At 65.0% G+C, this 45069-nt stretch carries 43 protein-coding genes (1 of these 43 running past the window's edge); 16 read left to right on the top strand and 27 right to left on the bottom strand.

The window, feature by feature from the left end:
- Positions 1–558, top strand: the end of a protein-coding gene (locus C9I57_RS24250; protein ID WP_181321937.1) for an EAL domain-containing protein. It extends 1332 nt beyond the left edge of the window; the window shows 558 of its 1890 coding nt (coding positions 1333–1890); the start codon falls outside the window, past its left edge; it ends in the stop codon at positions 556–558.
- Positions 559–607: 49 nt separating this feature from the next.
- On the opposite strand, the gene C9I57_RS24255 is transcribed toward C9I57_RS24250, so the two are convergent.
- Entirely contained in the window at positions 608–1081 is a 474-nt protein-coding gene (locus tag C9I57_RS24255; protein ID WP_146166257.1) for a DUF1566 domain-containing protein, read from the bottom strand.
- Between the two features lie 250 nt (positions 1082–1331).
- On the opposite strand from C9I57_RS24255, the gene C9I57_RS24260 reads away from it, so the two are divergent.
- Entirely contained in the window at positions 1332–2471 is a 1140-nt protein-coding gene (locus C9I57_RS24260; protein ID WP_107153185.1) for a methyltransferase, read from the top strand.
- A 46-nt stretch (positions 2472–2517) separates the two neighbouring features.
- Here the strand turns inward: C9I57_RS24260 and C9I57_RS24265 are convergent, their stop codons facing one another.
- Entirely contained in the window at positions 2518–2844 is a 327-nt protein-coding gene (locus tag C9I57_RS24265) for a hypothetical protein (protein ID WP_018440357.1), read from the bottom strand.
- Positions 2845–3274: 430 nt separating this feature from the next.
- Between C9I57_RS24265 and C9I57_RS24275 the strand changes: the two genes are divergently transcribed.
- Positions 3275–4168 (top strand): class I SAM-dependent methyltransferase, encoded by an 894-nt coding sequence (locus tag C9I57_RS24275; RefSeq protein ID WP_107153134.1) that lies wholly within the window; start codon positions 3275–3277, stop codon positions 4166–4168.
- A 9-nt stretch (positions 4169–4177) separates the two neighbouring features.
- On the opposite strand, the gene C9I57_RS24280 is transcribed toward C9I57_RS24275, so the two are convergent.
- Together C9I57_RS24280 and C9I57_RS24285 are read right to left on the bottom strand one after the other, a co-directional pair.
- Positions 4178–4780, bottom strand: a complete 603-nt coding sequence (locus tag C9I57_RS24280) for a DUF1415 domain-containing protein (RefSeq protein ID WP_107153135.1) — start codon at positions 4778–4780, stop codon at positions 4178–4180.
- 10 nt (positions 4781–4790) lie between these two features.
- The gene (locus tag C9I57_RS24285; protein WP_107153136.1) at positions 4791–5438 is read right to left on the bottom strand and encodes a TetR/AcrR family transcriptional regulator; all 648 of its coding nucleotides are present in this window, start codon (positions 5436–5438) and stop codon (positions 4791–4793) included.
- 166 nt (positions 5439–5604) lie between these two features.
- On the opposite strand from C9I57_RS24285, the gene C9I57_RS24290 reads away from it, so the two are divergent.
- Positions 5605–6900, top strand: a complete 1296-nt coding sequence (locus C9I57_RS24290) for an MFS transporter (RefSeq protein WP_107153137.1) — start codon at positions 5605–5607, stop codon at positions 6898–6900.
- A 53-nt stretch (positions 6901–6953) separates the two neighbouring features.
- On the opposite strand, the gene C9I57_RS24295 is transcribed toward C9I57_RS24290, so the two are convergent.
- On the bottom strand, positions 6954–8423 hold the full coding sequence (locus C9I57_RS24295) for an MFS transporter (RefSeq protein ID WP_107153138.1): 1470 nt from the start codon (positions 8421–8423) through the stop codon (positions 6954–6956).
- Between the two features lie 210 nt (positions 8424–8633).
- Between C9I57_RS24295 and C9I57_RS24300 the strand changes: the two genes are divergently transcribed.
- Positions 8634–9899, top strand: coding sequence for an Hsp70 family protein (locus C9I57_RS24300; RefSeq protein ID WP_107153186.1), 1266 nt, complete (start codon positions 8634–8636; stop codon positions 9897–9899).
- 54 nt (positions 9900–9953) lie between these two features.
- Here the strand turns inward: C9I57_RS24300 and C9I57_RS24305 are convergent, their stop codons facing one another.
- Complete coding sequence (locus C9I57_RS24305; RefSeq protein ID WP_018440349.1) at positions 9954–10157, bottom strand: cold-shock protein; 204 nt, start codon at positions 10155–10157, stop codon at positions 9954–9956.
- Positions 10158–10600: 443 nt separating this feature from the next.
- On the opposite strand from C9I57_RS24305, the gene C9I57_RS24310 reads away from it, so the two are divergent.
- Positions 10601–12193: an APC family permease gene (locus tag C9I57_RS24310; protein ID WP_107153139.1), complete on the top strand. Its 1593-nt coding sequence runs from the start codon at positions 10601–10603 to the stop codon at positions 12191–12193.
- A gap of 122 nt (positions 12194–12315) precedes the next feature.
- Here C9I57_RS24310 and C9I57_RS24315 read toward each other — a convergent pair whose 3' ends face one another.
- The 6 genes from C9I57_RS24315 to hemA all read right to left on the bottom strand — a co-directional run bounded on the left by C9I57_RS24315 (position 12316) and on the right by hemA (position 17765).
- A complete protein-coding gene (locus tag C9I57_RS24315) occupies positions 12316–13107 on the bottom strand; it encodes a DODA-type extradiol aromatic ring-opening family dioxygenase (protein WP_107153140.1) in 792 nt (263 codons plus the stop codon).
- Between the two features lie 126 nt (positions 13108–13233).
- Positions 13234–13845, bottom strand: a complete 612-nt coding sequence (locus C9I57_RS24320; RefSeq protein ID WP_107153141.1) for a UbiX family flavin prenyltransferase — start codon at positions 13843–13845, stop codon at positions 13234–13236.
- A gap of 46 nt (positions 13846–13891) precedes the next feature.
- The gene (grxD, locus tag C9I57_RS24325) at positions 13892–14203 is read right to left on the bottom strand and encodes a Grx4 family monothiol glutaredoxin (protein ID WP_107153142.1); all 312 of its coding nucleotides are present in this window, start codon (positions 14201–14203) and stop codon (positions 13892–13894) included.
- 161 nt (positions 14204–14364) lie between these two features.
- Positions 14365–15249, bottom strand: coding sequence for a peptide chain release factor N(5)-glutamine methyltransferase (gene prmC / locus C9I57_RS24330; protein ID WP_107153143.1), 885 nt, complete (start codon positions 15247–15249; stop codon positions 14365–14367).
- A 50-nt stretch (positions 15250–15299) separates the two neighbouring features.
- Complete coding sequence (gene prfA / locus C9I57_RS24335) at positions 15300–16382, bottom strand: peptide chain release factor 1 (protein WP_107153144.1); 1083 nt, start codon at positions 16380–16382, stop codon at positions 15300–15302.
- Positions 16383–16475: 93 nt separating this feature from the next.
- On the bottom strand, positions 16476–17765 hold the full coding sequence (hemA, locus tag C9I57_RS24340; protein WP_107153145.1) for a glutamyl-tRNA reductase: 1290 nt from the start codon (positions 17763–17765) through the stop codon (positions 16476–16478).
- 302 nt (positions 17766–18067) lie between these two features.
- On the opposite strand from hemA, the gene C9I57_RS24345 reads away from it, so the two are divergent.
- The 3 genes from C9I57_RS24345 to C9I57_RS24355 all read left to right on the top strand — a co-directional run bounded on the left by C9I57_RS24345 (position 18068) and on the right by C9I57_RS24355 (position 20896).
- On the top strand, positions 18068–18322 hold the full coding sequence (locus C9I57_RS24345; RefSeq protein ID WP_107153146.1) for a hypothetical protein: 255 nt from the start codon (positions 18068–18070) through the stop codon (positions 18320–18322).
- A 16-nt stretch (positions 18323–18338) separates the two neighbouring features.
- Positions 18339–20189, top strand: a complete 1851-nt coding sequence (locus C9I57_RS24350) for an aminopeptidase P family protein (RefSeq protein ID WP_107153147.1) — start codon at positions 18339–18341, stop codon at positions 20187–20189.
- A 77-nt stretch (positions 20190–20266) separates the two neighbouring features.
- Entirely contained in the window at positions 20267–20896 is a 630-nt protein-coding gene (locus tag C9I57_RS24355; RefSeq protein ID WP_107153148.1) for an HAD family hydrolase, read from the top strand.
- Here the strand turns inward: C9I57_RS24355 and ettA are convergent.
- Entirely contained in the window at positions 20886–22553 is a 1668-nt protein-coding gene (ettA, locus tag C9I57_RS24360) for an energy-dependent translational throttle protein EttA (RefSeq protein WP_107153149.1), read from the bottom strand. The genes C9I57_RS24355 and ettA overlap by 11 nt on opposite strands.
- A gap of 15 nt (positions 22554–22568) precedes the next feature.
- Positions 22569–23663: a redox-regulated ATPase YchF gene (gene ychF / locus C9I57_RS24365; protein ID WP_107153150.1), complete on the bottom strand. Its 1095-nt coding sequence runs from the start codon at positions 23661–23663 to the stop codon at positions 22569–22571.
- 396 nt (positions 23664–24059) lie between these two features.
- Between ychF and C9I57_RS24370 the strand changes: the two genes are divergently transcribed.
- The 4 genes from C9I57_RS24370 (at position 24060) to C9I57_RS24385 (ending at position 28650) form a co-directional block, all read left to right on the top strand.
- Positions 24060–25232: a UbiH/UbiF family hydroxylase gene (locus C9I57_RS24370; RefSeq protein WP_107153151.1), complete on the top strand. Its 1173-nt coding sequence runs from the start codon at positions 24060–24062 to the stop codon at positions 25230–25232.
- A gap of 97 nt (positions 25233–25329) precedes the next feature.
- Positions 25330–26070 carry a DsbC family protein gene (locus C9I57_RS24375; protein WP_107153187.1) on the top strand — a complete coding sequence of 247 codons (741 nt, stop codon included), beginning with the start codon at positions 25330–25332 and terminating at the stop codon, positions 26068–26070.
- A gap of 44 nt (positions 26071–26114) precedes the next feature.
- The gene (locus tag C9I57_RS24380) at positions 26115–27938 is read left to right on the top strand and encodes a M61 family metallopeptidase (protein WP_107153152.1); all 1824 of its coding nucleotides are present in this window, start codon (positions 26115–26117) and stop codon (positions 27936–27938) included.
- A gap of 112 nt (positions 27939–28050) precedes the next feature.
- Positions 28051–28650 (top strand): FMN-dependent NADH-azoreductase, encoded by a 600-nt coding sequence (locus C9I57_RS24385; protein WP_107153153.1) that lies wholly within the window; start codon positions 28051–28053, stop codon positions 28648–28650.
- Between the two features lie 104 nt (positions 28651–28754).
- Here the strand turns inward: C9I57_RS24385 and C9I57_RS24390 are convergent, their stop codons facing one another.
- The 8 genes from C9I57_RS24390 to rpe all read right to left on the bottom strand — a co-directional run bounded on the left by C9I57_RS24390 (position 28755) and on the right by rpe (position 36153).
- Complete coding sequence (locus C9I57_RS24390) at positions 28755–29657, bottom strand: uracil-DNA glycosylase (RefSeq protein WP_107153154.1); 903 nt, start codon at positions 29655–29657, stop codon at positions 28755–28757.
- A gap of 22 nt (positions 29658–29679) precedes the next feature.
- The gene (locus tag C9I57_RS24395; protein ID WP_107153155.1) at positions 29680–30312 is read right to left on the bottom strand and encodes a CYTH domain-containing protein; all 633 of its coding nucleotides are present in this window, start codon (positions 30310–30312) and stop codon (positions 29680–29682) included.
- Between the two features lie 56 nt (positions 30313–30368).
- Positions 30369–31154 carry an indole-3-glycerol phosphate synthase TrpC gene (gene trpC, locus C9I57_RS24400; protein ID WP_107153156.1) on the bottom strand — a complete coding sequence of 262 codons (786 nt, stop codon included), beginning with the start codon at positions 31152–31154 and terminating at the stop codon, positions 30369–30371.
- Between the two features lie 75 nt (positions 31155–31229).
- The gene (trpD, locus tag C9I57_RS24405; RefSeq protein WP_107153157.1) at positions 31230–32261 is read right to left on the bottom strand and encodes an anthranilate phosphoribosyltransferase; all 1032 of its coding nucleotides are present in this window, start codon (positions 32259–32261) and stop codon (positions 31230–31232) included.
- Positions 32262–32296: 35 nt separating this feature from the next.
- Positions 32297–32887, bottom strand: coding sequence for an aminodeoxychorismate/anthranilate synthase component II (locus tag C9I57_RS24410; RefSeq protein WP_107153158.1), 591 nt, complete (start codon positions 32885–32887; stop codon positions 32297–32299).
- Between the two features lie 15 nt (positions 32888–32902).
- The gene (gene trpE, locus C9I57_RS24415; protein ID WP_107153159.1) at positions 32903–34396 is read right to left on the bottom strand and encodes an anthranilate synthase component I; all 1494 of its coding nucleotides are present in this window, start codon (positions 34394–34396) and stop codon (positions 32903–32905) included.
- Positions 34397–34684: 288 nt separating this feature from the next.
- The gene (locus C9I57_RS24420; RefSeq protein WP_107153188.1) at positions 34685–35452 is read right to left on the bottom strand and encodes a phosphoglycolate phosphatase; all 768 of its coding nucleotides are present in this window, start codon (positions 35450–35452) and stop codon (positions 34685–34687) included.
- 14 nt (positions 35453–35466) lie between these two features.
- Complete coding sequence (gene rpe, locus C9I57_RS24425) at positions 35467–36153, bottom strand: ribulose-phosphate 3-epimerase (RefSeq protein WP_107153189.1); 687 nt, start codon at positions 36151–36153, stop codon at positions 35467–35469.
- A 272-nt stretch (positions 36154–36425) separates the two neighbouring features.
- Between rpe and apaG the strand changes: the two genes are divergently transcribed.
- Complete coding sequence (gene apaG, locus C9I57_RS24430) at positions 36426–36800, top strand: Co2+/Mg2+ efflux protein ApaG (protein WP_107153160.1); 375 nt, start codon at positions 36426–36428, stop codon at positions 36798–36800.
- Positions 36800–37942 (top strand): murein transglycosylase A, encoded by a 1143-nt coding sequence (mltA, locus tag C9I57_RS24435; RefSeq protein ID WP_107153161.1) that lies wholly within the window; start codon positions 36800–36802, stop codon positions 37940–37942. The genes apaG and mltA overlap by 1 nt, the downstream gene beginning before the upstream one ends.
- Before the next feature lie 138 nt (positions 37943–38080).
- On the opposite strand, the gene paaK is transcribed toward mltA, so the two are convergent.
- The 5 genes from paaK to paaN form a co-directional block, all read right to left on the bottom strand.
- Positions 38081–39385, bottom strand: a complete 1305-nt coding sequence (paaK, locus tag C9I57_RS24440) for a phenylacetate--CoA ligase PaaK (protein ID WP_107153162.1) — start codon at positions 39383–39385, stop codon at positions 38081–38083.
- A 79-nt stretch (positions 39386–39464) separates the two neighbouring features.
- Positions 39465–39932, bottom strand: coding sequence for a hydroxyphenylacetyl-CoA thioesterase PaaI (gene paaI, locus C9I57_RS24445; protein WP_107153163.1), 468 nt, complete (start codon positions 39930–39932; stop codon positions 39465–39467).
- Between the two features lies 1 nt (position 39933).
- Positions 39934–40725: a 2-(1,2-epoxy-1,2-dihydrophenyl)acetyl-CoA isomerase PaaG gene (gene paaG, locus C9I57_RS24450; protein WP_107153164.1), complete on the bottom strand. Its 792-nt coding sequence runs from the start codon at positions 40723–40725 to the stop codon at positions 39934–39936.
- A gap of 103 nt (positions 40726–40828) precedes the next feature.
- Positions 40829–42031, bottom strand: coding sequence for a 3-oxoadipyl-CoA thiolase (pcaF, locus tag C9I57_RS24455; protein WP_107153165.1), 1203 nt, complete (start codon positions 42029–42031; stop codon positions 40829–40831).
- Positions 42032–42136: 105 nt separating this feature from the next.
- Positions 42137–43846 carry a phenylacetic acid degradation protein PaaN gene (paaN, locus tag C9I57_RS24460; RefSeq protein ID WP_107153166.1) on the bottom strand — a complete coding sequence of 570 codons (1710 nt, stop codon included), beginning with the start codon at positions 43844–43846 and terminating at the stop codon, positions 42137–42139.
- A 143-nt stretch (positions 43847–43989) separates the two neighbouring features.
- Here paaN and C9I57_RS24465 point away from each other — a divergent pair, with 143 nt between their 5' ends.
- Positions 43990–44766, top strand: a complete 777-nt coding sequence (locus C9I57_RS24465) for an enoyl-CoA hydratase (RefSeq protein WP_107153167.1) — start codon at positions 43990–43992, stop codon at positions 44764–44766.
- Positions 44767–45069 lie beyond the last annotated feature (303 nt).

Genomic DNA, 45069 nt, shown 5'->3' on the forward strand with positions numbered 1-45069 from the left:
CGGCCGAAGCGCCTGTCGATCAATCTCTCGGCGCTGCAGTTGCAGCGCGGGAACATCGTAGAGACGTTCCAAGCGATCGTGCGGGAAACAGGCGTCGACCCCGCCACGATCGAGCTCGAGGTCACCGAGACCGCACTGATGAAGCAGCCCGAATTGGCGGTGCGCCGGCTTTATGACTTTCGCCGCGCCGGCGTCACGGTCGCAATCGACGATTTCGGCATCGGTTACTCGAGCCTGAACCAGTTGCGCACGCTGCCCGTGGATCGCATCAAGATCGACCGGGCCTTCGTGGAGGGCATCGGGCAGGGCAGCCGCGAGACCGGCGCCATTGCGACCGCGATTGTGACGCTCGCGAAGGCGCTGGGCCTGGGCGTGATCGCGGAGGGCGTGGAGACGCCCGCGCAGCAGGATTTCCTGCTGGCGCTCGGGTGCTTCGAAGCGCAGGGCTTTCTCTACAGCAAGGCACTCGATGCCGAGAGCATCACGCGACTCATGCGCGAGGGCGGCCCGCTGCCGAACCCGCCCCTCGCGACGCAAGGCAGCGCCTTGATCGCTTGAGCCCGCGAACGGCGCATCGCGATGCGTCGATCCGTCATCCGTTCACGCATCAGGCCGGGAGCGTTCTAACGGCACGGGCCCTGCCAGGGAAGGTCTTGTGCAGGTATTCAAAATCGAAGCCGTTGAAGTTGTGGCCCCACGCCATGGTGTCCGATCGTTCGGTGCTCGACCAATACCAGGCGTTCGCCGCGAACTGTTCGCGGATCGTGGCAACCGCGACGTCCCATTCCTGCCGGGATGGCAAATGAAAATCCGTCTTCCGGTCCTTTTCATAATGGTCCGCCCATTCGGCGGCCGGATGCGCATACCTCGAGGCGACGAGCGCGCGGGTATTGGCCGCGCCATCGTGATCGCTCGTCGCGCCGCGTTCGGACACGCCGTAGGCGCCCCAGGTCACACCGACAGCCTCATCGATCGAAAAAATCACATGTTGGGGATTGCGTCCGATATAGTCGGGCATGATGCCGGCATAAACGCCGCCCTCTCCAGGCCAGTACTCGCCGATCGCCGGCGGCGCGGCCACGGGAATGCCTTGCACGAATACGCTCATACGTCCTCCTTTGCGGTTTCTCTTGCGAGGTCGCGGGATGCGACAATGCATTGAGCGCTCGAGCCGGAGCGTCGCTGTCCGCGACGCCCCGAAATCGGACGAAGTCACTTCCTTTTTGATATCTCGGAAAACGCCGCGGTAATTGGACGGCAGACCGACCGGAGCTTTTTCATTTCTCGAAAAGCACCGTCGCGAGCGGCGGGCCGACGCACAAATCGTATTCATGCATCCCTCTCAAAACACGATCGGCTGGACGGAAGGCGGCGTTTCGCATAACGCGCTATGGCGTTCGGAAGCCGGTGTACCCGTGCCGAAGCGCGTAGTCGTCGCCGACGACCGCATCACGGCCGACGCCGCCTACGCTCAAGCCTGCGAAGGCGTGGCGCTCCTCTGGCGCGGGGACTTTCAGAACGCGCGCCAATTGCTGCAGGCGATGGCGCGCCGTATCGACCGCAAGCCGCGAAAGACCGCTGAGGCGCCGCTCGATGCCTTCAACCTGCACCGGCAGGCCCAGGCGCAGCGCGCGCGTACGCTCGGCATGCTGTTGATCCCACTCGATGCCGATTACGCGATTCCGTTGCGACGTGCCCCCGACGTACGCGCCGCCTGCCTCGAAGCGTACGGGGAGGCCGACGCGCCTTCGATCGTATCGTTGAGAGAGTTGCAGGGATTGATCGGCGCGCATGAGTGGCGCAAGAAAGGTGTGGCGATTGCGGCGTTAGGCGGGGCGCACGTTTATCCGCACTATGGCGTCTTCTCGCCGGTGCGCGGCGAGTACGTCGAACTCGTCGCGCGTGCGCCGCTGCCGTCGACCGCGCTCGCGTTCGATATCGGCACGGGGACCGGCGTGCTCGCGGCCGTGCTCGCCAAGCGCGGCGTCGCGCGCATCGTCGCAACCGACAACGACGATCGCGCGCTCGACTGCGCACGAGAAAATACCGCGCGGCTCGGCTATGCCGATCGCATCGAGATCGTGAAGACGGACCTCTTTCCGCCGGGTCGCGCTCCGCTCGTTGTCTGCAATCCGCCGTGGCTGCCCGCGCGCCCGAGCTCACCGATCGAGCGCGCTGTCTACGATCCCGGAAGCCAGATGCTGCGCGGGTTTCTCGGCGGACTCGCGGCGCATCTCGAGCCCACCGGCGAGGGGTGGCTGATTCTGTCGGATTTTGCCGAGCACTTGGGTTTGCGCACACGCGATGCGCTGATGGCGATGTTCGGCGAGGCGGGTTTGGAGGTCGTCGGGCGCGACGACATACGGCCCCAGCATCCGAAGGCCTCGGATGCAAGCGATCCGCTCTATCGCGCGAGGGTGGCCGAAGTGACGTCGCTCTGGCGTCTCGCCGTTCGCCGGGCTCCTCGATGAACGCGCGTGGCGAACGCATCGCCACCCGCGCTCGGCAAGGAGACCGTCAGCCCGGATAGGCCTCGTCGACCTTCAGTCCGGCGAGCTTGAAGATGACGCGAAGCGTCTGCGGGCGGATGTCGCGCCGCGATGCGAGCGTCGTGAGAATGAAGTCGATCACTTTCGCGTACTTGAGCAGCGTGAGCAATGTCTCCAGCCCGGCGTCGGTCGTGTCGCGCATCGATTCCGCGAGGCGCAGCATTTCCACCGAAATGTCGCGCGCCATTTCGAGCTCCAACTGCTGTTTTTCCGACCAGCCGGTTGGCGCCGCGAGGAGCGTGGCGAGCATCGCCTGAAACTTTTGCTCAGCGTCTCCGTTAGGTATCGTAGCCATCCCTGTCGTCCTTCCTCAACTTGGGTCCCGCACCAGACGCCGTCGACTGCCCTCGAACCGCATGCACGGACGTTACGTCGGCCGGTTACTCTGTGGTTACGGCTGTCACGTAACACGATGCGCGCATTTCGCGCGCCTCGACCAGACCGTGGTACGGCCTTCGCGGCATGCATGCGGGAAACGCATTGCTCATTTGCGCCTGCCAGCCCGATGCCGCCGGCCGCGCCGGGTGGTCCATCCCGGGCGTGCCGGCGTTGCCGCGTCTTGCCATGACGGCGCAACGCGGGCCGGTGACGCATAATCCGTTCCATCGGTGCGCGTGGGCGGACGGCAACGCCCCGCGCCGTTTTCGGTAAACTGACGCGATCATTCCCGCTGTTCTGTAGGCTGTCGCACGTTTGACGCGACTTGGCCGCAGGTTCTGCCCTCGATGTCCGCAAAAACCTACGAAATCCGTCCAAATCAGTCCGTCGAGCTGCTGAAGGAGCTGCATATCCTCACGCGCGACGGCAAGCTGAACCAGGATAGCCGCCGCAAGCTCAAGCAGGTCTATCACCTTTTCCAGTTCATCGAGCCGCTGCTCGAAGAAGTGCATCGCGAAAAGGGGTGCGTCTCGCTCGTCGACCACGGCGCGGGCAAGTCGTATCTCGGTTTCATTCTTTACGACCTGTTCTTCAAGGCGCTTGCGCCCGGCGACGGCTCACGGATTTACGGCATCGAAACGCGGCCGGAGCTCGTGGACAAATCCACGGCACTGGCGGCGCGGCTCGGATTCGAGCGAATGTCGTTTTTGAACCTGTCGGTGGCCGCATCGATCGAGTCGGACCGGCTGCCGCCTGTCGTCGATATCGTGACGGCGCTCCATGCCTGCGATACCGCCACGGACGACGCCATTCGCTTCGCATTGCAAAAGCACGCGAGCCGCATCGTGGTCGTGCCGTGCTGCCAGGCGGAAGTGGCCGGTGTGCTGCGCCGCAACAAGGGAAAATCGCTCGGCAACGCGCTCACCGAGATCTGGCGCCACCCGCTCCATACGCGTGAGTTCGGCAGCCAGGTGACGAATGTGCTCCGTTGCCTGCAGCTCGAAGCGCACGGGTATCAGGTCAGCGTGACGGAGCTCGTCGGGTGGGAACACTCGATGAAAAACGAGCTCATCATCGCGCAGTATAAGAACCTTCCTCGTCGGCGGGCGGCCGAGCGGCTCGCGCAAGTGCTCGACACGCTCGGCCTCGACGAACTGCGCGAGCGGTTTTTCGCGCCGGCGGTAGACGAGCAATCGCACGCTGGCGGCGCCGTGGAAGCCTCGAGCGAGAGCGCCGGGTAGCACCGGCGTCTAATCGTTGTCTTCGTGCTTGTCGCTGGTTTCGCTCATCAACTTGCGCCAGCCATCGTGGCCCAGGCGGCGCAGCGTTTCCATATTGCGTTCGTAGATCCCGGCGGCGTCGGGGTATGCGTCGACCGCGCGCGTGATGCTCGATTCTCGCAGCAGATGGAGGATCGGGTAGGGCGCCCGGTTCGAGTAGTTCTCGATATCGTCCGTGTCGCTGCCCTCGAATTGGTAGTGCGGATGGAAGCTCGCGACCTGAAGTACGCCTTCCAAACCCATTTGGGCCACGAGCCGTTCCGCGAAGAACAGGCAATCGTTGAATTCGACGAAGTCGGCCAGCGCGTGCGGAAAGATCACGAGCGTCGTATCGATTCGTTGCGGATCCGCCGCCTCGAGCTGTTTGAGTTCGGCTTCGAGATCGGTCAAAACGCCTTCGAGATCGTGCGCGTCGCTGACCGCATAGCGGATCTGATCTTTGACATGGACGGCCTTGGCGAACGGACACAAGTTGAGTCCGATCACGGCGCGCGTCAGCCACTGCTGCGTGGCGGCGATGACGGCGGCGGCAGTGGCGTTTGCGGCATCGGCGGCTACTGGATTGGGCGGCATCGGGGCGCGATTACGTCAGTGAACGGGAGCAGGCTGCGGCGACGAGTTGCGCCGCCACGCGCGGCGCCGCCTTGATCGGGGCGCATCCGGGGCCGTAGGTTTGGCTCGCGGCGTAGACGCCCTCGATCAGCAGCGCGAGCGCGCTTGCCAACGCTTCGGGATCGTCCGCTCCGGCGCTCGCGGCGAGCACCGTCAATCGCTCCATCAGCTCAGTCTTGTTGCGCAGCACGCACTGCCGCGCCGGGTGGCTCGCATCCGGAAACTCGGCGGAGACGTTGACGAACGGGCAGCCGCGGTACCCTTCGACCGAAGCGCGCTCCGCCAGATCCTCGAAATACTGGGCGATCTGCCGGACAGGATCGCCGGGGTGCTTGTCGAGGCTGCGCTGAAAGCGCTGGAAGAAGCGCTCGCTCGATCGCTCGAGGTAGGCGACGACAAGTTCGTCCTTCGACGAAAACTGCCGATAAAGACTCATCTTGTTCACGCCCGCGCGCTCGACGACGGCATCGACGCCGACGGCCCGCACTCCCTCACGGTAAAAGAGCTCCGCCGCGGCATGAAGCAGCAATTGCTGCGCGGCAGGCCCCGCCGTGTGAGGACGCGGTTGCGGGCGGTCGGATGTTGGGCCTCTGGGCTTCTCTAATGCGGTCCGGGTCATGTTCACTCAACTTTCAGTTTCTTCTCACTTGACATGTTACTGACCGGTCACTACGATGGCAACTCTATTTGTGACCGACTTGTCACAACCGGGAACGGACACAAACGACGACGAGCACCAGATGACTTCCGTGCCACTGTGGCGCCGAACGCGATAAGGGATACCAATGAACTGGCTGGCGAAACGAATAAGAACGCGGTTTCACTATGGATGGCTCGTGGCGGCCGTCGTCTTCCTCGTGCTGCTGGCGGCCGCCGGCACGCGGGCAACGCCGAGCGTTCTCATGTTGCCGCTCGAGCACGATCTCGGCTGGAGCCGGGCCACGATCTCGCTCGCGATATCGGTCAACATCGCGCTCTATGGTCTGACGGGGCCGTTTGCGGCGGCGGCCATGCAGCGCTTCGGCGTGCGGCCGACGCTCTACGCGGCGCTCGGCACGATGGCGGCCGGCGTGGCGCTCTCGTCGATGATGACGGCGCCTTGGCAAATGGTCCTCGTTTGGGGAGTGATGGTCGGCAGCGCGACAGGCGTCGCGGCGCTGACGCTCTCGGCAACCGTCGTCAATCGTTGGTTCGTCGAGCGGCGCGGGCTCGTGATGGGCATCCTGACCGCGAGCTCGGCCACGGGGCAGCTCGTCTTTCTGCCGATGCTCGCCACGGTGGCCGAGCATCACGGATGGCGCGCTGTCGTGCTCATCGTTGCCGTTGCCGCCGCTATTGTGCTGCCGCTTGTCGCGCTGTTCTTGCCCGAGCGTCCGGCCGACGTCGCGCTGCGCCCGTACGGCGAAGCGCCCGATGCGCCGCCGGCCGCGGCAGCCACGAAGCAAAACCCGTTGGCGCTCGCTTTCGGCATGCTGTTGTCGGCGAGCAAAAAGCGCGATTTCTGGCTGCTTTTCTTCAGCTTTTTCGTCTGCGGCGCTAGCACCAACGGCTATATCGGCACCCACTTCATCGCGATGTGCGGCGACTATGGGATGACCGAGGTGCAGGGGGCTTCCGTGCTCGCGGCGATGGGCGTTTTCGACCTTTTCGGAACGACGCTTTCCGGTTGGCTCTCGGATCGTTTCAACAGCCGCGTGCTCCTCTTCTGGTACTACGGGCTGCGCGGGCTGTCGCTGATCTATCTGCCCCATGCATTCGGCATCGATTTCTTCGGCCTGCCGCTTTTCGCGATGTTCTACGGGCTCGATTGGATCGCCACAGTGCCGCCGACGGTACGCCTCACCACCGACGTCTTCGGCAAGGAGGCGGCGCCCGTCGTGTTCGGCTGGATCGTCGCCGGCCATCAGCTCGGCGCGGCTTTCGCGGCATTCGGCGCCGGCGTGCTGCGAGCCGATCTCGGCACTTACACCTTGGCGTCGACGATCTCGGGCGGCCTGTGCCTCGTCGCGGCGCTCGTCGTGCTTCGCATTCATCGGCGCGGCGCCGTGCGCAGGGTGGGCGCCTTGGTCGAGCGCGCGTGACGCTCGCGCCGCAACCGCGGAAGGGCCGAGCGCAAGCTCAGCCTGACCGGGCCTCAATCGTCGCGCAGGGCTGAAAGCGGCAAGGCGACGTGCTCGAGCGGCTTGCGTTCGGCATCGACGCCCCATATCGCGGCAATGAGCGCGGCGAGAAGCATGAGGGCCGAGCCGAGGAGATAGCCCTCGAATACGGCGAAGCGTTGGTGCGTGTCGATGAGACTACCGAAGAGTGCCGGCCCGGCGATCCCACCGAGCGCCGTGCCGAACGCATAGAAGACCGCGATGGCGAGGGCGCGGATTTCGAGCGGAAACGATTCGCTCACCGTGAGATAGGCCGAGCTCGCGGCCGCCGACGCAAAGAAAAAGATGATCATCCAGGCGATCGTCTGCTCGACCACCGTCATCCATTGCCGTTCGAAAAGATATCCGCTTGCCGTGAGCAGCACGCCTGAAATCGCGTAGGTGAAGGCGATCATCTTGCGGCGGCCGACGACGTCGAACGCGCGGCCGAGCACGAGCGGTCCCAGGAAATTGCCGAGCGCGAATGGCAACAGATACCACCCCACGTGCGCGCCAGGCACATGATAGAAGTCGGTGAGCACCAGCGCGTAGGTGAAGAAAATGGCGTTGTAGAAGAACGCCTGTGCGGTCATCAGGGAAAGTCCAACGAGCGAGCGCCGTCGGTGCAGGACGAAAAGCGCGGCGAAGACTTCGCGAAGCGGCGTGTGATCGCGTTCGGCGAGCCGCAGGGTGTGGATCTCGCCCCCGAGCGGTGCTCCCGCGTGCCGCTCGAAGCGCGCCTCGATCGCCTCGACGATCTCGCGGGCCGGATGCGGCCGATTGTGCGTCAACAGCCAGCGGGGGCTTTCCGGTATCCACATGCGCATCAGCACGATGACGAGCGCGAGCGTTGCGCCGATGAGAAAACACGCGCGCCAACCGTAGTCGCCGGGTACGAGCGCCGGATCGAGCAGCACGATCGAGCTGCCGGCGCCAAGCGCGGCGCCGACCCAGAACGTGCCATTGATGCCGAGATCGGTCCATCCGCGCACGCGCGCGGGGGTGAACTCCTGAATCGTGGAGTTGATCGCGGCATATTCGCCGCCGATGCCGGCCCCGGTCAAAAAGCGGAACAGTACGAAGCTCGCGAGGTTCCACGAGAGCCCCGTCGCCGCGGTTGCGGCGAGATAGAGCGCAAGCGTGACGAAGAAAAGCTTGCGCCGCCCGAGCCGATCCGTGAGCCAGCCGAAGACGAGCGCGCCGAGCACCGCGCCGGCGATGTAGGCGCTGCTCGCGAAGCCGACGTCCGCGTTCGAGAAGCGAAGCACGGGGCTCGCTTTCAGCGCGCTCGCCACGGCCCCGGCGAGCGTCACCTCGAGCCCGTCGAGGAGCCAGGTCACGCCGAGCGCGACCACGATCAGGGTATGGAAGCGCCCCCAGGGCAAGCGATCGAGCCGCGATGGGAGATCGGTCTCGATCACACCGGGCGGACGAGCGGCAACGGGGGTATCGGTGGGGCGGTTCACGCGGGGGCGGTCTCCTGATGAATGTGCGCGGCGGATCGCGCATGCGCGCGACCAGGCATGGGGCGCCGGGGGGAGCGAGCAACGCTGAGCAAACCACGTTCCCGAGCGATCAAGTTCCGAGGTTCGTCCGCGCGAGTTGCGCGGCCCCGGCCGTTCGTGGTAAAACCGCGCTCCGCGATTGGCCATGGCCCGCGCACCGGAATGCAAGCGATGGAATCCCAAGCGAAGACTTACTGCGCGATCGACTTCGGCACGTCGAACTCGGCGCTCGCGCTGCCCGCCGGCGATGCCGTGCGGCTCGCGCCCGTCGAGGGCGATCATACGACGTTGCCGACGGCCATCTTCTTCAATACGGACGAGGATGCGATCGTGTACGGGCGCGCCGCCATGGCCGCGTACATCGACGGATTCGACGGCCGCCTCATGCGCTCGCTCAAAAGTATCCTCGGTTCCGCGCTGGCCGAGGGCGTCACCGAGCTCGGCGACGGCTCCGCCGTCAAATACACGGATGTCATCTCGACGTTCCTTGCCTATCTGAAGAAGCGGGGAGAAGCGTGCGCGCACGCGCCGATCGAACGGGCCGTGCTCGGCAGGCCCGTGTTTTTCGTCGATGACGATCCGCGCGGCGACCTGCTGGCCGCCCGGCAGCTGGAAGCGGCCGCGCAGGCGGCTGGGTTGCGCGAGATTCACTTCCAGTACGAGCCGATCGCGGCCGCGTTCGACTACGAGTCGCGCCTCGATCGCGAGGCGCTCGTACTCGTGGCCGACATCGGCGGCGGCACATCGGATTTCTCGCTCGTGCGGGTGGGCCCCGAGCGGATGCGCCGCCTCGAGCGCAAAGACGATGTGCTCGCCCATCACGGTGTCCACGTGGCGGGCACCGACTTCGATCGCCGCGTCGAGCTGGCGACGATTCTTCCCGAGCTCGGCTACAAGGCGATCGATCCCGAGGGGCGCGAGGTGCCTAACCGGATCTACTTCGACCTTTCGACCTGGCATCTCATCAATACCGTCTACACCGGCAAGCGTGTCGGCGAGCTGCGCTTGATGCGGCACCTTTACCGCGACTCGCGGCACCATGACCGGCTCATGCGTGTCGTCGAGCAGCGGCTCGGCCACGCGTTGGTCGCGCGCGCCGAGGAGGCGAAAATCGGCGTGGCGGCCGGCGGACAGACGTCGATCGATCTCGACGATGTGGAGACCGACTTGCGGCTGGCTTTCGACGAAGCGCAGCTCGTCGAAGCCGGCGTCGACGAGCTGCATCGCATCGTGGACGCCGCCCGAGAAACGGTGCGGGCGGCCGGTATCGCGCCGCGCGACGTTGGCGCGCTTTACTTCACGGGCGGCTCGACGGGGCTGACATTTTTGACGCGCTCGCTGGCCGAGGCGTTTGCCGCCGCGCAGCCCGTTTTCGGCGACCGGCTCGCCAGTGTTGCGACGGGGCTCGGCATCCACGCCCGTCGAATCTTCCGCTAAAGAACGAAAAAAACCCCGCCTGAGCGGGGTTTTTTGCATCCGGTGGGACGGGGCTTAGACCGGCTTGATGTTCGCGGCCTGCTTGCCCTTCGGGCCCGTCTTCACTTCGAACTGCACCTTTTGGTTTTCTTGCAGCGTCTTGAAACCATCGATGCGGATTTCCGAGAAGTGCGCGAAGAGGTCTTCGCCGCCGCTGTCCGGAGTGATGAAGCCAAAGCCCTTCGCGTCATTGAACCACTTGACGGTACCGGTTTCCATATTACGTATTCCTAAAAGAGACTATAAAAAACTAGGCCGAAGCCCGGGGTGCACGAAAATCAAGGAAGGGTAATGGAACAACCGAAGGTACCTGAGGGGCGAACCACGAAAGACCAATTCACACTCGCCGCTTGAAATCCTGCCCGCTCGTTATACGGCGAAATCGCGCAAAGGTCAACCTGTATCCTCGAATTTGCAGGGACATTCGATGCCTGGGAACACCGTTTGCTACAGAACTCTTTCCCCGCGCCAGTGAATTTTTGGGTGCCGGATCAAAACGCACACTTCTGGGGCGGCGCAACCGGTAAACTACGCGCCACACAGCGCGGTTGCGCCTGGTTGCGGCCTGGTATCGGCCGCGGGGCGGGGCACGAGTTGCAAGCGTCGCCTGACGCACTTGCAAGCGTGCGCTCGCGCGTTCCCCATATCCCCTAGGAGAGGTTGTGAAAAGTTCGATTCAACGGAACATCGGCCCATTCGCGCTGATGCTGACCGGCTTGGGCTCGATCATCGGGTCCGGGTGGCTCTTCGGCGCCTGGAAGGCGGCCAAGATTGCCGGTCCCGCGGCGATCTGCGCCTGGATCATCGGCGCCGTCGTCATTCTCGCGATCGCGCTCACCTATGCCGAGCTCGGCGCCATGTTTCCCGAGTCGGGCGGCATGGTCCGTTACGCGCGTTACTCGCATGGCGCACTCGTCGGATTCATCAGCGCGTGGGCGAACTGGATCGCCATCGTTTCGGTGATTCCGATCGAGGCCGAGGCGTCGATTCAGTACATGAGCACGTGGCCCTACGAATGGGCGCACGCGTTGTTCGTTCACGGAGAGCTGACGACGACGGGGCTCTTGCTGTCGGCGTTGCTCGTCATCGTCTATTTCCTGCTCAACTACTGGGGCGTGAAGGTGTTCGCGCGCGCGAACACGACGATCACCGTCTTCAAGTTCATCATTCCGGGCCTCACGATCCTCGGGTTGCTCGCCTCCGGCTTCCACTCGGACAATCTCCAGGCCGCTGGCGGCTTCGCTCCCTATGGGTGGTCCGCCGTCTTCACCGCCGTCGCGACGAGCGGCATCGTCTTCGCCTTCAACGGCTTCCAGAGCCCGGTGAACCTGGCGGGCGAAGCGCGCAATCCGTCGAAGAGCGTGCCGTTCGCCGTGCTCGGCTCGATTCTGCTCGCGCTCGTCATTTACGTGCTGCTCCAGATCGCCTATATCGGTGCGGTGAATCCGGCCGATGTCGCGAAGGGCTGGAGCCACTTCAACTTCGCTTCGCCGTTCGCCGAACTCGCGCTGGCGCTGAACCTCAACTGGCTCGCGTTTCTGCTTTACGTCGACGCCTTCGTGAGCCCCAGCGGCACGGGCACGACCTACATGGCGACGACGACGCGGATGATCTACGCGATGGAGCGCAACAACACGATGCCGAAGTTCTTCGGCAGCGTGCATCCGCTTTACGGCGTGCCGCGCAACGCGATGTGGTTCAACCTGCTCATCTCGTTCGTCTTCCTTTTCTTCTTCCGCGGGTGGAGCTCGCTCGCCGCCGTGATTTCGGTGGCGACCGTCATTTCGTATCTCACGGGGCCGGTCAGCCTCATGGCACTGCGCCGTTTCGCGACGCATCTCGCGCGGCCGCTGCATTTGCCGCTCATGGGCGTCGTCGCGCCGTTCGCGTTCGTTTGCGCGTCGCTCGTGCTCTATTGGGCGAAGTGGCCGCTCACGGGCGAAATCATCCTCCTCATGATCGTCGCGCTGCCTGTCTATTTCTACTATCAGGGCAAGTCGGGCTGGGGCGGCTGGGGCCGCGATCTCAAGGCCGCGTGGTGGCTCGTCGGCTATCTGCCCGTCATGGCGTTCCTCTCGCTCATCGGCAGCAAGCAGTTCGGCGGTGCCGGGTGGCTGCCATACGGATGGGACATGCTGACGGTGGCCCTCGTCTCGCTCGTCTTCTACCTCTGGGGCGTCCGATCCGGCTATCGCACGCGCTACCTCGACGAGCGCGAACCGGAAGACGACATCCTCGAGGGTGTCGGCGTTTGAGATCGGCGTCCCCAACGAGCTGTTCCGCAAGGGACGCTCTTTGAGCACGTCTGGGGCATCGCGCGAGGACCGTGTCTCGACGGGAGTGCCTGGGGGGCGCGTCCGGCCGGGCTCGGCCGCGCTCAGTTGCCGGCGCTCTGGAACACATAGTTCGTCATCGCAAGCGCGCGCTGATAGGTGCCGAGCGACTGAATCTCCAGTCGATAGTCGTCAGGGGCCGCGCCGAGCGCCGCGAAGACGGGCAGCAGATGCTCGTCGCGCGGATGCATGAGCGCCGCATGCGGCGCGAGGCGGCGGTAGTCGAGCAACGCGTCGACGTCGTGTGAGTCTAGCCGCGCCTCGAACCAGTCAGTGAACTCGGCGACGCGCGGATCGGCATCCTCCGGGCGCGCACCAAAATCGGCGGCGCGCAGGTTATGCGTGATCTGCCCCGAACCCACGATCATCACACCATCGTCGGCGAGCGGCCGCAGCGCGCGGCCGACGCGATAGTGGTGCGCCGGGTCGCGATGCGGCTGAATCGAAAGCTGCGCGACAGGCACGCCCGCATCGGGAAACATCAACAATAGCGGCACCCAGGCGCCGTGATCGAGACCGTGCTCTTCCGTCGTCGCGGCGATGTCGTCCTGAGCCAGCAGCGTAATCGCCTGCCGCGCGAGGTCCGGCGCGCCCGGTGCGGGATAGCGGATCTCGTAGAGCGCGCGCGGAAAGCCGTAGAAATCGTGGATCGTCTCCGGCTTCACCGCCGTGCTTGCAACGGGGGCCGACGTCTCCCAGTGCGCCGATAGCATCAGAATCGCGCGCGGGCGCGGTAGCCCGGCAGCCAGCGTGCCGAAAGCGCCGGAGGGAAGCGACGGATCGATCGGCAGCGTCGGTGCGCCGTGGGATAGAAAAAGCGAAGGTAGGCGAGACATGGCAACAGGCGTCGCGCTGAGGCGAACGAGAAAGTGATCGTATTGAATCGACTATAAGCGCTCACGGCCGCGCCAGAAAGCCGTGATCGTGAAACGCATCGTGTCGCGCGTGTTAAGAATCGCGCTTCACGCGCCCGCGTCGCGCGGGCTGCCCAGGCCGTTCCACGAAGTGGCCAGCGTGGGGCCGAGCGAGAACATGTCCAGCACGCGCGCGATCGTTTCGTCGACCATCTCGTCGATCGAGGCGGGCCGATTGTAGAAAGCGGGAAGCGGCGGAAAGACGATCGCGCCCATCTCGGTCACGGCCGTCATGTTGCGCAGATGCGCGAGGTTGAGCGGCGTTTCGCGCACGAGCAGCACGAGCCGGCGGCGCTCTTTCAGCGTGACGTCCGCGGCGCGCGCGATCAGATTGTCGGAGAGCCCATGCGCGATGCTCGCGAGCGTTTTCATCGAACATGGCGCGACGACCATGCCCGCGCTCGAGAACGACCCCGACGCGATGCTGGCGCCGACGTCACGAACCGAGTGGACGACGTCGGCCAGCGGATGGACGTCGTCTTTCGTCAGCTCGAGCTCGTGCCGGATGTTGAGCCAGCCTGCGCTCGAGATCAGCAGATGCGTCTCGATGCCGCCGAGGCGCTTCAGCGTCTCGAGCAGGCGCACGCCGTAGATGGCGCCCGTGGCGCCCGTGATCGCGACGATAAGCCGGCGCGGCGGCGCGCTCAGCGGTGCTTGCATTGCGTGCGGTGCCGCGGGAAGCGGGCCAGGCTGCCGGGCCGCAGAATCAGGCCGACGCGAACAGCTGCTGCAGCTCGCCGTTCTGATACATCTCCATCATGATGTCGGAGCCGCCGACGAACTCGCCCTTCACATAGAGCTGAGGGATGGTCGGCCAGTTCGAGAACGCTTTGATGCCCTGGCGGATCTCGTCGTCTTCGAGCACGTTGACCGTCTTGAACTCGTTGACGCCGCATGCGTTGAGGATCTGCACGGCGCGCCCCGAGAAGCCGCACATCGGGAACTGGGCGGTACCCTTCATGAACAGGACGACAGCGTTTTCGTCGACGATTTGCTTGATGCGTTGTTGCGTATCCATGACTGACCTTGATTCCGTGAGGGACACGGAGCGTGGTAGATAGACGCAAATGATAGCGGATTTCGTGAGTGCCGGCCGGCCGATGCGGGTAGCCGCGCAGCGTCGGTGGGACCGGAGCGGCGAGCGGGCCGTGCGGTCGGCGTGCGGCCCGGGCCCTAGTCCTAGGCTGTTGCCATCCCACCGTCGACGGCGTTCGGGGCGATGCCGCCGCTGGCCCGCTCGATGCCCGCGAGATCGCCTAGCGAGCGGACGTCGGCGAATCCCTGCGCCGCGATCAGCGCGCGCACTGCCGCCGCTTGATCGTAGCCGTGCTCCAGCCAGAGTTGCCCGCCCGGCGCCACGAAGGCGCGGGCGCCCCCAACGATCGCGCGAATCGCCGAGAGCCCGTCCGCTTCGTCCGTGAGTGCGCCGCGCGGCTCGAAGCGCAGGTCACCGACGCCGAGATGAGGATCGCCCGACGCGATATAAGGCGGATTGCTGACGATCACGTCGAACGAGAGGGCCGGATCGAGCGCCGCGTACCAATCGCTTTGCAATAACTCGATCGCGCCGCCGGGCCGGCGCTCGCCGACGAGCCGCGCGGCGTTGCGCGTCGCGACGGCGAGCGCCTCCGGCGACCGATCAAGCGCCCAGACGCGCGCATCGGGCCGCGCCGACGCGATCGCGACCGCGATGGCGCCGCTGCCCGTGCCGAGATCGAGCACGCGCGGACGCGTGAGCGGCGCGATCGCGGCTAGCGCCATTTCGACGAGCAGCTCCGTCTCGGGACGCGGAATCAGCACGTGCGGCGTGACTTCGAATTCAAGTCCGTAGAACTCGCGCGCACCGACGATCTGCGCAATCGGCTCGCCGGCCGCCCGTCGCGCTTCCAGGCTGCGGTAGACGGCGACTTGCGCTTCGTCGAGCGGCTCGTCGCCGCGCGTGATCAGCTCCGTGCGGCGCCAGCCGAGCGCATGCGCGAGCAGAATGCGGGCTTCGAGGGCCGCGAGCGGCGACGCGCGCAGCAGATCGGTAGCCGTCCGAGATGGCGGTGGGGAGGCGGGCATGGGTTGCGGATCCCGATGAAGGCGCAGCGGGCGGCGCGTCGGTGCGGGCGTCAGTCCGCTTCGCCGAGCGAGGCGAGCTGCTCGGCCTGATGTTCGCTGACGAGCGCCGCGATGAGCTCGTCGAGCTCGCCGTCCATGATCGCTTCGAGCTTGTAGAGCGTCAGGTTGATCCGGTGATCGGTGAGTCGTCCCTGGGGAAAGTTGTAGGTGCGGATCCGCTCCGAGCGGTCGCCCGAGCCGATCAGACTCTTGCGCGTGGCGGCCTCCTTCGCATGTTGCTCGTGATACTGCTTGTCCTTGATGCGCGCGGCGAGCACCTTCAGCGCGCGGTCCTTGTTCTTGTGCTGCGAGCGATCGTCCTGACACTCGACGACGATGCCGGTCGGCAGGTGCGTGATGCGAACCGCCGAATCGGTTTTGTTGATGTGCTGCCCCCCCGCGCCCGAGGCGCGGAAAGTATCGATGCGCAACTCGGCCGGATTGATCTCGACCTCGCCGATCTCGTCGGCTTCGGGCATCACGGCGACGGTGCAGGCCGACGTGTGGATGCGGCCCTGTGTTTCGGTCGCCGGCACGCGCTGCACGCGATGGCCGCCTGACTCGAATTTGAGCTTCGAGTAGGCACCCTGGCCCGCGACGCGGACGATGACCTCCTTGTAGCCGCCGAGATCGGACAAGCTCTCCGAAATCATCTCGACTTGCCAGCGCTGCCGCTCCGCATAGCGCAGATACATGCGCAACAAGTCGCCGGCGAAGAGCGCCGACTCGTCGCCTCCCGTACCCGCGCGAATTTCGAGGAAGATGTTGCGTTCGTCGTTCGGGTCCTTCGGCAGCAGCATGGCCCGCAGCTCGTGCTCGAGCTGCCCCATCCGGTCGCGTGCCGAACGCGCCTCTTCTTCGGCGAACTCGCGCATCGATGCGTCGGCCGACAGCTCCTGCGCCGTCGCGGCATCGCTGCGCGCCTGGCGCCAGTGCGCGTAATGCTCGACGACGGGACTGATCTCGGCGTGCTCGCGCGAGAGCTTGCGATACTGATCGAGATTCGCGGTGACGTCCCCGCGGCTCAGCAGGTCGTTGAGTTCGGCCAGCCTTGTCGTCAGCTGGTCGAGCTTTTGTTGCATGCTCGTTTTCATGAATTCGGAGCTCGGCTCCAGGGGCAAGAAGATTCGAAAAAAGCGCGGCGCGTTGGCAAGCCGCTGCCGCGGCGGGGCGGGCCGAGACCGGCGCTAATGATCCGACGACGGTTTGTCGTGCCGGTAGACGCCGCCGAGCAGCTCGATGAGCGTTGAGCGCTCGCTGCTGCTGGCGCGGTTGAGCGCATGCGTCGGGCCGTGAATCAGCTTGTTGGTCAGCGATTGCGACATCGCTTCGAGCACGGCGGCGGGATCGTCGCCGCGCGCGAGCATTTTCAGCGCGCGCTCGACTTCGGCCCGACGCAGTGCGTCCGCCTGCGTATGCATGTGGCGAATCACCGGCACGACGCTGCGCGCGTCGAGCCATTGCATGAAACTCTGCACGCGCGTCTCGATGATGGTCTCGGCCTGCGCGACGGCGGCCTGCCGCGACGCGTGACCTTCGCGCACGACCGCGCCCAGGTCGTCGACGGTGTAGAGAAACACGTCTTGAAGCTCCGCGACTTCGGGCTCGATGTCGCGCGGCACCGCCAGATCGACCATGAAGATCGGCCGGTGCCGGCGAGCCTTGACGGCGCGCTCGACCGCACCGAGACCAATGATCGGCAGCGTCGACGCCGTGCACGAGACGATGATGTCGAACTCGTGCATGCGCGCGGGCAGTTCCGAGAGCGGCATCGCATGACCGCGAAAGCGCTCCGCGAGCTTGGCGCCGCGCTCGGCCGTCCGGTTCGCGACGACGAGCTCGCGCGGCTCCTGCGCCGCGAAATGCGTCGCGCAAAGCTCGATCATCTCGCCCGCGCCGATGAAGAGCACGCGCTGGTTCGAGACCTTGTCGAAGATTCGCTGCGCAAGCCGCACGGCGGCCGCCGCCATCGAGACCGATTGAGCGCCGACGGCCGTATTGCCGCGTACTTCCTTCGCGACGGAGAACGTGCGCTGAAAGAGCTGATTCAGATAAGTGCCGAGCGCGCCCGCTTCCGAGGCCGTGCGCACGGCCGTCTTCATTTGTCCGAGGATCTGCGTTTCGCCGAGGACCATCGAATCGAGGCCCGACGCGACGCGAAATGCATGCCGCACCGCCTCGGATTGCGGCAGTGTATAGACGTGCGGCGCGAGTTCGCCGGCATCCATCCCGTGGTAGCTCGAAAGCCAGTCGATCGCGGCCTCGCGCGTCGACAGATCATCCGCCGCGCAGTAGAGCTCCGTGCGGTTGCAAGTGGAGAGGATCGCCGCCTCGGGCTCGGCACTCGAGCCGCCCGCGACCCAAAGCGACTTGAACGCGGCAAGCGCCGGTTTGATCTGCTCGAGCGGAAACGCCACGCGCTCGCGCAACGCGACGGGCGCCGTGTGGTGATTGATTCCGATCGTGAGCAGTTGCATACGCAGGGAATATAGCCGCTCAGGTAGACAGGCGGCAGCTCGATTTCAGGCGGTTATTATAGCGGTTCCATGCTTTCGGCTCTTTGAGCGCGGCAGGCGGCCGCGGGCCGCCGACCATACCGGACGCCCGCGCCGCTTGGGGAGCGGCCGATTGTCGCGGTGCAGCAATCCTGCTTGCGACATCGCCACGGCGCCGGAAGCCAATCCTTCTCAGATCGACAGAGTCGACTATCTATGCCATTGCGCCGTTCGTTCCGTCTTCCAGCCATCACTCCGACAACGATCGCGGCGGGCCGGCACTGATGGGCTGGCCGGGGATCGTCGTGCTCGGCGCCGTCGTCGGCCTCGCCGGCTGGCGCTTGCATCCGCTTTATCGCGCCACGCGCATGCGCTGGTTCGTCGCCTTGCCGATCGGTGTCGTTGCGGCAGGCGCCGCCAAGATGGCGGGCAGCGTATCGGGCCTCTTTTACGATGGTGGCGTGCTCGAATGGCCGCTCTGTACCGCTGTCGCGCTTTCCGCCGTGGCTGTGGCAGCGGCTTTGGCCTCTCGTCGTTGAAATTCCGGAAAAAATCATGAACGTCCGACTCTCCGAAACTCCCGCGCCGGCGAACTCCGGCGGCCCCGAAACTTCCCACGAGGCCGTGTCGGCCCGCCTTGCGCGCCTGCGCGAGGCGATGGCGCGCGAAGGGCTCGCCGCCTACATCGTGCCGTCGTCCGATCCGCACTTGTCCGAATATCCGCCGGAGCGGTGGGAAGGACGGCGATGGCTGTCGGGTTTCACGGGATCGGCCGGCACGCTCGTCGTAACGGCCGATTTCGCGGGCCTGTGGGCCGACAGCCGCTATTGGTCGCAGGCGGACATTCAGCTCGCCGGTAGCGGCATCGCACTGATGAAGATCGCGGGAGTACAACAGGCCCAGCATGTCGAATGGCTCGCCGCGCATCTGGCGGCCGGCGCTTGTGTCGGCGTCGACGGCGCCGTGCTCGCGCTCGCCGCCGCCCGTACGCTCATCGACGCCCTGGGCGCACGCGGCATGTCGCTACGCACGGACCTCGATCTGCTCGACTCGGTCTGGCGCGGCCGGCCCGCCCTGCCAACGGATGCCGTCTTCGAGCACGCGATGCCTTACGCCAGCGTGACGCGCGCGGAGAAACTCGTGGCGATCCGCCGAGCAATGCGCGAGCAGGGCGCCCAATGGCATTTCGTCTCGACGCTCGACGATCTGGCGTGGCTCGCGAACCTGCGAGGCGCGGACGTCAATTTCAATCCCGTTTTCGTCGGGCATGCGCTGATCGGGCTCGAGTCGGCGACACTCTTCGTTGCCGCCGGCAAAGTGCCGAATGATGTGGCGAACGCGCTCATGCGCGACGGCTTCAGGATCGAAGACTATGCGCGAGCGCCGGCGGCGCTCGCGGCGCTGCCGGAAGGGTCGACGCTGCTCGTCGATCCGCGCCGCATCACGTATGGCGCGAGGCAGGCCGTGCCCTCCACCGTGAAGGTCGTCGAAGCCGTCAATCCGTCCACGTTCGCTAAATCGCGCAAAACGTCCGGCGAGGCCGGGCACGTGCGCGCGACGATGGAGCAGGACGGCGCGGCGCTTGCCGAATTTTTTGCATGGTTAGAAGGGGCGCTTGGCCGCGAGACGGTCACGGAGCTCATGATCGATGAAAAGCTCACCGCGGCGCGGGCGCGCCGGCCCGGCTTCGTCTGCCGCAGTTTCGCGACGATCGCCGGGTTCAATGCGAACGGTGCGATGCCGCATTACCGCGCGACGGACGCTTCGCACGCCACTGTGACCGGCGACGGATTGCTGCTCATCGACTCGGGCGGGCAGTATGTCGGCGGCACGACCGACATCACGCGCGTGGTGCCCGTCGGTCGCGTCTCACCGGAGCAAAAGCGCGACTTCACGCTCGTGCTGAAAGGGATGATCGCGCTTTCGCGCGCCCGCTTTCCGCGAGGGATCCGTTCGCCCATGCTCGACGCGATCGCGCGCGCCCCGATCTGGGAAGCGGGCGCGGACTATGGACACGGCACGGGCCACGGCGTCGGCTACTTTCTCAACGTGCACGAGGGTCCGCAAGTGATTTCGCACTATGCGCAGGCGGAGCCGTGGACGGCGATGGAAGCGGGGATGATCACATCCGTCGAACCGGGCCTCTATCGGCCCGGCCGCTGGGGCGTGCGGATCGAGAACCTCGTGCTCGCCCGCGAGGCCGGCGAGACGGAGTTCGGCGCTTTCCTCGACTTCGAGACGCTGACGCTTTGCCCGATCGATACGCGCTGCATCGTGCTCGAGCTGATGCGCGACGACGAGCGCGCCTGGCTCAACGCTTATCATGAGACCGTGCGCGCTCGCGTTTCGCCGCATGTATCGGGTGACGCGAAGGCCTGGCTCGAGGCACGCACGCAAGCGATCTGAAGGAGAACGCGGCGGCAAGCGCATGCGCGTCGCCGCCGACGGTACGTCCAGAACCAAGGCTCACGATTGGAGTTCACATGGCTGTCAAAGCGGTCGTTTTCGATTTCGGCGGAGTCCTGATCGACTGGAACCCCGAGTATGTGTATCGCAAGCTGATTCCCGACGAAACCGAGCGGCGGCGTTTTCTCAGCGAAGTCTGCTCGATGGACTGGGTCGTTCGGCAGGATGGCGGGCAATCGATCGAGACCGGCACGGCCGAGCTCGTTGCCCGTTTTCCCGAGCATGAGACGCTGATTCGCGCGTTTTACGAGCGCTGGCACGAGATGATCGGCGGCGTCATTGCGGAGGGCGTCGCGCTCGTCGACAAGCTGGAGACAGCCGGCGTCCCGCTTTTCGGCCTGACGAACTGGTCGGCCGAGACTTTTCCGTGGGCGTGGGAGCGCTTTTCGGTATTGCGGCGCTTTCGCGATATCGTCGTTTCGGGGCGCGTCAAGCTCGTCAAGCCCGACCCGGCCATCTACGCCGAAATGTTCTCGCGCATCGAGCGGCATTTGCCGCGTATCGCGCCGCACGAGCTCGTTTTCATCGACGACAACGTCAAGAACGCGCACGCCGCCGCCGCGCTAGGGTGGCACGGCGTGCATCACACGAGCGCGGCGGCCACGGAGGCGCGCTTGCGCGAGCTGGGGCTCGTCGTCAGCGAGTGATCGGCTTGTAGCGAATGCGCTTCGGCTTCGCGGCTTCTTCGCCGAGGCGCTTGCGCTTGTCCGCCTCGTACTCCTGATAGTTGCCGTCGAAGAACACGACTTGCGAATCGCCTTCGAACGCCAGGATGTGCGTGGCGATCCGATCGAGGAACCAGCGATCATGCGAGATCACCATGACGGAGCCGGCGAACTCGAGCAACGCGTCTTCGAGCGCGCGAAGCGTTTCGACATCGAGGTCGTTCGAAGGCTCGTCGAGCAGCAGGACGTTGCCGCCCGCGATCAGCGTCTTCGCCAGATGCAGCCGCCCGCGCTCGCCGCCTGAGAGATTGCCGACGTTCTTCTGCTGATCGGCACCCTTGAAGTTGAAACGGCCGATGTAGGCGCGCGAGGGCGTCTCGTACTTGCCGACCGTCAGCACGTCCGCGCCGCCCGAAATCTCCTCGAAGACCGTCTTCGCGCCGTCGAGCGCGTCACGGCTTTGGTCGACATACGCCAGCTTCACGGTCGGCCCCATGACGATCTCGCCCGAATCGGGCGTTTCGCGGCCCGTCAGCATCCGAAAGAGCGTCGATTTGCCCGCGCCGTTCGGCCCGATGATGCCGACGATCGCGCCTGCCGGCACCTTGAAGCTCAAGTTGTCGATGAGCAGCCTGTCGCCATACGCCTTGCTGACGTTCTGGAACTCGATCACCTCGTTGCCGAGCCGGTCGCCGACGGGGATGAAGATTTCCTGCGTCTCGTTGCGCTTCTGATATTCCTGGCTGTTCAGTTCCTCGAAGCGGGCAATACGCGCTTTCGACTTCGCCTGGCGGCCCTTCGGATTCTGCCGCACCCACTCGAGCTCCTTCTTGATCGTCTTTTGCCGCGCCGATTCGGTGGCCTCTTCCTGCTTCAGTCGCGTTTCTTTCTGATCGAGCCAGCTGCTGTAGTTGCCCTTCCACGGGATGCCCTGGCCGCGGTCGAGCTCGAGAATCCACTCGGCCGCGTTGTCGAGGAAGTACCGATCGTGCGTCACGGCGACGACGGTGCCGGGAAAGCGCGTGAGAAACTGCTCGAGCCACTCGACCGATTCAGCGTCGAGGTGGTTCGTCGGCTCATCGAGCAGGAGCATGTCGGGCTTTTCAAGCAGCAGCTTGCAAAGCGCGACGCGGCGCTTTTCGCCGCCCGACAGATTGGCGACCTTTGCATCCCACGGCGGCAAGCGCAGCGCGTCGGCGGCCACTTCGAGTTGCTGCTCGGGGCTGCCGCCGTCGCTCGCGGCGAGGATCGCTTCGTACTTTGCCTGCTCGGCGGCGAGCGCGTCGAAGTCGGCATCGGGTTCGGCGTAAGCCGCGTAGATCTCATCGAGTTTCTTTTGCGCGCTGAAGACCTCGCCCAAGCCTTCCTCGACGGCTTCGCGTACCGTCTTCTCGGGATCGAGATGCGGCTCTTGCGGCAGATAGCCGATGTTGAGATTCGGCATCGGCGTCGCTTCGCCTTCGATGTCGCGATCGACGCCGGCCATGATGCGAATCAGCGTCGACTTGCCCGAGCCGTTCAGGCCGAGCACGCCGATCTTCGCGCCGGGGAAGAATGAAAGCGAGATGTCCTTGAGAATCTGGCGCTTGGGCGGCACGATCTTGCCGACCCGGTTCATGGTGAAGACGTATTGGGCCATGTGCGTGAACTGGAGTCAGACGTTGAAGAGGAAATTCATGACGTCGCCGTCATGGACGACGTACTCCTTGCCTTCGGCGCGCATTTTTCCCGCTTCCTTCGCGCCTTGCTCACCCTTGTAGGCGATGAAGTCGGCGAACGAGATCGTCTGCGCACGAATGAAGCCGCGCTCGAAGTCAGTGTGGATCACGCCCGCCGCTTGCGGCGCCGTATCGCCGATATGAATCGTCCACGCCCGCACTTCCTTCACGCCCGCCGTGAAGTAGGTCTGCAGGCCGAGCAGCTTGAAGCCCGCGCGGATCACCCGGTTGAGCCCGGGCTCGTCCATGCCCATGTCCGCGAGGAAGGCGATCTTGTCCTCATCGTCGAGATCGGCGATTTCGGCTTCGATCGCCGCGCAGACGGCGACGACGGGCGATTTTTCACCTTCGGCGTATTGGCGCACGGCGTCCAGATGCGGATTGTTCTCGAACCCGTCTTCCTTCACGTTGGCGACGTACATCGTCGGCTTCGCCGTGATGAGGCAAAGCGGCTTCACGAGCGCCGCCTCCTCGTCGGTGAAATCGAGCGCGCGAACCGGCTTGGCCGCGTCGAGTTGAACACGCACTTTTTCGAGAACCGCGACGAGCTTGGCCGCTTCCTTGTCGTTGCCGGACTTGGCGGCCTTCGAATAGCGTGCGAGCGCTTTTTCGACGGTCGCGAGGTCGGCGAGCGCAAGCTCTGTGTTGATGACTTCGATATCGGAGAGCGGATCGACCTTGCCTGCGACGTGAATGACGTTCTCGTCCTCGAAGCAACGCACGACGTGCGTGATCGCATCGGTTTCGCGAATGTTGGCGAGGAACTGGTTGCCGAGGCCTTCACCCTTGCTCGCGCCCGCGACGAGTCCGGCGATGTCGACGAATTCGACGACCGCCGGCACGACGCGCTCGGGCTTCACGATCTCCGCCAGCGCGTCGAGGCGCGCATCGGGGACTTCGACGATGCCGACGTTCGGCTCGATCGTGCAGAACGGATAGTTCTCGGCGGAAATGCCCGCCTTCGTCAAGGCGTTGAAGAGAGTGGACTTGCCGACGTTGGGCAAGCCGACGATGCCGCATTTGAGGCTCATTAAAAAATCCTTCGACGATCCTAGAGGTTGCGTAGGTGCGCTCGACGCCGGCGGGAGCGCGCTGCGCGCTATTGGCGGCTCGGCGGGGAGCAGTAACGGAGCGAATCAGAGCGTGCAGTCGGGCGCCGGCTCGATGCGGATTCGACCGTTTCGTGCGTGTGTTGTCGCGGAAACCGGAATTGTAACGCTTTCCGGCGTGTCGCCGGCCTGGTCCGGCGAGCCCGATTCCCGGTCGGCGCACGAAGTCATGGCCAACGATACGAAGCGTACGTGAGCGTGCCGGTTCGCGCCACCGGCAACGGCCGCCGTCGGCGTGCAGGCACTTAAGGCGCCAGTCTGTCGCGGACGTGGGGAGCCGCACGGCTCGGCCAGACGCCGCCGTTATAATCCCGAACCATGACCGCCCACCATCAGTCGTTCCATATCGCCGTCGTCGGCGGCGGACTCGTCGGTAAAAGCGCCGCGCTCGCGCTTGCGCAAGCCGGCCTGCGCGTTGCGCTGATTGCGCAGCCGGCCGCGCCGCGTCCGGCCGACGCTCGGTTCGACGCCCGCATCTACGCGCTTTCGGCGAGTTCGCAGGCGCTCTTCGAGCGCTTACGCATCTGGCAGGCGCTCGATCACGATCGCCTCGAACCGGTCTATGACATGCGCGTCTATGGCGACGCGCTGGCCGAGCTGCATTTCTCGGCCTTCCAGGCCGCGGTTCCGCAGCTTGCCTGGATCGTCGAGGCGTCGCTGATCGAGCACGCGCTCGACGCGGCGCTACGCTTCCAGCCCAATGCGGCATGGTTCGATACGCGCGCACAGGGGCTCGACGTGAGGGCGGATGCGGCGACGCTCGCCTTGGCGAGCGGCCAGGTGCTCGAAGCGGATCTGATCGTCGGCGCGGACGGTGCGCATTCGTGGGTTCGCGCACAGATGGGCGTGAACGTCATGCGGCGCGACTACCGGCAAACCGGTGTCGTCGCGAACTTCAAAGCCGAAAAACCGCACGGCGAGACGGCCTATCAATGGTTCAGAGACGGCGAGATCATCGCCTTGCTGCCGCTGCCGGAAGGTCATGTATCGCTCGTCTGGTCTGCGCGGACCGAGCACGCGCGCGAGCTGATCGCGCTCGATCATGCCAAGCTCGAGGCCGCAGTCGAAACGGCCACGCGCTCGCGGCTCGGCGCGCTCGAATGCGTCGGCGCCGCGCATGGCTTTCCGCTGGCGCTGCAGCGCGTCGATCGGCTCATCGCGCCGCGCATCGCGCTCGTCGGCGATGCCGCGCATCTGATTCATCCCCTCGCGGGCCAGGGGATGAATCTTGGCCTGAGAGACGTGGCTTCGCTCGTCGACGTGTTGACGGCAAAAGAGGCGTTCCGCGACCTCGGCGACGTCGTGCTGCTGCGCCGCTACGAGCGTTCGCGCCGCGAGGATATCGGCGCGCTGACGCTCGCGACCGACGGCCTGGAGCGGCTTTTTGCCGTTCCCGGTATGCTGGCGCGAACGGTGCGCAATGCGGGAATGGCGCTGGTCGGCGCGCAGCCGCTCGTCAAGCGCTGGCTCGTCTCGTCCGCGCTCGGCTGACATCCCGGAGGTAGTGGCCGAGGGGCCCGCCACCGATTCGTTTCAACGTGACGCGCGCAAAGCCGTGCGGCACACCATCAGGGAAGGACTCGACATCATGTCCATCAATTCGCGTCACGCCGCCTCCGTCGCGGCCTTTGCGGCCGCACTGGTGCTCGGCGCGTCGGCGCATGCCGACCAGACGACCGACAAGCTGAAGGCCACGCTGCAGGCGCGCCTGCCCAACGTCGAGATCAAGAGCATCGACAAAGCGCCGGTCGCGGGGCTTTACGAGGTCAATCTCGGCTCACAGATTCTTTATAGCGACGCCACGGGCAACTATGTAATCGCCGGCGAGCTCGTGGATACTAAAACGCATACGAACCTCACCGAGGCGCGCCTGGCCGAGCTGAACAAAGTCGATTTCGCGAGCCTGCCGCTCGGCGACGCGATCAAGGTGGTGAAGGGCAACGGCAGCCGCAAGATGGCTGTCTTCTCCGACCCGAACTGCCCCTACTGCAAGCAGCTCGAGTCGTCGCTGAAGTCGATCGACAACGTGACCGTCTACACGTTCCTCTTCCCCGTGCTCTCCGACGATTCGACGGCGAAAGCCAAATCGATCTGGTGCTCGGCCGACCGCGCGAAGACGTGGGAGGCGTGGATGCTCGAGCGGCAAACGCCAAGCGGCAAGGCGATCTGCGATACGAGCGTGCTCGACAAGAACCTTGCGCTCGGCCATTCGATGAACGTAACGGGGACGCCGACGATCATTCTGGCCGACGGCCGGCGGCTGCCGGGCGCCGTTTCGGCTGACACGCTCGACAAGGCCCTCACGCAGGCGAGCGCGGCCGCTCGCTGAGCGCACTCTCACTCGGATTGACACGATACCGCCAACCGTTGCCGATGAAGCCGATTCGCTACGCCATCGTTCCCAAGCATCCCGCCGCTCACCTCTTCGAAGTCACGCTGACGCTCGCCGATCCGGACCCGGCGGGCCAGCGCTTTACTTTGCCCACGTGGATACCGGGCAGCTACATGGTGCGCGAGTTCGCGCGCAACATCGTCGCGCTGCAAGCGTTCAACGAGGCGGGCCGCAAAGTCGGCATCGTGAAGACCGACAAGCAGACGTGGCAGGCCGCGCCGGTGAAGAGCGGGGCGCTGACGTTGCGCTACGACGTCTACGCCTGGGACCTGTCGGTGCGCGCGGCGCATCTCGACGATACGATCGGCTTTTTCAACGGCACGAGCGTGTTCCTTGCGCCGATCGGTCATGAAGACGCGCCTTGCATCATCGACATCCGCAAGCCCGCCGGCTCTGCCGCGCGCGACTGGCGCGTCGCGACGGCGCTTCCCGAAGCCCGTGGCACGAAACGCTATGGGTTCGGCGAGTACCGGGCGCGGAACTACGACGAGCTCATTGATCACCCGGTGACGCTCGGCCAATTCGACCTCGCCACGTTCAAGGCTCATGGCGTGCCGCACGACGTCGTCATCGCGGGGCGCACGGTCTCCGTCGACATGGAGCGGCTCGTCGCGGACCTGAAGCGCATCTGCGAGACGCAAATCGAGCTCTTCGAGCCGAAATCGAAAAAGGCCCCAGTCGATCGCTACGTCTTCATGACGCTAGCCGTCAGCGACGGCTATGGAGGCCTCGAACACCGCGCATCGACTGCCCTCATCTGTAATCGGACCGATCTGCCCGTACTCGGGCGCCCCGAGATGTCGGACGGCTATCGCACCTATCTCGGCCTGTGCAGTCATGAGTACTTCCACACCTGGAACGTCAAGCGCATCAAGCCGGCCGCGTTCGTGCCGTACGACCTTTCGCGCGAGAACTACACGTCGCTGCTTTGGCTTTTCGAGGGCTTCACGTCGTACTACGACGACTTGATGCTCGTGCGCAGCAAGGCGATCGGCGAGGCCGACTACTTCGGGCTCGTCGGGAAGACCATCGGCGGCGTGCTGCGCGGCAGCGGCCGCCTCAAGCAAAGCGTGGCCGAGAGTTCGTTCGACGCCTGGGTCAAGTACTACCGCCAGGACGAAAACGCGCCGAATGCCATCGTCAGCTATTACCAGAAGGGCTCGCTCGTCGCGCTCGCGTTCGATCTCGCGATCCGCGCCCGCACGAATCACCGCAAATCGCTCGACGATGTGATGCGGCTGCTCTGGCAACGCTACGGCCGAGAGTTTTACAGCGGCCAGCCCGTCGGCGTTGGCGAGGACGATGTCAAAGCGCTGATCGAGGAGGCGACCGGCGTCGACCTCGGGCCGCTCTTCGACGACGCGGTCGGCGGCACGCGCGACCTACCGCTCGCCGATCTCCTCGCCGCCTTCGGCGTGACGCTTGCGCCCGATCCGGGCAATGGCGGCGGCAAGGCCGGCAACGGCGCGACGAGCAAGCCATCGCTCGGCGTGCGCGTGCGCGGCGGCGCCGAATGCACGATCGCCGCGGTCCACGACGGCAGCGCGGCGCAAAAGGCGGGGCTCTCGGCCGGCGACGTGCTGGTGGCGCTCGACGGCCTGCGCGTCACCGGCTCGAATCTCGATGCGCTGCTTTCGCGTTATCGGCCGGACGCGGCGGTCGAGGTCCACGCGTTCCGGCGCGACGAGTTGCGCGTTGCGCGCGTGAAGCTCGACGGCCCCGAAGTCACGCGCTACAAGCTCGCGGTCGACGAGCGCGCGCGAGGGCCTCAGCGCAACGCGCTGAAGCGCTGGCTGCACGGGTGATCGTTCCACTGATGCAACGATCCGTCGCTGCCGACCTACTTTTTGAGATAGGCTGAAGGAAACAGAATGGCTCCACTCGCGCAACCGATGCGCACCCCATCCGGAGCCCAACATGACGACCATCCTTCAACTGAACTCGGCAGCTCGCTCGCAAGGCGCGAATTCGACGCTGCTCGCCAACGAACTGACCGCCAAGCTGCAAGGTGCGAACCCCGGCGCGAAAGTCGTCGTGCGCGACCTGCTCGCCGATCCGCTGCCGCACCTCGACGACGCCATCCTCGGCGCGTTCTTCACGCCGGCCGAGCAGCGCACGCCCGAGCAAGCGGCCATCCACGCTCGCAGTCAGGCGCTGATCGATGAACTGCAGGCGGCCGACATCATCGTCATCGGCGCGCCGATGTACAACTTTGGCGTTTCCACTCAGCTGAAGGCCTATTTCGACTGGATCTCGCGGGCCGGGATCACGTTCCGGTATACCGCGAACGGTCCTGAAGGTCTCGTAAAAGGCAAGAAGGCGTTCGTCGTTACGGCGCGCGGCGGCAAGTATCACGGCACGCCGAGCGACACGCACACGCCTTTCCTCAAAATTTTCCTCGGTTTCATCGGCATCACGGACGTGAGCTTCATCCATGCGGAAGGTCTCAATATGGGCCCGGATGCCGCCAACGCCGCGTTGGCGGGTGCGCGAGAAGCGATCGCCGCGGCGGCGTAAGCCGTTTTTGTCGAAGGAAAGCATCCGGGCGACGCGACATGCCGGCCCCGTTGACCCGATCGGTCAACGGAGGTAGCCACCGCTGCCCTACCGCGGGGCGCTCGTCACACGGCGAGCGCCCCGGCTTCTTTGGGAAGTCGCCAATCGATCGGCCTGCGGCCGCGTGAGACGAGATACTCGTTCGCGAGTGCGAAATGGCGGCAGCCTAGAAACCCACGATGCGCCGAGAGCGGCGAGGGGTGCGGCGCCTCGAGCACGCAATGCGGCCGATCGTCGAGCAGCACGCGCTTGGCCTGCGCATGCGCTCCCCAGAGCATGAACACGAGCCCGTCATGCCGATGCGCGAGCTCGCGAATCAGCGTATCGGTGCACTTTTCCCATCCTTGGCGCGCGTGGCTCGCCGCCTTGCCGCGTTCGACGGTCAGCACCGTGTTCAGCAACAGCACTCCCTGTTTCGCCCACGCGTCGAGGCAGCCGTGGCCCGGTATCTCAAAGCCGAAATCGGCCGCGATCTGCTTGAAGATGTTGCGCAGCGAAGGGGGCGGGCGCACCGGCGCCGGCACCGAGAAGGCGAGACCGTGGGCCTGCGGATGACCCTTGTCTTCGCCGTGATAGGGGTCTTGTCCGACGATGACGACTTCGACATCGTCCGGCCGCGTCAGTCGCAGTGCGCGAAAGACGTCGGCCGGATAAATCGTCTTGCCGGCCGCGCGCTCCGCATCGACGAACCGGCAGAGCGGCGCATACGCATCGCTTTCGACGAACGGGCGCAGGTGCTCGCGCCATGCGGGCGGCAACGCGTCGAACTGCGCTTCCAACGGCTCGGCAAGCGTCGCGGGCGTGGCGGCGTCGGGGTTCGATGAAGCAGTCGACTCGGACCGATCGGTTGCCTTGGCCGGCTGGGATGCAGCCGACGCTTCGGACGGATCGGCCGGCGGCATATTGATATCGAAAAGGGTCGCTTGAGACGGCGACGATCCGGGGCGAGGTGAGCGGGAGCGTGCCATCGTCGATTGGTCTTCCCTACGCTTAGACGCCCGCGCGCAGCCGATAGCCGCGTTGGGCCTTGTTGACATCTTCGGGCGTGAGGCCCGGCACTTTTGACGACAAATCGGCCGCAAGCGCATGAAGCGCCGACTCGTCGCCGTGGAGCAGTTCGAGCTCGATTTCGCTGATCGGCGCGCGCCGCAGCTCGCCATTCACGTTCGCCGTCACTTCTCCTCGATCGATAGCCGCTTCGATCCGCGCGCCGCCCGCCACCGCCAGGCGCCATAGCCGGCGCGTGAAGCTCGTGCGAAAGAGCGGGACGAGCTCAGGCGCCGCGCGCCGCAGCACGGCAAGCGCTTGTGCATCGTCGCAGGCCGCCGCGAGCGAATCGATCTCGAGCGCCTCGCCGGGTACCGGCACTTCCCATTCGTGGCGGCTGTGGAGCCCGCCCTCGGCGCGGCCCGCTGCTTTGAGCGTCTGCAGCCAGCCGTCCGGGGTCCGGCGCAGTCGCAGTGCGATCTTGGCTTGCGTGAGCGCAAGCGCGGGCGTATCGAAGTAGACGTTGTCGAGCGGCACGTCACGTCCCGCTTCGCCCGCGCGCTCCGTGAAGTACCGAATGGCGGCATCGGCCTGCTCGGCCGGCAAGGCCAGTTTGATCTCGCGTTCGATGCCCATTGAATGCGTCCGTGACTTCCTGAATGGCTCGTATCGAAGCTTGGGAGAATCGAAGCTCAGAAGAACATGCGCTCGAGTTCCGCGCCCGGGTCGTCGGCGCGCATGAACGCCTCGCCGACGAGGAAGGTATGGACCGAGTGCTCGCGCATCCGTTCGACATCGGCGCGCGACAGAATGCCCGATTCCGTGACGACGATGCGATCGGCCGGCACCTTGTCGAGCATGCCGAGCGTCGTGTCGAGCGTCGTCTCGAACGTGCGCAGATTGCGATTGTTGATGCCGATGAGCGGCGTTTTCAGCGTCAGTGCTTCGTCGAGCTCGCGCTCGTCATGCACTTCGACGAGTACGGCGAGGCCGAACGAGTGCGCGAACGCTTCGAGGTCGCGCATTTGCGGTGTGGTGAGGGCGGCCGCGATGAGCAGAATCGCATCGGCGCCCATCGCGCGCGCTTCGACGACCTGATAGGGATCGACGATGAAGTCCTTGCGCAGCACGGGCAAGCCGCAGGCGGCGCGGGCCGCTTCGAGGTAAGCGGCACTGCCCTGGAAGAAACGTACGTCCGTCAGCACGGAAAGGCACGCGGCACCGCCGCGCTCATAGGAGCGCGCGATATCGGCCGGCACGAAATCCTCGCGCAGCACGCCTTTCGAAGGGCTCGCCTTCTTGACTTCGGCGATGACGGCAGGCCGACCCGCCGCATGCTTCGCGCGCAACGCGCCGACGAAGTCACGCAGATTGCGTGTCGACGCTTCCAGCCGAAGCTCTTCGAGCGGCGCACTTTGCTGTGCCGTGCGCACTTCTTCGCGCTTGACCGCGATGATGCGTTCGAGAATGTCGCTCATGGGTGCCCTCGTTTTCTCGCTGCTTGACGCTTGCTGCTGATGTTCGTTCGATGCGTAGTGATGATCACGCGCTGCTCATTGCTTAAATTGCTGCGTGAAGCGGACGAATTCGTCGACCTTCGCGCGCGCGCGGCCGGTCGCGATGGCTTCGCGGGCGATCTGAATGCCGTCGGCGATCGATGCCGCGACGTTCGCTGCGTAAAGCGCCGTGCCGGCATTGAGCGTGACGATTTCACGCGCCACGCCGGGTCGATTCTCCAGTGCTTCGATCAGCAGCTGCTTCGATTCGTTCGCGTCGTTCACCTTCAGCGAGCGATTCGACACCATCTGCAGGCCGAAGTCTTCGGGATGAATCTCGTACTCGTGGATCTCGCCGTCGCGCAGCTCGCCGACGAGCGTGGCGGCGCCGAGCGAGACTTCGTCCATGCCGTCCTTGCCGTAGACGACGAGGACGTGATTCGCCCCGAGCCGCTGCATGACGCGCACCTGGATGCCGACGAGATCGGGATGAAACACGCCCATCAGCTGGTTGGGCGCACCCGCGGGATTCGTGAGCGGGCCGAGGATGTTGAAAATCGTCCGCACGCCGAGTTCGCGGCGCACGGGCGCGATGTTCTTCATCGCCGGATGATGGTTCGGCGCGTACATGAAGCCCATGCCCGTCTCGGCGATCGATTGGGCGACTTCCTCGGGCTTCAGGTCGATGTTGACGCCGAGCGCCTCGAGCACGTCGGCGCTGCCCGACTTGCTCGACACGCCGCGGCCGCCGTGCTTCGCCACCTTGGCGCCGGCGCCCGCCGCAACGAACATCGTCGCTGTCGAAATGTTGAACGTGTTCGAACCGTCGCCGCCCGTGCCGACGATGTCGACGAAATTCGAGTTGTCGGCCACCTGCACGTGATTCGCGAACTCTCGCATCACCGTGGCCGCCGCGGCGATCTCACCGATCGTTTCTTTTTTGACGCGCAAGCCCGTGATGATCGCCGCCGACATGACGGGCGAAAGATCGCCGCGCATGATGAGCCGCATCAAATGCAGCATTTCGTCGTGAAAAATCTCGCGATGCTCGATCGTTCGCTGCAACGCTTCTTGCGGGGTGATCATGATGTGGCCTTCGCTCCGGCGCTAATGCGTTCGACGGCTCAAGCCGTCGCCGCGTGAGTCGTCTTCGCCATTTTCAGAAAGTTTTCGAGCAGCGCGTGGCCGTGCTCGGACAGGATCGATTCGGGGTGGAACTGCACCCCCTCGACGAGCCGCTCCTTATGGCGCACGCCCATGATTTCGCCATCCTCGGTCCATGCCGAAATCTCGAGACAATCGGGCAGCGTGTCGCGCTCGATCGCGAGGGAGTGATAGCGCGTCACGTCGAAATGCTTGGGCAAATCGGCGAATACGCCTTTGCCGTCCGTTTCGATCCGGCTCACCTTGCCGTGCATGATCGTTTTCGCGCGCACGACGCGCCCGCCGAACGCCTCGCCGATCGCCTGATGGCCGAGGCACACCCCGAGAATCGGCTTTTCCCCCGCGAAGCGGCGCAGCACGTCGAGCGTGATGCCCGCATGCTGCGGATTGCTCGGCCCCGGCGAGAGGCAAAGGGTGTCGGGATTCAGGGCCGCAATTTCGTCGAGCGTGATCTCGTCGTTGCGGTAGGTGCGCACGTCCTCGCCAAGCTCGCCGAAATACTGGACGAGGTTGTAGGTGAACGAATCGTAGTTGTCGATCATGAGCAACATGGTTAGCTCTCCCGGTCAGAAGTCGGCGTCGAGGCCGTCTTGTACCTGCTCCGCCGCGCGCAGAACGGCGCGCGCCTTGTTCTCCGTCTCCTGCCATTCGGATTCGGGCACCGAATCGGCGACGATGCCGGCCGCGGCCTGCACATAGAGATTGCCGTTGCGGAGGAGGCCCGTGCGGATCGCGATGGCGAGATCCATTTCTCCGCTGAACGAAAGATAGCCCACGGCGCCGCCGTAGAGGCCGCGCTTGACGGGCTCCAGTTCGTCGATGAGCTCCATCGCCCGCACCTTCGGCGCGCCCGAGAGCGTGCCGGCCGGGAACGTCGCGCGCAGCACGTCGAAGTTCGTCGTGCCGGGCTTGAGCTTGCCTTCGACCGAGCTCACGATGTGCTGCACGTGCGAGTACTTTTCGATGACCATCTTGTCGGTCACCATGACGGTGCCCGTCTCGGCGATGCGGCCGACGTCGTTGCGCGCCAAATCGATCAGCATGACGTGCTCGGCGATCTCCTTCGGATCGTTGAGCAGTTCGGTCGCGAGCTCCGCGTCACGCTCGGGTGTATTGCCGCGCGGCCGCGTGCCGGCGAGCGGCCGGATCGTGACGATTTTGTCTTCGCCGCGCTTTTCCTGGCGCACGAGAATCTCGGGCGATGCGCCGACCACATGGAAGTCGCCGAAATTGTAGAAGTACATGTACGGCGACGGATTCAACGAGCGCAGCGCGCGATAGAGCGAGAGCGGGTTGTCGCGGTAGGGCTTGATGAGACGCTGGCCGACCTGGACCTGCATCAGCTCGCCGGCGGCAATGTACTCCTTCGCCCGCCGGACCGCGGCGAGATAATCGTCGCGCGCGAACTCGCGATAGATTTCGGTGCGCATGCTCGGCGACGTGATCGGCGGCTCCACCGTCGCGTGCAGCCGCTGACGCAGTTCGCGCAGCCGCGCTTTGCCGCGCGCGTACGCCTCGGGCGCCGATGGGTCCGCATAGACGATCAGATAGAGCTTGCCGGCGAGGTTGTCGATGACGGCCACTTCTTCCGTCAAAAGCAGCTCGATGTCGGGCAGATCCAGATCGTCGGGAGGCGCCGTTTGCGCGAGTTTCTTCTCGATGTAACGGACGGCGTCATAGCCGAAGTAGCCGGCGAGCCCGCCGCAAAAGCGCGGCAGGCCCGGGCGGTGCGCCACCTTGAAGCGGGCCTGGAATTGCGCGATGAACTCGAGCGGATCGCCTTCGTGCGTTTCGACGACCTTGCCGTCCTGCGCGACTTCCGTCACCCCGCTCTTCGTGCGCACGAGCGTGCGTGCCGGCAACCCGATGAACGAGTAGCGGCCGAACCGCTCGCCGCCGACGACGGATTCGAGCAGAAACGAGTTCGCGCCGCCACGCTCGGCTTGCGCGAGCTTCAAATACAGCGAGAGCGGCGTCTCGAGATCGGCGAGCGCCTCGGCGATGAGTGGAATGCGGTTGTACCCCTCGCTTGCGAGGGACTGGAATTCGAGTTCGGTCATGTTTCGTTCCTGTTCGTAGACCGACGCTCACGCATCCTTATTCTTACCGGCGATGCGGAGCGGACGGCAAACCGTTGGAGCGCAAGCCCGGGCGGTAACGCGGCAGCCGTTATCGTCCAGTTGTGCAGCAAAGGGAGCGCGGGTGCGCGGCGAATCAAAAAACGGAGCTGGACAGGTACTTCCAGCATACCTCGGGAGAGGTCAGTGCGACGAGCGACGCCAGGGCCAAGCTCCCCGGTCGATACTGCTCGGACTCCGTTTTTTGCTCAGAAACATGAGATGAAAGACTTAGATCGTCGACGATTGAGACGCTGCTGACCCGGCTTCGAGGCTCGCATGATGATGCGCGATGACGGTCGCGGCCGCCAGCAACGTGGCGACTATACCATCCGACTTGATCGTTTGTATAGCCTTGCCATGGTTGTAGCCGTAGGGAACCGTCAGCGTCGCCATACCCGCCGCGCGGCCCGCGATCGCATCGTTTTCGGAGTCGCCGATCGCCACCGTCTCGCCCGGCGCCACGCCCATCGCGGCGCAGGCCGCAAGCATCGGCTCAGGGTCGGGCTTCTTGCGAGGCAAGCTGTCGCCGCCGAAAACGAAGGAGAAGTAGCGCGCGAGGCCGTATTGCTCGAGCAGCGCGACCGCGAAGCGGTGCGGCTTGTTGGTCACGCAGGCGAGCCGCAGGCCGGCATCGCGCAGCGCCGCAAGACCGCGTTCCACCTCGGGGTAGAGCCGCGTATGGTTGCCGTTGATCTTTGCGTATTGGGCCTGATAGACGGCGAGCGCCGTATCGAAGCGTGCCCGCGCGTCTTCGGCCTCGAAGCGCGCGGCCAGCACGCTGCGAATCAGATGCTCCGAGCCTTTGCCGACGTAGCCGATCACTTCGTCGCGCGTGACGGGCGGCGCGGCGCCGAGCTCGGCGAGCATGCCGTTCAGACCGGCCGTGAAATCATCGGCCGTGTCGACCATCGTGCCGTCGAGATCGACGACGGCAGCTTTCAGTCGCAGCGGCGGAAGGTTCGGCGTTTCAGCCGGTACGGTGGAGAGGCGAGTCATGGAATAGCCGCCGCTCATGCAGGCGAGACGGCCGCGAGCCGGGCTCGCATGTCCGCGATGACCGCTTGGTAATCGGGCTTGCCGAAGATGGCCGAGCCGGCCACGAACGTATCGGCCCCTGCCTGAGCGATCTCGGCGATATTGTCGACCTTGACGCCGCCGTCGACTTCGAGATGAATCTCCCGACCTGTCTTTTCGCGATAGGCGTCGATCTTCGCTCGCGCCGCGCGCAATTTGTTGAGCGCTTCCGGAATGAACGATTGCCCGCCGAAGCCGGGATTCACCGACATGATCAGCACGAGGTCGACACGGTCCATCACATGGTCGAGGTAGTTCAGCGGCGTGGCCGGATTGAAGACGAGCCCCGCCTTGCAGCCCTGATCGCGGATCAGCGACAGCGTGCGATCGATATGTTCCGACGCTTCGGGATGAAAACTGATCAGATTCGCGCCGGCTTTCGCGAAGTCTGGCACGATGCGGTCGACGGGACGTACCATCAGGTGGACGTCGATCGGTACCTGCACGTGCGGGCGAATCGCCTCGCAGACGAGCGGCCCGATCGTCAGGTTCGGCACGTAATGGTTATCCATCACATCGAAATGGATCCAGTCGGCACCCGCGGCGACGACATTGCGGACTTCTTCGCCGAGCCGGGCAAAATCGGCCGACAGGATACTCGGGGCGATACGGAATTGCGTCATGACCAGTCGATCCTCTTTGCCGACGATGAGCGGCAACGAAAGCCCGTATTTTACCGTGCGTCCCGTCGGTGTTCGGGCAGGGGGCGACCATCGTTGCGATTGCGGGTGTAGACTCCGACGCGCGACAATGCCGAACGCAAAACCGTGCGCGCCGGCGTTGTTGCGATGTCGTCGCCGTGCAGCCCATTGTATTCGGGCAGGGGTAGAACCCAAACTAAGCAGATTTTTGCTGGAGTCTAAGCAGATACTTATTAAAGCGGAACAGAATCACGATGAGCCAGTACCAATTCAGCGTTTCGGCCCAAACGCGCTACCTGCCTGAACAATCCGATCCTGAGCGCCGCCAGTACGCCTTCGCGTACACGCTGACGATTCGCAACACGGGGCAAGTGCCCGCGCAGTTGATCGCGCGCCATTGGATCATTACCGATAGTGAGTCCAAAGTGCAGGAAGTGAAGGGCCTCGGTGTCGTCGGACATCAGCCGCTGCTGCAGCCGGGCGAGCAATTCGAGTACACGAGTTGGGCCGTCATCGCGACGCCCGTCGGCACGATGCGGGGCGAGTACTTCTGCGTGGCGGAGGACGGCGAGCGGTTCGAGGCGCCCGTGTCCGAGTTCACGTTGCAAATGCCGCGTACGCTGCACTGATGGCGGCCGGCGTTCCCACGCGCATCGAGCGCGCCATAGCCGGGTGGTTCGCGGCCGTCTTGCTGGCGATGCTGCTCGCGGCCTGCGGCGGTCCCACGGTCGTTCGCCCGACGGCCTCACCGGCGGGCAGTGCGGCCGGAACCTTGGGCCAACTGCCCACGGGGCGGTTGACGCCGGTATCGTGGCAGCAGGTGCCGGGCTGGGACGACGATTCGCTGATCGGTGCTACGGCCGCGTTGCGAGAGAACTGTCTGCGCGTCGGACGCGAGCCCTCGTGGCGGCGCGCCTGCACCGCGGCCGCTCAGCTCGACGATCTGGATGTCACGGGTGCCCGGACGTTTTTTGAAACGTATTTCACACCCTTTCAGCTTGCCAACGGCGACGGTACGCTCGACGGGCTCGTGACGGGCTACTACGAGCCACTTCTGCATGGTTCCCGCACGCGGCGCGGACCGTACCAGTACCCGCTTTATCGCTGGCCGGCCGGCTTTCGGGCAGGCACGACGCTACCGGCGCGCGCGCAACTCGAGCGTTCGGGCGCGCTGGCGGGCAGTGAGCTCGTCTGGGTCGACGATCCGATCGAGGCCTTCTTCCTCCAGGTGCAGGGCTCGGGGCGCATCGTGCTCGACGACGGCACGGTCATGCGCGTGGGCTTCGGCGGCAGCAACAACCAGCCTTATCGATCGATCGGACGGTGGCTGCTCGATCATGGTGAGCTGACGCCCGCGCAGGCGACGATGCAAGGCATCAAGGCTTGGGCGCGCGCCAATCCCGCCCGCGTCGACGCGCTGCTCGACACCAACCCGCGGTTCGTCTTTTTCCGCGAGATGCCGTCGGCCGACCCGGCGCTCGGCAGCACCGACGTCGGTCCCATCGGCGCCCTTGGCGTACCACTCACGCCGCAGCGTTCGATCGCCGTCGATCCGTCGTGGATTCCGCTCGGCACCCCCGTTTTCCTGCAAACGACGCGGCCGTTCACCAATACGCCGATGAACCGACTCGTTTTCGCGCAGGACACCGGGACGGCAATCAAGGGCGGCGTGCGCGCCGACTATTTCTGGGGCCTTGGCGACGAAGCCGGCGATCTGGCCGGCAAGATGAAGCAGGTCGGCCGGATGTGGCTGTTGCTGCCCAATTCCTGATACACGCAATCCGCTAAAGAATGCGCTCGTCGGTTCGGGGCAGCGCTTGCTAGCGCCGCCCCAGCGCCTGTCTCCCTATCACGCCCTTCGGTAGGACCGACCGACTTGCCTGCGCGGCCCCCGCGGCCCGCGCACGCATCAACCGCCGGCCTTGCGCTTGTCGACGACATGCCGGGCCTTGCCTGCCGATCGTTCGATCCCGTTGACGGGTAGTACTTCGACGATCGCGGTGACCCCGATCAACGCTTTGATGTCGTACGCGAGCGCCGACTTTGCCGCCTCGATCGCCGCATGGTCGGCGAGCGCGTCGGGCATCGGCTCGACGTTGAGCGTCATGACGTCGAGCGGACCTTCCTTCGTCAGCACGATCTGGTAGTGCGGCGCAAGCGCCCGCTGCTTCAGCAGCAGCTCCTCGATCTGCGTGGGGAAGACATTGACGCCGCGCACGATCATCATATCGTCGCAACCGCCCGTGATCTTTTCCATGCGCCGCATCGTGCGTGAAGTACCGGGCAAGAGCCGCGTGAGATCGCGGGTGCGATAGCGGACGATCGGCAGCGCCTCTTTCGTCAGCGACGTGAAAACGAGTTCGCCGAACTCGCCGTCGGGAAGGACGGCGCCCGTTTCCGGGTCGACGATTTCCGGATAAAAATGGTCCTCCCAGATGGTCGGGCCGTCTTTCGTTTCGATGCACTCGCAAGCAACGCCGGGACCCATGATTTCGGACAGTCCGTAGATGTCGACGGCATCGATGCCCATGCGCCGCTCGATCGAGAGACGCATCTCGTTCGTCCACGGCTCGGCGCCGAATATCCCGACCCGCAGCGACGATTCGGCGGGATCTAGCCCTTGGCGCTGGAACTCGTCGGCGAGCGCGAGCATGTAGCTGGGCGTGACCATGATGATGTCGGGCTTGAAATCCCGAATCAGCTGAACTTGCCTTTCCGTTTGTCCGCCGCCGAACGGGATGACGGTCAGGCCCGCGCGCTCGGCGCCGTAGTGCGCACCGAGACCGCCGGTGAAGAGACCGTAGCCGTAGCTGACGTGGACCTTGTCGCCGCGGCGGGCGCCGGCCGCGCGAATCGAGCGTGCGACGAGGTTGGCCCACGTATCGATGTCGCGCGCCGTATAGCCGACGACCGTAGGCTTGCCCGTCGTGCCGGACGACCCGTGAATGCGCGAGATTCGCTCTTGCGGTACGGCGAACATGCCGAACGGATAGTTGTCGCGAAAATCGCGCTTCGTCGTGAAAGGAAAGCGTGCGAGATCGGCCAGCGTCTTCAGGTCTTCGGGACGCACGCCCGCCTCGTCGAACTTGCGTCGATAGACGAGCGAGTTCTCGTAGGCATGCGCAAGCGACCATTTCAGTCGCTCGAGCTGCAAAGCGGCGAGTTCATCGCGGCTTGCGGTCTCTATGGGCTCGAGCGGGAACGCGGTGTTCATCGGGTCTCTCCTCTGTCTCCTGGTGAAACGTTTGCGACCGGCTCGGAGCCGAGCGCTTTTCGTCGCGCCGCATCGGCGCTCAGCGGGTAGGAATCACGGTTCCTTTGATCTGTGCCGACTTGCCGCGGAACATCGCCACTGTGTCGCCAGCACCATTGGTGACGCGTATATCGTAGATTCCGGTGCGCCCGTTCAATGTCTGCTCGACCGCCTCGGCGGTCAGGGTGTCGCCGCCGTGGACCGGACGCAGAAACTCGATCGAGCATCCCGATGCCACGGTGTTGACGTTGTACGAGTTGCAGGCGAACGCGAAAGTCGAATCGGCGAGGGTGAAGATCAGGCCACCGTGGCAGATGTCGTGGCCGTTGAGGAAGTCGGGCCTTACCGCGGCTCGCATGCGCGCATATCCCGCGCGGACTTCGAGAAGCTCGAAGCCGAGCGCGCGGCTGCACGCGTCGGCGGCGTACATCGCCTCGGCTACCGCTTGAGCGAGTTCGTTGCCGGTCTTATCAACGCCGGTGCCGAGACCGTGAGTTGCCGTAGACATGCTATCGCCCTTCGAAGCGCGCGGAACGCTTCTCGATGAATGCGGCGACGCCTTCCGCAAAGTCGTGCGAGGCGCCGAGTTCTCGTTGCAGGTCGCGTTCGAGATCGAGTTGCTGGTCGAACGAATTGACGGTGCTTGCGTGCATGGCTCGCTTGATGGCGGCGATGGCCTTCGTCGGCTGTTGCGCGAGCTGCGCTGCGACTTGCTGAGCGGCAGCGGGCAGATCCGCATCCTCGACGACCTGCCAGATGAGGCCCCACTGTTGCGCCTGTTCCGCCGAGAGCTTGTCGCCCGTGATGGCGAGGCCGAGCGCGCGCGCCATGCCGATGCGGCGAGGCAGCAGGGCGGTTCCGCCCGAGTCAGGGATCAGGCCGATCTTCACGAACGATTGGACGAAGCTGCTCGAGCGCGCGGCCAGCGTGATATCGCAAGCGAGCGCCAGATTCGCGCCCGCGCCGGCCGCGATGCCGTTGACCGCGGCGATGACGGGCAGCGGCAGGGCTTGCAACCGGCGCACGAGCGGATTGAAGTTTTCGTCGATGAGCGCCCCGAGGTCGGTCTCCGCTCCGGGCTCGAAACTCATGTCGGCGAGATCCTGCCCTGCGCAAAAGCCGCGCCCCGCGCCCGTCAGCACGAGCGCACGCGTCTTAGCGGCCTCGACCTCGTCGAGCGCGGAACGCAGCTCCGCGTGCATCTTGCGCGTGAAGCTGTTGAGCTTGTCCGGCCGGTTCAGCGTAATGGTGGCTACGCGCGAGGACGCGTCGACGTCGACACTGATTGCTTCATAAACCATCGTTCGTCTCCTTGGCCGCTTGGCTTGCGGCTGCTTGTGCCCATCGATCCGTCGGATCGGGCTGCCTTACCCGAGCCGTCGGATTGGAATCACTCCATGCCGCTCACAGTCGCTCGATGGCGAGCGCGATGCCTTGACCGACGCCGATGCACATCGTGCAAAGCGCATATTGACCGCCCGTGCGTTCGAGCTGGTAGAGCGCCGTCGTCACGAGCCGGGCCCCCGATGCGCCGAGCGGATGCCCGAGCGCGATCGCGCCGCCGTTCGGATTCACACGAGGGTCGTCGTCGGCCACGCCGAGCAGCCGCAATACTGCGAGTCCTTGCGCGGCGAACGCTTCATTCAGCTCGATGACGTCGAACTGATTCAGCGACATCCCGAGACGAGCCAGCAGCTTTTGCGTTGCGGGAGCCGGCCCGATGCCCATGACGCGAGGCTCCACGCCGGCCGTCGCCATGCCGAGGATCCGCGCTCGGCGGCGCAAGCCGTATTGCTCGGCCGCTTCGCCGTTGGCAAGCAAAAGCGCGCATGCGCCGTCGTTCACGCCCGAGGCGTTGCCGGCCGTCACCGTGCCGTCGGCGCGCACGACGCCCTTCAGCTTGGCGAGCGCCTCGAGCGATGTTTCGCGCGGGTGCTCGTCTTGCACGATATGCAGCGCATCGCCTTTCTTCTGCGGGACGACGACAGGGACGATTTCCGCGGCTAGTGTTCCATTGCGTTGAGCTTCGGCCGCTTTTCGTTGGCTCCGCAGTGCGAAGGCGTCCTGATCGGCGCGGCTCACCGAAAACTGTCCGGCCACGTTTTCGGCCGTCTCGGGCATCGAATCGATCCCGTATTGCGCTTTCAGCGCCGCGTTCACGAAACGCCAGCCGATCGTCGTATCGTGGATTTCGGTCTGGCGCGAAAAGGCGCTCGTCGCCTTCGGCATGACGAAGGGCGCGCGCGTCATGCTCTCCACGCCGCCGGCGATGAAGAGGCGAGCTTCGCCGGCTTTCAGCGCGCGCGCGGCCGTGCCGACCGCATCCATGCCCGAGCCGCAGAGCCGGTTCAGCGTCGCGCCTGGCACATCGGTCGGCAAGCCCGCGAGCAAGGCAGCCATGCGCGCGACATTGCGGTTGTCTTCGCCGGCCTGGTTCGCGCAACCGTAAATGACGTCGTCGAGCGCCCGCCAGTCCACGCCCGGGTTGCGCTTCATCAGCGCATTGATCGGTACGGCCGCGAGATCGTCGGCGCGGACGTCCTTCAACGCGCCGGCGTAGCGGCCGAATGGAGTGCGGATCGCGTCACAAATGTAGGCATCGTTCATCGGGATTCCTGAAGTTCGCAATCGTGTCCCTAGGCGCGGGGGCGCCAGGGGACGGTCGGATCATCGTACGGAGGGCCGTGGCGGCGCGCCATTCGGCCGTTCGGCCTATGCCGTTTGGCCGACTTGAGCGGCTTGTGCAAGGGGCGCAACATGGACCCGGCTCTGAATCACGCGGAATCGATTGGCCACGAAAGCCGAATCCGTCAGCGCCGCGTTCGCCGCGGGATTTGCCCCGGTTCCATGAAAGTCCGAGAACGCTGCCGACTGGTTGACGAACACGCCGCCTGTCAGATTGATCGAAAGCGCCACCCCGCCGCGGATCGCCGCTTCGTGCGCGGCTTCGATGATCGCTTCATCGGTGCTATAGACGGACAACGTCAACGCGCCATGCGCGGCTGCGGTCGATCCGGCCAGGTCGAGCGATTGCGCGGTCGAATCCGTGGCGATCACGAACGAGATGGGCCCGAACCATTCGCCGCTGAATTTGGCGCTGTCTGCTGCCGCGTCGAGTTTCAGCATGAGCGGCGTGCGTACGCGCGCGCCGGGGAAGGCGGGATGATCGATCGTTCTGCTGTCGACGAGTATTTGGCCAAGCGATCGTGCTTCGTCGATGCGGCGGGACACGCCGTCGTTCTGAATGGCACCCAGCACCTCGACGGCACGGGCGGGATCGCCGAGCAGCTTTTCAACGGCTTCCCCGAGCGCTCGAGCGACTTCATCGAAGCTCGCGTGCCCGGCGGACGTCGAAATGCCGTTGCGAGGCACATAGATGTTCTGTGGCGCGGTGCACATCTGCCCAGAGTAGAGCGCGAGCGAGAACGCGATGTTGCGCGCGGCGGCTTTGAGGTCGTCGACGGAGTCGATGACGATCTGATTGACGCCTGCCTTCTCGGTGAATACCTGCGCCTGGTGTGCGTGCCGTTCGAGCCAGGTGCCGTTTTGGGTGCTGCCCGTGAAATCGATGAGCTTGATTTCGGGGCGCAGCGCCAGATCCTGCACGAGAGCACCGTCGTTCGGATCGGTGGCGAGCAGCGTGACGACATTCGGGTCGAAGCCTGCCTCTCGCAGCACGTCTCGAGCAGTCCGCACGGTGATCGCCAGCGGCAGGATCGCTCCGGGGTGCGGCTTTACGATCACGGCGTTGCCGGTTGCGAGATCCGCGAAGAGGCCCGGATAGCCGTTCCAGGTCGGGAACGTGCAGCAGCCGAGTACGAGGCCGATGCCTCGCGGCGCGATCGTAAAGCGCTTTTTCATCGCGAGCGGCGGATTCTTGCCTTGCGGCTTCTCCCAATGCGCTTCGGCGGGGACGCGGCGTAAGTCGGCCCACGCATAGGCGACGGCCTCCAGCGCGCGGTCTTGCGCATGCGGGCCGCCGGCCTGGAACGCCATCATGAATGCCTGCCCGGTGGTATGCATGACGCTATAGGCGATCTCGAAGCTCGCGCGGTTGAGCCGGGCGAGGATCTCCAGGCTGACGCCGGCCCACGCTTCCGGCCCGGCCGTGCGCCAGCCGCGCTGCGCGGCGGTAGCGGCGGCGATCAGTGCGCCCGCGTCGGCTTTCGGGTAGCGGATGCCGAGCGCGAAGCCGTACGGCGATTGCTCGGCACCGACCGTGTCGCCGGTGCTCGGCTGATCGAGCTCGAAAGTGTGATTCAGACGCGCCTTGAACGCGGCCTCGCCATCGGCGTTGCTGCTTTCCCCGTACACTTTGGGGCTCGGCATTTCGGCGAACGGGCTCCAGTAGCCGCGGGTTTCGATCGCGGCGAGCGCATGCTTGAGCGTGTCTTCGTGCTTGGCAAAGAGAGGATGTGTCATGTCGGAGACGGAAGCGGCGTGAGTTGGGAAAGATCGGCTGCCAATTAATTGACCGACCGGTTGGTTGGTGAATGGTACCATCGTTCGCGCGAAGGTTTCTAGCGTTTTTGCGGTGTATCGAGACAAACCATAGGAGGGTGCAGATGACCTACGAGAACATTCTTGTCGAGACGCGCGGTCGGGTCGGGCTTGTGACGCTGAACCGCCCGAAGGCGCTCAACGCGCTCAACGATGCGCTGATGGACGAACTGGGCGCCGCTCTGAAGGCGTTCGATGCCGACGATGGTATCGGCGCGATCGTCGTGACGGGCAGTGAGAAAGCGTTCGCGGCGGGCGCCGACATCGGGATGATGGCGAGCTACACCTATATGGACGTTTACCGGAACGACTACATCACTCGCAATTGGGAGGCGGTGAGCTCGATTCGCAAGCCGGTGATCGCGGCGGTGGCCGGGTTTGCGCTCGGGGGCGGCTGCGAGCTGGCGATGATGTGCGACATCGTCTTCGCCGCGGACACCGCGAAGTTCGGGCAGCCCGAGATCAAGCTCGGCATCATGCCCGGGGCGGGCGGAACTCAGCGGTTGCCGCGGGCGGTGTCCAAAGCGAAAGCGATGGACATGTGCCTAACGGCTCGCTTCATGGACGCGGCGGAAGCTGAGCGCGCGGGCCTGGTCTCGCGCGTGGTGCCGGCGGCAGCGTTGCTCGACGAGGCGATCGCGGCCGCGTCGACGATCGCGGAGTTCCCGTTGCCCGCCGTCATGATGGTGAAGGAATCGGTGAATCGCGCGTACGAAACGACGCTTGCCGAGGGCGTGCGCTTCGAGCGCCGATTGTTCCATTCGCTATTCGCGACGGAGGATCAGAAGGAGGGGATGACGGCGTTCGTCGAGAAGCGCAAACCGGTTTTCAAGCATCGCTGACGGCGCGCTCATTTTCCCCTTGCGGCGCTTCGCGAAGCGGCCTAGAATCACGCCCTTTCGCGCGGTCGGTGATGGCGGCGCGAGAGAGGGAAGGGGAACGGCGAGCGGCGCGCATCGTGCAGTCAACGAGGCGCGCGGTCAGCGGTTGGCGGGTGAGTGATGTGACGCTGAGCAGGGTGCGACGCAATCAAAAAACTCGTTGACGACTGGCGGGTGACGCTGCATAATCTCGCTTCTCTGCTGCTGATGCAGCAACGCAAGACGGCGGTGCCGAAGGGTAGTGGTGGTAGCGGCGCCGAGGCG

The sequence above is a fragment of the Trinickia symbiotica genome (genome assembly GCF_003028655.1).
Lineage (GTDB): Bacteria > Pseudomonadota > Gammaproteobacteria > Burkholderiales > Burkholderiaceae > Trinickia > Trinickia symbiotica_A.

What these genes read in the sequence shown, in the direction of transcription:
- paaI (WP_107153163.1), bottom strand. Translation starts at nt 39,932, where the DNA reads ATGTCTACGGCAACTCACGGTCTCGGCACCGGCGTTGATAAGACCGGC.
- C9I57_RS24300 (WP_107153186.1), top strand. Translation starts at nt 8,634, where the DNA reads ATGGAATCCCAAGCGAAGACTTACTGCGCGATCGACTTCGGCACGTCG.
- C9I57_RS24420 (WP_107153188.1), bottom strand. Translation starts at nt 35,452, where the DNA reads ATGACTCGCCTCTCCACCGTACCGGCTGAAACGCCGAACCTTCCGCCG.
- C9I57_RS24260 (WP_107153185.1), top strand. Translation starts at nt 1,332, where the DNA reads ATGCATCCCTCTCAAAACACGATCGGCTGGACGGAAGGCGGCGTTTCG.
- C9I57_RS24395 (WP_107153155.1), bottom strand. Translation starts at nt 30,312, where the DNA reads ATGGGCATCGAACGCGAGATCAAACTGGCCTTGCCGGCCGAGCAGGCC.
- C9I57_RS24320 (WP_107153141.1), bottom strand. Translation starts at nt 13,845, where the DNA reads ATGCAAGCACCGCTGAGCGCGCCGCCGCGCCGGCTTATCGTCGCGATC.
- C9I57_RS24305 (WP_018440349.1), bottom strand. Translation starts at nt 10,157, where the DNA reads ATGGAAACCGGTACCGTCAAGTGGTTCAATGACGCGAAGGGCTTTGGC.
- trpE (WP_107153159.1), bottom strand. Translation starts at nt 34,396, where the DNA reads ATGACCGAACTCGAATTCCAGTCCCTCGCAAGCGAGGGGTACAACCGC.
- C9I57_RS24280 (WP_107153135.1), bottom strand. Translation starts at nt 4,780, where the DNA reads ATGCCGCCCAATCCAGTAGCCGCCGATGCCGCAAACGCCACTGCCGCC.
- ychF (WP_107153150.1), bottom strand. Translation starts at nt 23,663, where the DNA reads ATGAGCCTCAAATGCGGCATCGTCGGCTTGCCCAACGTCGGCAAGTCC.
- C9I57_RS24370 (WP_107153151.1), top strand. Translation starts at nt 24,060, where the DNA reads ATGACCGCCCACCATCAGTCGTTCCATATCGCCGTCGTCGGCGGCGGA.
- C9I57_RS24345 (WP_107153146.1), top strand. Translation starts at nt 18,068, where the DNA reads ATGGGCTGGCCGGGGATCGTCGTGCTCGGCGCCGTCGTCGGCCTCGCC.
- apaG (WP_107153160.1), top strand. Translation starts at nt 36,426, where the DNA reads ATGAGCCAGTACCAATTCAGCGTTTCGGCCCAAACGCGCTACCTGCCT.
- C9I57_RS24290 (WP_107153137.1), top strand. Translation starts at nt 5,605, where the DNA reads ATGAACTGGCTGGCGAAACGAATAAGAACGCGGTTTCACTATGGATGG.
- prfA (WP_107153144.1), bottom strand. Translation starts at nt 16,382, where the DNA reads ATGAAAACGAGCATGCAACAAAAGCTCGACCAGCTGACGACAAGGCTG.
- C9I57_RS24265 (WP_018440357.1), bottom strand. Translation starts at nt 2,844, where the DNA reads ATGGCTACGATACCTAACGGAGACGCTGAGCAAAAGTTTCAGGCGATG.
- trpC (WP_107153156.1), bottom strand. Translation starts at nt 31,154, where the DNA reads ATGAGCGACATTCTCGAACGCATCATCGCGGTCAAGCGCGAAGAAGTG.
- rpe (WP_107153189.1), bottom strand. Translation starts at nt 36,153, where the DNA reads ATGACGCAATTCCGTATCGCCCCGAGTATCCTGTCGGCCGATTTTGCC.
- paaN (WP_107153166.1), bottom strand. Translation starts at nt 43,846, where the DNA reads ATGACACATCCTCTCTTTGCCAAGCACGAAGACACGCTCAAGCATGCG.
- C9I57_RS24385 (WP_107153153.1), top strand. Translation starts at nt 28,051, where the DNA reads ATGACGACCATCCTTCAACTGAACTCGGCAGCTCGCTCGCAAGGCGCG.
- C9I57_RS24350 (WP_107153147.1), top strand. Translation starts at nt 18,339, where the DNA reads ATGAACGTCCGACTCTCCGAAACTCCCGCGCCGGCGAACTCCGGCGGC.
- C9I57_RS24390 (WP_107153154.1), bottom strand. Translation starts at nt 29,657, where the DNA reads ATGGCACGCTCCCGCTCACCTCGCCCCGGATCGTCGCCGTCTCAAGCG.
- ettA (WP_107153149.1), bottom strand. Translation starts at nt 22,553, where the DNA reads ATGGCCCAATACGTCTTCACCATGAACCGGGTCGGCAAGATCGTGCCG.
- grxD (WP_107153142.1), bottom strand. Translation starts at nt 14,203, where the DNA reads ATGGATACGCAACAACGCATCAAGCAAATCGTCGACGAAAACGCTGTC.
- C9I57_RS24375 (WP_107153187.1), top strand. Translation starts at nt 25,330, where the DNA reads ATGTCCATCAATTCGCGTCACGCCGCCTCCGTCGCGGCCTTTGCGGCC.
- hemA (WP_107153145.1), bottom strand. Translation starts at nt 17,765, where the DNA reads ATGCAACTGCTCACGATCGGAATCAATCACCACACGGCGCCCGTCGCG.
- C9I57_RS24355 (WP_107153148.1), top strand. Translation starts at nt 20,267, where the DNA reads ATGGCTGTCAAAGCGGTCGTTTTCGATTTCGGCGGAGTCCTGATCGAC.
- pcaF (WP_107153165.1), bottom strand. Translation starts at nt 42,031, where the DNA reads ATGAACGATGCCTACATTTGTGACGCGATCCGCACTCCATTCGGCCGC.
- C9I57_RS24465 (WP_107153167.1), top strand. Translation starts at nt 43,990, where the DNA reads ATGACCTACGAGAACATTCTTGTCGAGACGCGCGGTCGGGTCGGGCTT.
- prmC (WP_107153143.1), bottom strand. Translation starts at nt 15,249, where the DNA reads ATGCCCGCCTCCCCACCGCCATCTCGGACGGCTACCGATCTGCTGCGC.
- C9I57_RS24285 (WP_107153136.1), bottom strand. Translation starts at nt 5,438, where the DNA reads ATGACCCGGACCGCATTAGAGAAGCCCAGAGGCCCAACATCCGACCGC.
- C9I57_RS24410 (WP_107153158.1), bottom strand. Translation starts at nt 32,887, where the DNA reads ATGTTGCTCATGATCGACAACTACGATTCGTTCACCTACAACCTCGTC.
- paaG (WP_107153164.1), bottom strand. Translation starts at nt 40,725, where the DNA reads ATGGTTTATGAAGCAATCAGTGTCGACGTCGACGCGTCCTCGCGCGTA.
- mltA (WP_107153161.1), top strand. Translation starts at nt 36,800, where the DNA reads ATGGCGGCCGGCGTTCCCACGCGCATCGAGCGCGCCATAGCCGGGTGG.
- C9I57_RS24275 (WP_107153134.1), top strand. Translation starts at nt 3,275, where the DNA reads ATGTCCGCAAAAACCTACGAAATCCGTCCAAATCAGTCCGTCGAGCTG.
- paaK (WP_107153162.1), bottom strand. Translation starts at nt 39,385, where the DNA reads ATGAACACCGCGTTCCCGCTCGAGCCCATAGAGACCGCAAGCCGCGAT.
- C9I57_RS24380 (WP_107153152.1), top strand. Translation starts at nt 26,115, where the DNA reads ATGAAGCCGATTCGCTACGCCATCGTTCCCAAGCATCCCGCCGCTCAC.
- C9I57_RS24315 (WP_107153140.1), bottom strand. Translation starts at nt 13,107, where the DNA reads ATGTCTCGCCTACCTTCGCTTTTTCTATCCCACGGCGCACCGACGCTG.